We start from the raw sequence: 57,671 nt of genomic DNA on the forward strand, positions 1-57,671 counted from the left end.
CATGGCCATTGCGCCATGGCCCTTTTTTATGTCTCACCCCTCCGCTCAGACCGTGGTGTAACCGCCATCGACCACCAGCTCGGCGCCATGCACGTAAGAAGATTCATCGCTGGCGAGGAACAGCACCGCCGCTGACACCTCCTGCGGCTCCGCCGGTCGACCCAGCAGAATGCCCTTGGAGATGTGGGCCGTCGCCTCGGGGTTGTCCAGTGCCGCCCTGGTCATGTTGGTGCGGATGACGCCGGGATGGACCGAGTTGACCCGGATGTTGAAGGGACGCAGATCGACCGCCGCCGCCTTGGTCATCAACCGCACCGCGCCCTTGCTGGCCTGATAGGCCGCTGAACCCGCTGCACCGATCAGGCCATAGATCGAGGAGATGTTGACGATCGAACCACCTCCAGCGAGCTGCATCCCCGGCAATACGCTCTTGCAGCCGAGAAAGACCCCGCGCACGTTGACCGAAAACAGCCGGTCCCACTCTTCGACCGTGGTCTCCTGCAGGCTCTTCGACAGCAGCACGCCAGCGTTGTTGACCAGGATGTCGATCTTGCCGAAGCGGTCGATGCCACTCTGCACCACCTGCGTCCACTGCGACTCCTGCGCCACATCGTGCTGCAGCGCCAGCGCCTCGCCGCCACGGCCGACGATGGCGGCGCAGGTCGCCTCGACCGCCGCCTGATCGATGTCGGTGGCGATGATTCGGGCCCCTTCACTGGCCATCAGCTCGGCATGGGCGCGCCCCATGCCGGCGCCGGCCCCGGTGATCAGGGCCACTTTCGTGCTCAATCGTCCCATTTTCAGGCTCCTTTCGTGTTGTGGTTTTTTCCGTCGATTCGATCAGGAGGTGGAGGCTTCGATCTCGCCACCAGCCTGGTCGCTCTGCCGTGAAAGTCGCGGCGGTCGCACTGCCAGGATCAAGCCGATCCCCAGCAGATTGATCGCGGCATAGCTCCAGAAGGCCAGCGCATAGTTGTGATGCAGGTCAAACGACCAGGCAGCCAGCAGCGGCACCGAGGCGGAGAGCAGGGTCGAGAAGACACCGCGGGTGGCGGCCAGCGAGGCATAACCCCGACTGCCGAACAGGTTGGCTAGAATCGCCGGCGTGGTCACCAGCGCCAGACCGTTGCCCAGGCCAAAGCAGCAGCCGAACAGGTAGGCGCCCCAGATGCTGCTGTTGAGGTTGAGGATGACGATGCCAAGACCGATCAGCCCCAGACCGACACCGAGCAGGCGGCGTGGATCGATGTAGTCACCCAGCAAGCCGGAGATCAGTCGGCCGCTGGTACTGAGAATGCCCACCAGACCGATCACCGAGGCGGCGGTGATGCGGTCGATGCCGACATCCTGAAGGTGAAACAGCCCCTGACTGTTCACCAGGGAGTTACCGGCCGCCGAGATCGCCGAACAGAAGATCACCATCCACAGCGCCGTGGTCAGCAGCGCCGGGCGCAGCGTCCACTCCTCTTCAGTGCGATAGACCCGTCCCGCGGCCGGCGTCGGCAGCAGCCGCCTCCTGCCAGTCGATGGCTGCTCGGCCGAAACACCGCCATCGACCTGCTGCCCCAGATCCTCGGGCCGCTCCCGCACCAACCAGCCACTGACCACGGCGCAGAGCAGACTCGACAGTGCCATCAGCAGCCAGATCAGCCGCCAGTTGCCGGTGGTCTCGATCACGAAAGCGAAGCAGGGCACCACCACTGCCCGGGCGATGCCACCCGAGGCCATGAAGATGCCGATTGCCAGCGAGCGGCGCTGTTTGAACCAGACCGACACCAGGTAGTTGCCAGGAATGATCGACTGCAACGCGATGCCGAGCCCGAGCAGCGGCGCAACCACCAGGTAGTACTGCCAGCGCGAATCGGTGAAGTACATGTTGAGCGCGCCGACCGCCGCCACCAGCCCGCCGACGCACATCGCCCGGCGCACGCCGAAGCGGTTCATCGCATAGGCCACCAGCGGACCTGCCAACCCCATCGACAGGGTGGTGATGGAGAAACCGGTGCTGGCCTCGGCCCGGCTCCAGCCGAAGGTGGTGATGAACTCCGGCAGAGTGATCGACAGCCCGTAGTAGAGGGTGCCGATCGACAGAAAGTAGATGACGCTGAGCGCGGCGAGCAGTCTCCATCCATAGAAGGGTTCAGGCTTCATTCGACAGCTTCCTGATTATTGTTTTTTTCGATCTTAACAAAATTGACCCGCGGCGACAGAGCTGCCCTCCCCACGGCTGGATTTGACCGGACAAAGTCGCTAGCCTAGCCGGCTTTGAATTTTACCCCCACAGGACGACACCGGCGCCATGCTGACGCTTCATCCCGATGCCCCCGACTGGTTCCGCCGCGTGCTGGCAATCACACCACAGAGCCGCTTCGTCGAAGTCGAGGGTTGTCCGATTCACTACCTGCTGTGGGGCGATGAGGGCGACAAGCCCGGTCTGCTGTTCGTGCATGGCAATGGCGCGCACGCCCACTGGTGGGATTTCATTGCCCCTTTCTTCATCGACCAGTTCCGGGTCGCGGCGATGGATCTGAGCGGCATGGGCGACAGCGGCCACCGGGCGGCCTACGACGGCGACTGCTACGCCAGCGAGCTGATGAGCGTGATCGACGATGCCGGCTTCGGCGATGGTGCCATCATCGTCGGCCACAGCATGGGCGGCTTCATCACACTGCGTACCGGCGCGCTCCATGGCGACCGGCTCACCGGCATCGTGCTGGCCGATGCACCGATTCGCCCGCCCGACTACGAGTGGCACAGCAGCGCGCCGATCCGGCGCCGCAAGCTCTATCCGGACTTCGAGAGCGCAGTGGCGCGCTTCCGGCTGCTGCCACCCCAACCCTGCGCCAATGATTACATTCTCGACTACATCGCCCGCCATTCGCTGGTGGCGGTGGAGGGGGGCTGGATGTGGAAGTTCGACGAGCACTTCCGTTCGCCTTTCCTGTACGAAAAGCGGCGCGATGACTTCAAGAATCTGCGCTGCCGCTGCGGCGTCATCAATGCCGATCAGAGCAGCGTGGTGACCCCCGAGGTGGGCTCCTACATGTTCCGGATGCTCGACGAGAGCGTGCCCTTCGTCACCGTTCCCGAGACCCATCACCACCTGTTTCTGGATCAGCCGCTCGCCTTCGTCGCCGCGCTGCGCACGATGCTGGCCGAGTGGCGCCACTCCAACCCGCACCGCGGACGGTAGTGGGGTAACCTGTCGCGAAGCGGGTCTGAGTCAGGGGTCGAGGCTGCCGAAACCCTTGCCGGCACTGGCCAGCTCACGCAGCAGTTCAGCCGGCTGCCAGAATTCGCCCAGCGTCGCCTCGAACTGGCAGATCTGCCGGTAGACGCGGTCGAGCCCCAACTGGTCGGCATGGTGCATCGGCCCGCCCCGGTAGGCCGGAAAGCCATAACCGTTGACATAGACCACGTCGATGTCGCCGGGCCGCAGCGCCATCCCCTCCTGCAGAATCTTCGCTCCTTCGTTGATCAGCGGGAAGATGCAGCGATCGAGCACCTCTTCATCGCTGAACTCGCGTCGCGCGATGCCGCACTCGCGGGCGGCATCGGCCAGCAGTTGATCGACCAGCGGATCGTAGGTCGGCACCCGGCCGCCGGGCTGGTAGAGATAGAAGCCCGCACTGCGCTTCTGACCGAAACGCTCCAGTTCGCAAAGCCGGTCATGCACCCGCTCGGTCGGCTTGGTCGGCCGGCCACTCGCCTTGCGGGCACGCCAGCCGACATCGAGGCCGGTCAGGTCCATCATCGTGAACGGCCCCATCGGCAGGCCGAACTCGCGAATCACCCGGTCGACCTGCGCGTAGCTGGCCCCTTCGAGCGCCACCTGGTTGGCCTGAAAGATGTAGCCATGAATCATGCGGTTGCCGATGAAGCCGGGGCAATTGCCGGCCAATACCCCCACCTTGCGCATCCGCTGCGCCAGTGCCATCGAACTGGCGATGGCACTGGCCGAGGTGGCGGCACCGCGCACGATCTCCAGCAGCCGCATCACGTTGGCCGGGCTGAAAAAGTGCAGTCCGATCACATTCGCCGGCCGTCGGGTGGCGCTGGCGATCTGGTCGATGTCGAGCCCGGATGTGTTGGTGGCCAGCAGCGCGCCCGGCTTGACTGCCTGATCGAGCTGAGCGAAGACCTGCTGCTTGAGTGCCATGTCCTCAAAGACCGCCTCGATGACGATGTCGACCTCGGCAATCGCACCATAGTCGGTGGTGCCGCCGATCAGCCCCATGCGCCGCTCCAGTTCACCCTGCGTCAGGCTGCCGCGCTGCACGGCAATCTCGTAGTTGCGGCGGATCACGCCCAGACCACGGTCGAGCATCTCCTGGTTGACGTCGAGCAGCGTCACCGGAATGTCGGCATTGGCGAAGTTCATCGCGATGCCGCCGCCCATGGTGCCGGAGCCGATCACCGCTGCCCTGTGCATCGGCATCAGGCTGGTGTCGGCCGGCACATCGGGCACATGGGTGACGAAGCGCTCGGCACGCGACAGGTGCGCCAGTGCCGCGCGCTGTGGATGGTCGCGGCATTGCAGATAGAGCGCCCGCTCACGCGCAAATCCCTGCGCCGAATCCTCGACCGCTGCCCTGACCGCCTGGAGGATCGCCTGCGGGGCAAACTGGCCACGCCGCGAACGCGCCACCTGCGCGCTGGCCCGCTCGAAAATCGTGGCCAGCTCCTGTGGATTCGGCTGCGCGGCCGCCACGCTGCCCGACCCTGCCGCCAGCAGTTGCCGCACCAGCGCCACTGCGCTCGCCTCGCCCCCGGTCGCATCGATGGCATCGATGAGACCACACGCCTTGGCCCCCTCGGCATTGAGCGGCTTGCCGCCCAGCAGCAGATCGAGCGCCAGTTCGGCACCGATGCGCCGCGTCAGCCGCTGGCTGCCGCCATGGCCCGGCATCAACCCCTGTTGCAGTGCGCCCATGCCGATGCGGGCGGCCGGGGTGACGATCCGATGGCGACAGGCCAGCGCCAGCTCCAGCCCGACATCGAGCAGATGGCGCTGCGGCAGTGCGATGACCGGCATCGCCGCCTGATCCAGGGCCGCCAGCAGTGCATCCAGCGCCTCGAGCCATTGCGGCTGGCAGGCCAGCTCCGGGCTGAGGGTGAAGAGGAGGTTCTGGTCGAACAGCAGCAGCGCCTCGGGAGGGCTGGCTGCTGCCTGCACAATCAACTCGGTCAACTGATGCAGCAGCGCCGGCTCCGGAACAGTGGCTGGAATCTGGCAGCAGAGCAGACCGTCGAGGGTCCGGGTGGTGAGCGATGACATGGAGGAGTCCTTATTTTGTAATTGGCGTGACAACCGCAGCGATGATACCCGGCCTTGCCGGGGGGTCCAGCACGAAATCGGACATCCGCCTGCCGCGCTTCGCTATAATGGGCCACCCGAAAGATGCTGTGCGAATCCAGTCGAATTCGTCAACGACACTTGGGCGTTCTTGTGACAGAGCCTTTAACGATAAAACCAGCAGGAGTCAGACCATGGGTGTTCTCAGTGGAAAAGTGGCGGTCGTAACCGGCGCCGGCAACGGCATTGGCAAATCGATGGCGAAATATTTCGCCAAAGAGGGGGCCAAGGTGGTGGTCAACGATCTGGGCGGCAGCCGTGACGGCACCGGCACCAGCCGGGTGGCCGACCAGGTGGTCGACGAGATCAAGGCCGAAGGCGGCATTGCCGTCGCCAACTACGATTCGGTGGCCACCATGCAGGGCGGCCTCAACATCTTCCAGACCGCCATCGACAACTTCGGCCAGATGGACATTCTGGTCAACAACGCCGGCATTCTGCGCGACAAGACCATCTTCAAGATGACCGAAGAGGAGTGGGATCTGGTGATCGCCGTGCATCTGAAAGGCACCTTCACCACCTCGCAGCCGTTTGCCCGCTACATTCGCGAAACCAACCGCGAAAACTGCCGCATCGTCAACTTCAGCTCGATTTCCGGGCTGATGGGCAACTTCGGCCAGTGCAACTACTCGGCCGCCAAGGCCGGCATCGCCGGCTTCACCCGCACGCTGGCGCAGGAGCTGGCCAAATACAAGTGCACCGTCAACGCCTTCTCGCCGGTGGCCACCACCCGCATGACCGCTGACCTGGTCGCCGCGCGCGAGGGCAAGAAAGAAGATGAGATCGCCCTCGACGATCCACTGAGCAGCGGCGACGCCATTGCGCCGATCGTCTGCTGGCTGGTCTCCGACAAGGGGGCCGGCATCACCTCCCAGGTGATCCATGGTGGACGCGGCGCTGCGGGCGTGATCACCCAGAATGCGATGTTCCGCCTCTACGAGACCGACCACGTCTGGACGCAGCCGGAGCTCGATCGCATCTTCCCGGCGATCTTCGAGGAGAAGCGGGCACACGACGCCGCACTGGCCGCCGCCGCCCAACCGAAGAAGGTGTAAGCGGATCGGACACCCATCGGGGGCGGCAACGCCCCCGATTCATTTGCAGCGCGGTTTGAACTGATCCGGTCCGAACGTGTAGCATCCCGGCAACACTCGCCCGGGATAGCCCCAGCATGAACTACTGCAGCCAGTGCGCCGCCCCGCTGACCAGGGTGATTCCCGACGGCGACGACCGCCTGCGCCATGTCTGCACCGCCTGCCGGCATGTGCACTACCAGAACCCCCGCGTCGTCACCGGCACCCTGCCGGTCCATGGCGAACGGGTGCTGCTGTGCAAGAGAGCCATCGCCCCCCGTCTGGGTTTCTGGACGCTGCCGGCCGGTTTTCTCGAGAACGGCGAGTCGACCGATGAGGGTGCCGTGCGCGAAACCTGGGAGGAGGCGCTGGCGCGGGTCGAGATCAATGGCCTCTACACGCTGTTCAACCTGCCGCAGATCGCCCAGGTGCACCTGTTCTTTCGCGCCCGCCTGCTCAACCTCGACTTTGCCGCCGGCGTCGAGAGCAGCGAGGTGCGGCTCTTCAGCGAGGCGGAGATTCCGTGGCAACAGCTTGCTTTTCCGGTGGTGAGCAGCACGCTGCGTCACTACTTCGCCGACCGCCTGCAGGGCAGCTATCCACTGCGCATCGAGGATCTGCGCTGGGAGCGCGACCCGACGCGCCAGCCGACCGCCGCGCATGAGGCCACCGCCCAGAGTCCGAAAGCCCGTTCAGAATAACAACCCCCAAGGAGACGACGCCCATGGCCAATCAGGAAATCGAAACCATCAAGACGATGATGTTTTCAGGACGCGACCCCAACGCACCCACCCCCAGTGTGGCAGAGATGCGCCAGCGCTACGAAGGGCTCGGCGGCGCCTTTCCGGTCGGCGCCGATGTCACCATCCGCACCACTGCGCTGAATGGCGTGCCCGCCGAGGAGATCACCGCCGAGGGCGCCGACACCCGTCAGGCACTGCTCTACTTCCACGGTGGCGGCTACGCGCTGGGCGGCTTCGTCACCCACCGCACGCTGGTCTCCGATCTGTCACGGGCGAGCCGGCGCCGCGCCTATCTGATCGACTACCGGCTGGCACCAGAGAACAGCTTTCCGGCGCCGGTCGAGGATGCCGTGGCCGCCTACCGCGCCCTGCTCGACCTCGGCTACAGCAGCCAGCAGATCGTACTGGGCGGCGACTCGGCCGGTGGCGGCCTGACGCTGGCCACCATGCTGGCGCTCAAGCAGCAGGGACTGCCGCTGCCGGCCGGCGGACTCTGCATCTCGCCGTGGGCCGATCTGGAGATGACCGGCAGCAGCCACCAGAGCAAGGCTGATGAAGACCCGATGGTGCGCAAGCCCGACCTGCTGAACTGGACCCAGATCTACCTGAAGGGCGCCGATCCGAAGAACCCGCTGGCCTCGCCGATCCATGGCGACTTCAGTGGATTGCCACCGCTGCTGATCCAGGTCGGAACCGCCGAAACCCTGCTCGATGACGCGCGCATGGTGGCCGATCGCGCCAAAAAGGCCGGGGTCACCGTGCAGTTGCAGGAGTGGCAGGACATGATCCATGTCTGGCACCACTTTGCCGCGGTCGTCGGCGATGCCAGAAAGGCCATCGACGAGGCGGGACGGTTCTTCCAGAGCCTCACCGCCTGAATCGGGCACTGCACCCCTGCCCGCTCACCCGGCGGGCAGCGGGTCGCATGACCCAGGAACGGGAACAGAAATGACCGCCACGCCGATCCAGCTGATTGCCGCCGCGCTCTTTGCGGTGGCCATCCTCCACACCTTCTCGACCAAGCTCTTCGAACATCTGGCCCACACCCGCCCCGCCCATGCCGGCCTGTGGCACCTGCTGGGCGAGGTCGAGGTGGTCTTCGGCTTCTGGGCACTGATTCTGGCGGCGGTGCTGTTCATCGATGACGGCACGGCGGCCATCCATTACATCGATTCACGCAACTTCACCGAACCGATGTTCGTGTTCGCCATCATGGTGATCGCCGGCAGCCGACCGATCCTGCAGGGGGTCATGGGAGTCGTGCGCTGCCTCATCGGTCTGTTGCCGCTGCCGGGCAGCCTCGGCAGCTACATCGTCGTGGTCGGGCTGATTCCGCTGCTGGGCTCCTTCATCACCGAGCCGGCCGCCATGACACTGGCGGCACTGATTCTGGCCGATCAGCTCTTCAGTCGCGGCCTGTCGACACGGCTGAAATATGCAACGCTGGGGGTGCTGTTCGTCAACATCTCGATCGGCGGCACCCTCACGTCTTATGCCGCACCACCGGTGCTGATGGTGGCGGGCCACTGGGGCTGGGACAGCCGCTTCATGCTGGCGACCTTCGGCTGGAAGGCGGCGCTTGCCGTGGCCGTCAACACGCTGGGCAGCGCCCTGCTGTTCCGCCGGGAGCTGGCGAGAGTGCCGACAACCGAAAGCCGCCGGGGCACCGTGGCAGTGCCTTGGCCGCTGCTGCTGGCACACCTGGCCTTTCTCGCCGGTGTCGTGCTGTTCGCCCACCATCCGGCCATCTTCATGGGGCTGTTTCTGCTCTTTCTCGGCGTCGCCACCGCCTACCCGCAGCACCAGGATCGCCTGATCCTGCGCGAAGGGCTGCTGGTCGCCTTCTTTCTGGCAGGCTTGGTGGTGCTGGGTGGCCAGCAGCAGTGGTGGCTGCAACCGCTGCTGCTGGGGATGAGCAGCGACAGCGTCTTTGTCGGCGCCACGGCACTGACCGCCATCACCGACAATGCCGCCCTGACCTACCTCGGCTCACTGGTCGACGGGCTGTCGGAAGAGTTCAAATATGCACTGGTCGCCGGCGCCGTGACCGGTGGTGGTCTGACCGTCATCGCCAATGCGCCCAACCCGGCCGGCATGGCGATCCTGCGCGGCCATTTCGAGGATGGCGCGGTGCATCCGCTCGGACTGCTGCTGGCGGCACTGCTGCCGACGCTGGTCGCCGCAGCGGCCTTCAAGTTCCTGTAGACAAACATCGACAAAACCAGCGGAGGTTGCCATGACATCGCTCTTTGACCTGACCGGCAAGGTGGCACTGATCACCGGATCGAGCCGTGGCATCGGCAAGGCGATTGCCGTGGCGATGGCGGAGCAGGGCGCACGGGTGGTGATCTCCAGCCGCAAGGCCGAGGCCTGCCAGCAGGTGGCGCAGCAGATCAATCAGACCCATCAAGCCCCCGACCGGGCCATTGCCCTGCCCTGCAACATCGCCGACAAGCGGCAGTTGCAGCAGTTGGTCGATGAGACCCGACGGCAGTTAGGCCAGATCGACATCCTGGTCTGCAATGCTGCCGTCAACCCCTACTTCGGCCCCTCTGCCACCATCCCGGACGACGCCTTCGACAAGGTGCTGCACAGCAACGTCAAGTCGAACCACTGGCTGTGCCAGATGGTGGCGCCGGAAATGGTCGAACGGCGCGACGGGGTGATCATCGTCGTCTCGTCGGTGGGCGGACTGCATGGCTCGGCAGTGCTCGGCACCTATGCGCTCTCCAAGGCCGCCGACATGCAGCTGGTGCGCAACCTGGCGGTCGAATATGGCGCCCACAACCTGCGCGCCAACACCATCGCGCCCGGTCTGATTCGAACCGACTTCTCCCGCGCTCTGTGGGAGAACCCCGAGGTGCTGAAGCGATCGACCGAACAGACGCCGCTGCGGCGCATCGGTGAACCCGAAGAGATCGCCGGCGCCGCGGTCTTTCTCGCCTCGGCCGCCGGTCGCTTCATGACCGGTCAGACCCTCGTCATCGATGGCGGTGGCAGCATCGCCTGAACAGGCTATATTTTCACCATCCGCTCGGCGTGATATAACAACAATAAAAACAGGGATAAAGGAATGGTTCCTCCGGTGGACTCTTCGCCCAGCAGCGAACCGCTGAATCTGTTGCTGGTGGGCAGGGAGCTCGACGACCTGGCCCGCATCCGCGAGGTGCTGGCCGAGACCGGCATTGCCAGCCGGCTGGAGATCACCACCGACAGCCAGCGGGCACTGGAGTGGCTCTGCACCACCCGCCAAGGTGTCTGCCTGCTGAACAGCCGGCTGCAAGGGATGCGCGGCATCGACCTGCTGCAGGCCGCGCGCGAGGCCGGCTGCCACCTGCCGATCATCATGCTGACCTGCAGCAGCGATGTCGAAGATGAACAGGCCGCCCGCCAGGCGGGCGCCTTCGACTGCCTGAACAAGAACACACTGCTTCCCGCCCTGCTCGGTTGCAGCCTGCGTCATGCCGTCAATGAAGCCGATCGCATCCGCCAACTCAAACAACAACAGCAGACCGTGCGGCAGCTTTACCAGCAACTGGAGCTGGTCAGGGGCGTGCTGGACCAGCATGCCATCGTCAGCGAGGCCGACCGCGCCGGCAACATCATCGCGGTCAACGATCTGTTCTGCACCATCAGCGGCTACAGCCGCGAGGAGCTGCTGGGGCAGAACCACCGCCTGCTCAAGTCAGGGGGACATCCCGCTGAACTCTATCAGCAGCTCTGGTCGACGATCAGCCGCGGCCAGAGCTGGCATGGCGAGATCTGCAACCGGCGCAAGGATGGCGAACTCTACTGGGTGCAGGCCACCATCGTCCCCATTGCCGACGAGCATGGCCGGCCCCAGCGCTACATCTCGATTCGCACCGACATCACCGCACAGAAGCGTGACGAACTGGCACTGCGTCTGCTGGGCCATGCGGTGCGTGCCAGCGCCTCCGGCATCGCCATCATGGACGCCAGTCAGGCCAATCCGCGAATTCGCTACGTCAACCCGGCCCTGAATCGCATGACCGGTTACAGCCCCGATGAGCTGGTGGCCGGCGGCAGCGCCCTGCTGTTCGGGCCACAGACCGATCGGGAGAAGAGAGCCCAGGCGCTGCAGCAACTGCGCGCCGGCCAGTCAGTCCGGCAGTTGCTGCTTTGCCTCTACCGAAAGAACGGTACGCCCTTCTGGTGTGATTTCTCTGCTTCCTGGGCTCTCGATGAGCAGGGCGATAAAACGTCCCTTTACGTCGTCGTGCTCAACGATGTGACCGAGCAGAAGATGGCCGAGGATGCGCTGCGTGAAAGCGAAGAGCGGCTGCGCCGCAGCCAGAACTACGCCAACATCGGCACCTGGGACTTGAACATTCAAACCGGAGAACTGCTGTGGTCCGAACAGATCGCACCGATGTTCGGTTACCAGGGGGTGGTCGAGACCAGCTATGAGAACTTCATCAGTGCCGTCCATCCCGAGGATCGGCAAAGCGTCATCGATGCGATCAGCGGCTGCATCGAGCGGGGCGAGAAGTATCGGATCCAGCACCGTGTGCAGTGGCCCGATGGCACCCTTCGCTGGCTGCTGGAGCAGGGCGATGTCACCCGGCTGGCCGATGGCACACCGACCCACATGCTCGGCGTGGTGCAGGATGTCACGGTCCACAAGGAGGTCTCGGAGCAGTTGCGCATCAACCAGGCCCGCCTGACCAATGCCCAGCGCATCGCCCATCTCGGCAACTGGGATCTCGATCTGGCCAGCAACCGCCTGCACTGCTCCGAGCAGATCTATGCCATCCTTGACATTGATCCTGCCGTGCAGATCGATCTGGATCGCTTCTATGCCAGTGTGCACCCCGACGACCTCGCCCAGATCAAGACATTCAGAACCCAGGTGCTGCACGATGGCAAGACCGAACAGAGCTACCGCATCCTGCGCCCCGATGGCGAGGTTCGCCACCTGCGCGCGATCACCGAGGCCAGCTTCGCGGCCGATGGCCGGCCGCTGACACTGAGCGGCACGACGCAGGACATCACCGAACAGGTGCTGCGCGAGACGGCGCTGCGCCAGGCCAAGCAGGAGGCCGAGCAGGCCAACCAGGCCAAGTCGGAGTTTCTCTCCAGCATGAGCCATGAGCTGCGCACGCCGATGAACGCGATTCTGGGCTTTGCCCAGCTTTTGCAACTGCGGCGCGAACTGACCACTGAACAGCAGCAGGATGTCGCCGAAATCCTCAAGGCCGGCCGCCACCTGCTGGAGCTGATCAACGAGGTGCTCGACCTCTCCAGGATCGAGGCCGGAGCACTGTCGCTGTCGCTGGAGCCGGTGCTCTGCTGTGAGGCGATCGATGAGTCACTCGCACTGCTGCAGCCGATGGCCGAACACCATGGCATCCTGCTGCGCGAGGATCCGCGCAAGGTCTGTTTCGTCTGGTTCCAGGCCGACCGCACCCGCCTGAAGCAGGTGCTGGTCAACCTGATCTCCAATGCGATCAAGTACAACCGCCCGCATGGCAGCGTCACGCTGCGCATGGTCAGTGGCTCGCCCGGCTTTGCCCGCATCGAGGTGAGCGACACCGGCTACGGCATCGATGAGGCGCTTCTGCCACTGCTGTTCCAGCCGTTCCAGCGGCTCGATGCCGCCACCCGGGGCATCGAAGGCACTGGCATCGGCCTGGCGATCTGCAAGCGGCTGGTCGAATCGATGGGCGGCACACTCGGCGTGGAGAGCAGCCCCGACATCGGCAGCACCTTCTGGCTGGAGCTGCCACGGATCGAACCAGCAACGCCCGCGGCAGCGCATCTGACCGAAATGGCCTCCCCCGCACTGCCAGCCAGCATGGCCGCCGCCACGCTGCTCTATGTCGAAGACAACCCGGCCAACCTGCGGCTGGTCGAGCAGATCGTCGCCACCCGACCCCACTGGCGGCTGCTCAGCGCCAGCACCCCGGAGATCGGACTGGAATTAGTCGAAGTTCATGCCAATACTCTGGATGTGATTCTGCTCGACATCGACCTGCCCGGCATGAACGGTTACCAGATGCTGAAACGGCTCCAGGACGAACCCCGCACCGCAGCCATTCCGGTGCTGGCACTGAGCGCCAACGCGATGCCGAATGACATTCGCCGCGGCCTGACCGCCGGCTTTCTGGACTATCTGGTCAAACCGATCGAAGTGCCGGAGTTCCTGCGGATTCTCGATGGGTTGCTCGAGCAGCGCAAAACACAATCCAGGACGTGAATTCCGATGCCACCGTTGACCGATACCGAGATCAAGAACGCCGCCATCGCCATCGTCGATGACGAGCCGGCCAATGTGCTGCTGGTCGAAAGGACGCTCAGCGGTGCCGGCTACCGCACTCTGCACTCGACCACCGATTCACGGCAGGCGCTGGAGTTGATCAGACAGCACCACCCCGCGCTGCTGCTGCTCGACCTCAACATGCCCCATCTGAATGGGCTGCAACTGATGGCGCAGATGGCGGCAACCCTCTCCGACCCGCCGACCGTGGTGGTGCTGACGGCGCAGACCGCGCTGGAGCATCGGCTCAACGTGCTGCAACAGGGTGCCCGCGACTTCATTTCCAAGCCGTTCGAGATTCCTGAGCTGCTGGCACGGGTGCATAACTCGCTGGAGACCCATCTGCTGCAAGCGCGTCTGCGCAACGACAACATCCTGCTGGAGCAGCGGGTCGCCGAGCGCACCCAGGAGCTGCATGACAGCCGCCTGGAGATCATCCGCCGGCTGGGGCGCGCCGCCGAGTTCCGCGACAACGAGACCGGCCTGCACATCATCCGCATGAGCAAATACTCCGAACTGCTGGGGCGCTGTGCCGGCATGAGCGACGGCGAGGCCGAACTGCTGCTGCAGGCGAGCCCGATGCACGACATCGGCAAGATCGGCATTCCCGACCAGATTCTGCTCAAACCGGGCAAGCTGAACGCCGAGGAGTGGGAGACCATGAAACAGCACGCCCAGATCGGCGCCGACCTGCTCGATGGCAGCAGTGCGCCACTGCTGGTGGTGGCACGCGAGATTGCCCTGACCCACCATGAAAAGTGGGATGGCAGCGGCTACCCCCATGCGCTGCGCGGCGAGTCGATCCCGCTGGTGGGGCGCATCGTCGCGGTGGCCGATGTGTTCGACGCGCTGACCAGCGAGCGCCCCTACAAGGCGGCCTGGCCGATCCCCAAGGCGATCGAACTGCTGCAGGCCGAGCGCGACCGCCACTTCGATCGCCGGCTGGTCGATCTGTTCATTGCCAACCTCGATGCCGTGCTGGCGATCCGCGAACGCCACGCCGAACCGCACTCCGGCTCTGAAGCCACGCATTGAGCGCCAGTGCCGGAGCCCATCCCGGCGCCTTGCATCAGCCGGATTTGTGCAGGCTCAATCGCGCCGCAACGAGCCGACCGGCCACCTGATCGCGCGCAAACTGCTCGGCGGCACGGCCACTGCGATGACCCCGGCTGCGCGACCAGAGCAGTGCCGCCTGTTCGACCTCACCGTTCCACTGCAATGCCAGCCCATGCTCGGCCGCCAGCCGCTCGCACCAGTGGCGGGCACAGTCGAGATACTGCGTCTGATCGAAGGGGTAGAACGACAGCCAGAGCCCAAAGCGATCTGAAAGCGAGATCTTCTCTTCGCTGCTCTCGCTCTCGTGCAGCAGTTCACCAACCATGCGCGCCGCACGGTTGTCATCCATGTATTCAGGCAGCAGATGGCGCCGGTTGGAGGTGGCATAGATCAGCACCTGCTCGCTGGCACTGTCGAGCGAGCCATCCAGCACACTCTTCAGCACCTTGTAGGCCGGATCACCTTCGGCAAAGGAGAGGTCGTCGCAATAGATGATGAAGCGGTGCGTGCTGTCGCGCAGTTGCGCGATGATCAGCGGCAAATCGCACAGGTGGCTCCTCTCCACCTCGACCATGCGCAGGCCCTGCCCGGCGCAGTCGTGCAGCAGCGCCCGCACCAGCGAGGATTTGCCGGTGCCGCGCGACCCCCACAGCAGCGCATGGTTGGCTGGCAGACCGGCCAGAAAGTGGCGGGTGTTGGCCAGCAGCGTCGCCTTCTGCCGCTCCACCCCCAACAGGTCGTCGAGTCGCATCGTCCGTGTCTTGAGCGGGGCCAGCACACCACCGCCACTGCCAACCAGCCAGTGCGCGGCCAGGGTCTGGCTCCAGTCGATTGCGGCCGGCGGGCGCGGGGTCAGCCGCTCCAGCGCCTCGGCGATGCGGGTCAGCGTCGGCAGCAGCAGTGCGGCATCTCTTTCCATCAGCTTGGCGTCACCTTGAAGTGGTAGCGGGCCACCGCAATCGGCCGGTCGGCATCCTCCTGCCACGCCTTGACCGCGACATTGGCGATGCGTCGCCCCTGCTTGGTGACCTGGCACTGGGCGTAGGTTTCGAGCGCGCGCCCGGAGCGCAGGTAGTCGATGTTGCCATCGATCGGCTTGGGCATGGTGGTCGACTCCATCGCCCACAGCAGATGCAGGGTCGCGGCATTCTCCAGCAGGCCGGCGATGACCCCGCCATGGATCGCCGGCAGCTTGACGTTGCCGACGTTGTCCCACTGGTAAGGCAGCACGAAGCGCAGCGATGCCGCGTCGGGCTGCTCGATGCGAATGCCCAGCAGTTTGGCATAGGGGATCAGTTCATTGACCTCGCCATAGTCGCCAGTCCGGCGTGCCTCGGCAAAAATCTGCGGCAGATTCATCGGCTCGGCTCCATCGTCGAGTTGGCGATACTGCTGGATGAGCGCATGAAGGTGGAGACGCTGTGCGCGATCGGATCACCCGGCTGGTGGTAGACCTCGGCCCGCACGAAGGCCACGCTGCGGGTCAGCTTGTAGCACTCGGCACGGCAGAACAGATCCTGCTCCGGCTGTGGTGGCTTCAGGTAATCGATGCGCAGGTCGAGGGTGGCGATGGTCTCGGGCGCGGGCACCGCACAGAAGACCGCCTTGCCGCTGGCACTGTCGACCAGTGACAGCACCGCACCACCATGCACGGTGCGGCTCACCGGATTGCCGATCAACCGGTCGCTGTAGGGCAGCCGCAAAATCGCCACATCACGCTCGATCGAGACGATCTCCAGCCCCAATACCGCCGAATGGGGAATGCGAGTCAGCGAATCCTCCACCGTCGCCTTGTAGTAGCGCGGATCATCGATCAGATAACCCCTGCCCTGCCCGTCGCTCTGCGCACTGTCAGACATCCGCCCTTGACCTCTTTTGCTCGGTGAAGCGCCTGATCCAGAACTGCTGGCCGGCGCGTGACAAGCGCGCAATTCTAACCCGGATTGCCTAGGTGCTCCGCGTGAAAACAGCGCCTGCTCGATCGGTGAGCGGCTATTGGGGCGGCAACCCCTGAAAGCTTTGCAACGGCTCGCCCGCATCGTTCAGCAATTCGAAGCGGTGGGCGATGCGGTCGGCGGTGAAGGCGAGCGACAGCCGATGCAGCACCGACTCGGCCACCGGCCGCTCTGCCTCGATCTGACCCGAGAAGTGGTAATCAGGCCCGGGCTGTGCCGCCATGTCGATCTGTACTCCACGGATGCGCGACACCAGCACATGCGGCCCCTGCGGCGAGCGCAGAATGGCAATCGCCAGACCACTCATGTCGATCGGCGTCAGCAGATCCATCAACGGCCGGTGCAGGGTGAACTGACCGGTGAAACGATAGACCATCGGAACCCCCTCCATCACAGCACTCTGCTCTTGCGGTAGGCCAACTGGATGATGCGTGCATCATGGCTCGCCCGGTGGCGGTCGAGCCGCAGCTCGACCATCGCCTGCTGCTTCATGCCAGACCAGGCCGCCGCCTGGGCATCGCTCAGCAACGCACGAATCGACTCCAGCACAAAGCGCTGCTTCACCCCGGCACTGTCGAACAGCAGTGCCAGCCAGGCCATGTCCTGCCCCCAGGCATCGGTGTAGACCTTGCTGCCCTGCAAATGGTGGTTCAACGCATCGGCCACCTCGGGCAACGCCCGCCCGTGGCGCAGCAGCGTCGCGCGGTCGATGCGGTGAATCCGTTCGGCAGTGGCATCCCAGTGGCCCCAATCAGGCAGTGGCCGCAGCAGATAGCAGTGGGCCCGGCCTGTGGGCAGGACGAATCCAATTTCGATCGGATAGCTGCCGGCACCAAAACCGGACGCCTCGACATCGATGATGCAGGGCAGCGGTGCCATGTCCGGCGCCGCGACATCTCCGACCATCGGATGCACCGATCTCATCAGCAGCAGCCGCTCTTGCCGGCAACGCCATCATAGGCATCGAACCAGTGGTCGAGATCGAGCATCAGCTCGCGCTCGGCCGCCAGATGCAGCGCTTTGCGACTGTCGATCACCCAGGGGCCACTGCGCACCACCCGCAACCAGGCGCGCTGGCCCGGCGCCAGCTGCCGTTCGCGGTCACCGTCGAAAGCCAGCAGCGCCGGCCCGGTCACCTCGATCGGCTCGCCCAGCGGCACCGGGCGCGAATCGGCGACATGGACGGTGCGGATCAGTCCGGGCGAGAAGGGGGCACGCAGCAATCGCCCGCCCTGCGCATGGGTGCAGAAGTTGACCGTCACGCCGAACTCATCCTCCGCGCCACAGGGGTGCAGCAGCCCGCCGAGCGGCGAGATGCCCACCGAGGCCGGTTCGGCCCGCGCCAGCACGATGGTGCGCAGCTTGTCGCTGGCGAAGGGGGCGAGATTGCCGAGTGAGTCGTTCTGCAGCAGCACCGCGTCGATCAGCGCCAGATCGCCGGCCTCGCCCTCGATCTCGACCTCGACCACCTTGGCGCGCTCGGCACACTCCGCCAACGTGATGCCGCCCGAGGCGACCAGACCGGCGGCCATGCCGGCCAGGGTCGGCTCCTGCATGGTGGGAAAGACGTTGTTGGTGCCGGTCGAGACCGCCACCATCGGCGCTTCGCGCCACGCCTTGGTCACCACCCGGTGCGTGCCATCGCCACCCAGCACCAGCAGCGCCACCGCACCGCGCTCGCGCATCGCCTCGACGGCGCGCGTGGTGTCGATCGACTTGTGCAGGATCGGCGTCTCGATGCGCTCGAACTCCACGGCGAAATCGAGCTGCTCCACCGCACCGGTGGCCAGCCGCCGCGGCTCATAGGGCACCAGAATGCGGCGCGCACCGGCCGCGATCGCCCCCACCACCGCCCGGGCGATCTGGTTGCGCTTGGCCTCGTGGCTGACGGTGTCGGCCCGGGCGGCCAGCCGGCGGTAATCCCGCCCCGACATCGGATTGACGATGATGCCGACGGCGGGTGCGGCGGATGTTGAACTCATGCGGAGAATCCTGAACAGGGGTTGCGGGCGTTTCCCAGCCGAAGCTGGGCATGACGGCACCATGATAAAAGATTGATCGCGACACTCCACCCCGGGTGATGGCGACTGTTGACATGGATCATCCAGCAGAAGCGGGCTTTGCGGTAGGCTGCACGTTGTATTCACCGCCACGACCGGATACCCACGATGCACTCGCACGAACTGCTGTTCGACCCGGAACTGATCAACCGCTACGACCGGCCCGGACCGCGTTACACCTCCTACCCCACCGCGACCCAGTTCCACAGTGGTTTCACCGCGGCCGACCACAGCCGTCACGCACGCAACGCCGCGGCGCTGACCCCGGCGCTGTCGCTCTATGTCCACCTGCCCTACTGCAGCACCATCTGCTACTACTGCGCCTGCAACAAGATCGTCACCAAGGACCGCAGCCGCGCCCAACCCTACCTCGACCGGCTCCAGCGCGAATTGGCGATGCAGGCCGAACTGGTGGCCGGCACCCAGGTCGAGCAGCTCCATTGGGGCGGCGGCACACCCACCTTCATCACGCCGGCGCAGATCAGCGCGCTGATGCAGGCGATCGATCGCCACTTCACGCTGAGCCAGGCGGCGACCCGGGAGTTCTCGATCGAGATCGATCCGCGCGAGGCGCCGCCTGCCACCATTGATCTGCTGCGCCAGCTCGGCTTCAACCGCCTGAGCCTCGGCGTGCAGGATTTCGACCCGCGGGTGCAGCAGGCGGTCAACCGCATCCAGCCCGAGGCGATCACCCGTCGCGCCATCGACGCCGCCCGCACCGCCGGCTTCGACTCGCTCAGCATCGACCTGATCTACGGCCTGCCGCGCCAGAGCGTCGCCTCCTTCGCCACCACCCTCGACACCCTGATCGACATCGCGCCCGACCGGGTGTCGCTGTTCAACTACGCCCACATGCCGGAGCTGTTCAAGCAGCAGCGCGGCATCAACGCGCTGGAGCTGCCAGCGCCAGCCGAGAAGCTGGCCATCCTGCGACTCGCCATCGAGCGGCTGACCGATGCCGGCTATGTCTACATCGGCATGGACCACTTCGCCAAGGCCGACAACGCACTGACCCGGGCGCAGCAGCGCGGCGACCTCTACCGCAACTTTCAGGGCTACTCGACCCATGCCCACTGCAATCTGCTGGGCCTCGGCATCAGCGCGATCAGCATGCTCGGCAGCAGCTACAGCCAGAACTGCCGCAGCGAAGCCGAGTACTTTTCCGCGATCGATCAGGGCCGGTTGCCGCTCTTTCGCGGCGTCGAACTCGATGCGGACGACCTGCTGCGCCGCGCGGTCATCACCGCCCTGATCTGCCACTTCCAGCTCGACATCGCCACCGTCGAGCGCGACCACCGCATCGACTTCAGCAGCTATTTCAACAGCGAGATCAAGGCACTGAAGCCGATGATCGAGGATGAGCTGCTGGAGCTCGATGCGCGAAAAATCACCATCAAACCGCGCGGCAAGTTGCTGATTCGCAACATCTGCATGGTGTTCGACCGCTATCTGGCGCAGCAGAGCGTCGAGCAGCGCTTCTCCCGCACCATTTGAGGAGTGCGCTGCGACAGCGGCAAGGCTGCACCGTCTTCGCCCACGGCTGCTATCCTTTGCTGCATCCTGCCTCTCGATTCGGCTCGATGGGGCTTTTTGACGCAGCCGGCCAGCGGCCTGATCGACTGATGGCGATCGGCAGGAAGCGCCCTTGAACTTCGAACCCAAGCCCACCATGCTGAATGCAGCCTCCGTCCCGGAGCTCCACGGTTACCGCCTTGGCTACCGTGCCGACATCGAGGGGTTGCGCGCGGTCGCGGTGATGCTGGTGGTGGCCGCGCATGCCGGCCTGCCCTGGCTGCAGGGCGGCTTCATCGGCGTGGATGTCTTCTTCGTGCTCTCGGGTTACCTGATCACCGGTCTGCTGGTGCAGGAGATCGACCGCACTGGCCGAATCGCTCTGCTCGATTTCTATGCGCGGCGCCTGCGCCGCCTGCTGCCCGCACTGCTGCTCATGCTGTGCGGCAGCAGTCTGCTGGCCATCCTGCTGCTGGGCCCTTCCGAGCAGCCGGGACAGGCCAAGGCGGCAGTGGCCGCCTCGCTCTGGCTCAGCAACCTGCACTTCAACTCGGCCCAGCTCGACTATTTCGGCACCGGCGCCGAGAGCAGCCTCTTTCTGCACACCTGGTCATTGGGGGTCGAGGAGCAGTTCTATCTGGCATGGCCTCTGTGGGTGCTGTTTCTGCTCGGCAGCTGGTCATGGCAGGGCGGTCATCGCAACTGGCAGCGGCTGCGTGGCGGCATGTTGGCCACGATGCTGCTCTGCCTGGCGCTGTCGATCTTTCTGACCTATGTGCAGCCGACCAAGGGCTTTTATCTGATGCCCTCGCGGGCCTGGCAGTTCGCGCTGGGTGCAATCACCCTGCTCACCTTCTCCAGAACGGCAGGCTCAGCACAGAGCCTGACTGCACCTGGATCGGACTTTCTTGCGCGCAGGGTGGCCGGCTGGCTCGGTCTGCTGCTGGTGCTGGGCAGCGGACTGTTCCTCGACCGGCACCACGCCTACCCCGGCGGCTGGGCCCTGCTGCCATCGATCGGAACCGCACTGATACTGGCCGCCGACACCCAGACCACCGCGGCCCTCGGCGTGAGCAGACTGCTGTCGCTGCCGCCGCTGCAACGGTTTGGAGAGCTCTCCTACTCCTGGTATCTGTGGCATTGGCCGGCGCTGCTGCTCGGCGCCACCGTGGCCATCGCCGGGCGGCCAGCGCACCCCATGACCTGGGTGATACTCAGTCTCGCACTGGCCTACCTCAGCCATCGCTGGGTGGAATCCCCACTGCGGCACAGCAGGCTCATCGCCGCTCGACCGCTGACCACCGTGCTGGGCTCGGCCGTGCTGATGGGCGGCACGGTGCTGCTGGGAAACCTGTGGCAAAGCAAGGCGGTCGACTGGATGGGCGCACCGTCGCAGCAGCCCTACGTCGCCGTGCGTTCCAACCTGCCAGCGCTCTATGCAGTGCCCGACTGCGACGAGTGGTACCGCTCTGCCCAGGTGCGTGTCTGCGCATTCGGGAATGCGCAGGGCAAACAGACCGTGCTGCTGCTCGGCGACAGCGTGACGGTGCAGTGGTTCCCCGCCGTCATGCGCACCTATGCCGAGCAAGGCTGGCGCGTCCTGGTCCTCACCAAATCGGCCTGCCCGATGGTCGATGAAGGCTACTTCTATCCACGCATCGGCAGGCACTACATCGAGTGCGAACAGTGGCGCGCAGCCGCACTGGCAGCGGCGAACAGCCTGCGCCCCGAGGTAATCGTGACCGGATCGACCACGACCTACCCCTTCACCGAAGCCCAATGGAGAGAGGGCTCGCGACGCACGCTGGGCGCGCTGTCGGCCGCTGCCGAACAGGTGTTCGTTCTGCGCGCCACACCTGCCCTGCCATTTGACGGTCCAGACTGTCTGGCCCGCCATGCCTGGCGCAGTCCGCTGCTGCCTGCCCCGCCGGCGTGCAGTGCACCGGCCAGCAACAGCCACGACGACGCCATCTTCGCCTGGGTCAGCCAGGCCACAGGCGCCTACCCGAATGTACGGATGCTCGACCTCAATGCCCTGATCTGTCCAGCGCAACTGTGCGAGGCGGCACGGGAAGGACGGATCGTGTTTCGCGATACAAGGCACATCACCGCCAGTTACATCGACAGTGTCGGTGACGCCTTTGCACAGCGGATCAACGAAGCCGAATCCCACACTGCGGCGGCACATTGATCCGAACTGCCCGATCGCGGTCACCACGCGTCTGCCGGGTCACCCGCTGCCAACAGAGCGCTGCCGAATTTCTGCTGTCGCCCCTTCCACAACCACCCGGCTGCGCACTACACTGCGAGCGTCATCACGCCTACTTCACCGGGGGATCCCCATGGAACAGCGCCGATGTGAGCAGGAGAAGGTCCATTTCGACTCGATGGACCATCCGATGAGAACAGTGCAGGACATCGCCACCCGCCATCCACAGCTGAGCCTGATTGACGCCAAGCGTTACACGGCGCTGCTGTTTGGCTACCGCTCCTGGGGATCGCTGGCCGAAGAGACGCTGCGCCACGACGCCCCGCCTTCTCCCCTTGATCATGAGTTGCCGAAGGAGCGCCTGCGAACCCGCGTCTTCAACCGCATCCAGCGGCTGCGGCGCGAGACCGATCTGCGACCTCAGCCACTGTTGAGCATCGCGCTCAGCCTGCAGCCACGGGTGAAGATGGTGGTGAAGGACATGCAGAAGTCGCTCTGGCTGCGCGACTTCGATGAACTGATGGAGGCGTTTCGCGAAGTGTTCCCAATTCGCGACAATGCCTCGATCCAGGACATCTTTGCCGCCTTCGACCGCTATCAACTGCAACTCAGCGCCGGTCGTGTCGACACCAGTTTTGAACAGAGCGCTGTCCAGTCGTCGGCAAAATCTTCTGAAACCCAGCCATGAAGGCTGCGGAGTCAATGTTGCGCGGCAACAGCGCGGTCAGGGGCAGCTCAGTGCGGTGTCGTTCGGCCCGTGGACCCGGACGCGTCCACCACTGTTGTAGATCAGTCCGCGCGCCTGCAGGACATCGGCGCGGCGCGGGCAGACCGTGAAGGTGCCACCGATTCCGGCCATGGTGCCGCTGGCCTGATAGCTGAGGCGGTTGGAGGGATTGGCCGACAGCCGCACCGTCGCCTCCGGCATCGCTTCATGCTGACGAATCAGCTCTTCGCCGGCATCGAGCAGTTGATTCTCGTTCGGATCACTGAACAGTGTCCAGCCGCTCTCCCAGCCCACCACCGGCGGACCGGCACTGCAGTTGGCGCAACGCAGCGTCACCGAATTGCCGCGGCGCACCGCCTCGCTGCGGGCCAGCGCCAGGTCGCGCTGCAAATCCTGCTGAATCTTGCCCACCTCGCTGCGCTCGACGCTGCCCCGCCAGCTCGGCACGCCCATCACCAGCAGCGTCAGCAGCAGCCCCACCACCAGCAGCAGTTCGATCAGCGTGAAGCCGCCGGCAGTCGCGATACGCTGCCGGGGAGTCATGGCGGAGTCCCCTGCGCTTCCTGCCACTTCAGCTCGCGCGGCAGTGAAAAGACCACCTCCTCGCTGCGCCCGGCACGCTCTTCGACACTGTCGGCCCCCAGCGCCAGCAGCCGGTCGATCAGTTGTCGCACCAGCACGTCGGGCGCCGAGGCGCCGGCGGTGACCCCGACCTTGCGGCACCCCCGCAACCAGTCCGGTTGCAGCGCGCCGGCGTTCTCGATCAGGTAGGCGGCCACCCCCATGCGTTGCGCCAACTCCTGCAAACGGTTGGAGTTGGAGCTGTTGGGCGAACCGATCACCAGCAGCAGGTCGACCTCCTGCGCCAGTGCCCGCACCGCATCCTGCCGGTTCTGGGTGGCGTAGCAGATGTCCTCCTTGCGCGGTCCGCCAATCAGCGGATAACGCGCCCGCAGCGCAGCGACGATGCGGGCGGTGTCATCGAGCGACAGCGTGGTCTGGGTCGCATAGGCAAGCCGTGCCGGATCGCGCACCTGCAGCCGTTCGACATCCGCCAAAGATTCGACCAGATGAATGGCGCCGCCCAAGGTCAGATCATACTGCCCCATGGTGCCCTCCACCTCGGGGTGGCCGGCATGACCGATCAGCACACAGTCGATGCCGCGCTGGCTCAGACGGGCCACCTCCATGTGCACCTTGGTCACCAGTGGACAGGTGGCATCGAACAGCCGCAGCCGGCGCGCTTCGGCCGCCTGTCGCACCGCCCGCGACACGCCATGGGCGCTGAAGATGGCGGTGGCGCCTTCAGGAATCTCCTCGACCTCTTCGACGAAGATTGCCCCACGTTCGCGCAGAGTGTCGACGACATGACGGTTGTGCACCACCTCATGGCGAACATAGATCGGCGTGCCGAACAGATCGAGCGCCCGGTTGACGATCTCGATCGCCCGGTCGACACCGGCACAGAAGCCGCGCGGGTTGGCCAGCAGCACTTTCACTGCCGCCCCTCCTCTGCCTGACCATTGTCGACCGACAGGATCTCCACCTCGAACAGCAGTGTCATGCCGGCCAGCGGGTGGTTGAAATCGATGCAGACCCGATCGGCCTCGACCGCCAGCACCACTCCGGGCAGTTCACCGCCGCCAGGGTCGGCGAACGAGATCACCACGCCCTGTTCCAGCGTCAGATCGGCGCTGAAACGGTCACGGTTGAACCATTGCCGATTGGCTGGATTGACCACGCCAAAGCCCTGCTCGGGCGCCACCTGAAAGCTGCGCCGATCACCGGCCACCAGTCCCAGCAGACAGGTTTCGAAATAACCAGGGAGCGCGCCGTCTCCCTGCACCAGCTCGGCACCGGGACCACCAAAGTTGGAGTCGATCAGCTCGCCCTCTGCCGTCGCCAGCGAAAAGCAGAGCCTGACCCGGCTGCCGGCGCCGATGGCCTCACTGCCCATGGTTGGCCGCTCGCGACGAAGGGGTGGCGCAGAACAGAGTTTCAAGAATCAGCATGGTGGCCCCTGCGGTGATGGCACTGTCGGCCACATTGAACACCGGAAATGCGTGCGCTTCATAATGGAAAAGCAAAAAATCGATGACGTAGCCCAGCGTCAGCCGGTCCCACAGGTTCCCCAGCGCGCCGCCCAGAATCAGCAGCAGCGCGATGCGCTGCCAGTGGGCCGAACGTGGCAGACGCAGCAGCCAGAGCAGAATCGCGCCACTGATCACACCGCCCACGGCGATGAAGAACCCCTGCTGCCAGCCGCCGGCGTCATGCAGAAAGCTGAAGGCGGCCCCTTCATTGCGGGCATGTATCAGCGAGAAGAAAGACAGGATCGGCCGCGGTTGATAGAGCGCGAAATTGGCGACGATCCACGCTTTGCTCCACTGATCGATGGCAACGACCAGCAGCGCCAGCGGCAGCCAGCAGAGCATCCGCAGCAGGTAAGCCGGCTGGATGCGCGCCTCAGGCATGGTGCCGTGCCTCACCCGGACCCTCGACATTGTCGACGCAGCGGCCGCACAACTCGGGATGGGCCGCGATGGTTCCCACCTCGGGCCGATGGTGCCAGCAGCGCACGCACTTGGTGTGCGGCGAGCGCGCCACCTCGATCCAGAGTCCGGGCAGCTCGCTCTCGACCGCCGGCACCGGCGCGGCATCGCTCGACAGCGGCAGCAGTTCGACGGCCGAGGTGATCAGCACGAAACGCAGTTCGTCGCCCAGGCGGGCCAGATGCACGCGCAGCGGCTCGGCCAGATGCAGCCGCAGCTCGGCCTCCAGACTGCCGCCGATGCGACCCTCGCTGCGGGCACGCTCCAGTTCGCGGTTGACCGCCTCCTTGACCCGCATGATGCGCTGCCAGTCATCGAAGCTGAATGGATCCTGCAGCCGCTCCAGCTCCGGCAGCCGGTACCACTGCTCCAGAAACACCGAGGGTGACCGGCTGCCCGGCAGATGTTGCCAGATCTCCTCGGCGGTGAAGCTGAGGATCGGCGCCAGCCAGCGCACCATCGCTTCGATCACATGGTAGTGGGCGCTCTGGGTCGAGCGTTGCGGCAGCGAGTCGGCCGGCGTGGTGTATTTGCGGTCCTTGATGATGTCGAGGTAGAAGCCACCCAGGTCGGTGACGCAGAAGTTGTGCAATTTCTGGTAGATCAGATGGAACTGAAAGCTGTCGTAGGCAGCGATCAGCTCCTCCTGCAATGCCAGCGCGCGCCGCACCACCCAGCGGTCGATCGCCACCATCTCGGCCACCGGCACCCGATGCTGCGCCGGGTCGAAGCCATCGAGGTTGGCCAGCAGGTAGCGGGCGGTGTTGCGAATGCGGCGGTAGGAGTCGGCGGTGCGGTTGAGGATCTCATCCGAGACCGTCATCTCGCCCCGGTAGTCGGTGGCGGCGACCCACAGCCGCAGCACATCGGCACCCAGCGTCTGGATCACCTGCTGCGGCGCCACCACATTGCCCAGCGACTTGGACATCTTGCGGCCACTGGCATCGACGGTGAAGCCGTGGGTCAGCAGCCCGCGATAGGGCGGCGCGCCAGTCGCGGCCACTGCCGCCAGCAGCGAGGACTGGAACCAGCCACGGTGCTGGTCGGAGCCTTCGAGATAGAGGTCGGCCGGCAACCCCAGCTCGGCACGCCGCTCCAGCACCGCCGCCCAGGAGACCCCGGAATCGAACCAGACATCGAGGGTGTCGCTGATCTTGCCGTAGTCGTCGGCCTCGTCGCCCAACAGGGTGCGCGGTTCGAGCTCGAACCAGCCATCGATGCCTTCACGCTCGACGATCAGCGCCACCTGCTCGATCAGCTCGGCGGTGCGTGGATGGAGCTCACCGGTGGTGCGATGGATGAAGAGCGGAATCGGCACCCCCCAGGCGCGCTGGCGGGAGACACACCAGTCGGGCCGGCCGTTCAACATCGCGCTCATCCGCGCGCGGCCCCAGGCCGGTTCGAACAGCACCCCTTCGAGCGCAGCCTCGGCGGCATCGAGCAGCCCCTGCTGCTGCATGGCGATGAACCACTGCGGGGTGGCGCGAAAGATCACCGGCGTCTTGTGCCGCCAGCAGTGCGGATAGCTGTGGTTCAGCGGCCGGTTGGCCAGCAGCCGGCCGCGCTCGCTCAGCAGCGTGATCACCTGTTCGTTGGCGGCAAAGACATTGAGGCCGGCCAGAAACTCGGTGTCCGCCTTGAAACAACCGCGGTCATCGACCGGATTCAGCACTTCGAGCCCATACTTCAGGCCGACCTGATAATCCTCCAGACCGTGTCCCGGGGCGGTGTGCACCGCACCGGTCCCGGCTTCGGCCGTGACATGTTCACCCAGGATCACCGGCACCTGGCGCGCCAGGAACGGATGCAGCAGCCACTGCCCTTCGAGGTCGCTGCCCAGCGTGCGACCGATGATGCGGTAGTGCTCGATGCCGGCGCGGGCCATCACCGCGGCCACCAGCGGCTCGGCCAGCACCCAGCGCTCCGGACCCTGCGGCCCCGATGCAGTCACCAGCAGATAGTCGAGCCGTGGATTGAGTGCGACCGCCTGGTTGGCCGGCAGCGTCCAGGGTGTCGTGGTCCAGATCACCACCGAGACCGGGCCGCGCCCGGGCTCCTCGGTCAGTTCCCGGAACGCACCCAGAAAGCGCTCCTCTTCGGCCACGACGAAGCGGACATCGATCGCCGGCGAGCGCTGCTCCTGATACTCCACCTCGGCCTCGGCCAGCGCCGAACCGCAGTCGATGCACCAGTGCACCGGCTTGAAGCCGCGCAGCAGGTGGCCACGGTCGATGATGCGCCCCAGCGTGCGGATGATGTCAGCCTCGAACCGGGGTGCCATCGTCAGGTAGGGATCGTCCCAGTCACCCAGCACGCCGAGGCGGATGAAATCCTGTCGCTGCCGGTCGATCTGCTTGCTGGCATAGTCACGGCAGGCAGCCCGAAATGCCCGCGCCGACACCTTGTGTCCGGCCTTGCCGACCTTTTTTTCGACATTGAGCTCGATCGGCAGCCCGTGGCAGTCCCACCCCGGCACATAGGGCGCATCGAATCCGCTCAACCCCTTGGCCTTGACGATGATGTCCTTCAGCACCTTGTTGACCGCGTGACCAAGGTGAATCTCGCCATTGGCATAGGGCGGGCCATCGTGCAGCAGGTAGCGTGGACGGCCGGCGCTGGCCTGGCGGATCTGCCGATAGAGCTGCTGCGTCTGCCACTGCTTGAGCAGTTGCGGTTCACGCTGCGCCAGGTTCGCCTTCATCGGAAAGCTGGTCTTCGGCAGGTTGAGGGTCTCTTTGTAGCTACTCATGAACCGAATCGATACTCCTGAAACAACAGTGGACGGCCGTCTGCGATCTCATGGGCGCAGCATGGCGGTGTCGAAGTGGTGGCGGGCCGCGGCCACATCGGCGGCAATCGCCGCCGTCAGCGCGGCAAGGTCGGCAAACTTGCGCTCCGCCCGCAGATGCTTGCGAAAGGTCACCGTCAGTCTGCGGCCATAGAGCCGGCCGTCGTAATCGAGTAGATGGACCTCGAGCAGCGGTTGCAAACCACCCACCGTCGGCCGCATGCCGACGTTGGCGACCCCGGGATGCTGCACACCCTCCAACTCCACCTCGACGGCGAAGACGCCGTTGAGGGCGGGACGGCGCCCCCGCAAGGAGAGGTTGGCGGTGGGAAAACCGAGCTGTCGTGCCAGCTTCTGCCCTTCGATGACCCGACCACAGAACGCATAGGGTCGCCCCAGCAGGAGCTCGGCCTCATCCAGATCGGCCTCGCCCAGCCGTTCGCGGATGCGGCTGCTGCTGATGCGCTGCTGCAGCGCCACCACGGTGTCGGTGTTGGCAACGGTGAAACCAAAGCGTTCCCCCGCGACACAGAGTGCGTGGTAGTCGCCCTGGCGCTGATGGCCAAAGCGGAAATCATCGCCGACGATCAGATGGCGCACGCCAACGCCATCGACCAGCAGCCGGTCGATGAACTCATCCACCGCCATGCCGCTGAGGTGACGGTTGAAGCGCAGGCAGAGCACCCGATCGATCCCCTGCTGTCGCAGCAGTGCCATCTTGTGGGCAAAGGGGGTCAGTCGCGGCGGCGCCTGATTCCCGGCAAAGAACTCCTGTGGTTGCGGCTCAAAGGTGATCACCATCGACGGCAAGTCCAACTCGGCCGCGCGCAGTCGCAGAGCGTGCAGGATCTGCTGATGGCCGCAGTGCACACCATCGAAATTGCCGATGGTGGCCACGCAGCCGCGATGCCGTGGCCTCAGGTTGTGCATTCCGCGAATCAGCTCCATGACGCCTCTCGAACCCTGGCCGCTGGCCTGTCGTGATCGACCATCAAAAGTGGCCGATTATAGCGCAACATCACGGCCCGCCCCGTGCGGCCACCGCACGCCTCAGGAGTGCCGACAGTGTCGACCTGATCAGCGGTTCGCCCAGCAGCAGCAATGCCAGCAGATAGCCGGTGAATCCACCGATGCACAGCAGCGTCACCCGCTCGACCCGCTGCCAGACGCCCCAGGCGGCCCACACCGAAGCTTCGGGCGACAGCCACCACAGCAGCGCACCCATCAACAGATTGGCCAGCGCGATGCGCAACACGAAGGGCAGCCAGCCCGTCGCCAGCCGATAGATCCGTCCGGTCAGCAGGCCCCGCAGCAGCAGTCCGGCGTTGAGCCAGCCGCTCAGGGCGGTCGCGAGCGCGAGCCCGGCATGCTGCAACGGCCAGATCAGCAGCAGGTTGAGCAGCATGTTGGCCACCATCGCGATGATGCCGATGCGTACCGGTGTGCGGGTGTCCTGCCGGGCAAAGTAGCCGGTCGCCACCACCTTGATCGACATGAAGGCAATGAGACCCAACGCATAGAACTTCAGGCTGAACGCGCTCTTTTCGACATCGCGCAATCCCATTTCGCCATACTGGAAAAAGGTGAAGATCAGCGGCTCGGCCAGCAGCACCAGCGCCACGGTCGCCGGCAGACCGATCAAAAGTACGCCGCGCAATCCCCAGTCGAGCGTGGCGGAGAAGGCCTCGATCTCCTGCCGTGCCGCGCGGCGTGACAGCACCGGCAGGATCACGGTCGCGATGGCGATGCCGATCACCCCCAGCGGCAGCTCCACCAGGCGGTCGGAGTAGTAGAGCCAGGAGACGCTGCCCGTCTCCAGAAACGAGGCGAGGATGGTGTCGAGCAGCAGATTGATCTGACTCACCGAGACCCCGAAGATCGCAGGCGTCATCAACCGGCCGATCCGCCGCACCCCCGCATGGCGCCAGTCGAGCCGCGGCCGCGGCAGCAGCCCCAGCCGGAGCAGAAACGGAAACTGGAACAGCAGCTGCACCAAGCCAGCCGCCAGCACCCCCCAGGCCAATGCGTGGACCGGCACATCGAGCCGCGGCGCCAGCCAGAGTGCCGCCGCGATCATGGTCAGGTTCAGAAAGATCGGCGTGACCGCCGGCACGGCAAAACGGCCGAAACTGTTCAGCACACTGCCACAGAACGCCGTCAATGAAATGAAGAACAGATAGGGAAAGGTGATGCGCAGCATCTCGGTGGTGAGCGCCATCTTGGCGCCATCCTGCTGAAAACCCGGTGCAAAAAGCAGGGTCAGCAGCGGCGCACCCACCACCGCCAGCAGCGTCACCAGCATCAGCGCCAGCGTCAGCATGCCGGCGGTCTTGTCGATCAGTTCTCGCGTCTGCTCCAGCGAGCGCTGGGTGCGGTACTCGCTCAGAACCGGCACGAAGGCCTGGGCAAAGGCACCCTCGGCAAAGAGCCGACGCAGAAAATTGGGGATCTTGAAGGCCACGAAAAAGGCATCGGCCCCGGCGCTGGAGCCCACCATCCGCGCCACGACGATGTCGCGCACCATGCCCAGAATGCGCGACAGCAGGGTCATCAGCGCCACCACCGCGCTCGATTTCAGCAGGGCTGTGCTGCGCCGCTCGGCCTGATCCATCTTTGTTCCAATTGAGAAGCAAGTTGCCTAGAATGGTGCGCGACTTCGATCGTCCTCAAGCGCAGAGCACAACCGCCGTTGTCCGCCGTTCCTGCATGGAACGACACGCAATGCAACACTGGCCCACGACCACCACGCGCTGGAGCATGGTCCGGCCACTGCCGACTGCCAGCAGCGACCTCGCAACGAGGCGAAACAAGCCAATAAAAAGATTCAATCGTAACACAGGAGAGACTCGACCATGACTATCAGCTTTGAAGGCAAAGTCGCCATCGTCACCGGCGCCGGCAACGGCCTGGGCCGGCAACATGCACTGGAACTGGCGCGCCGTGGCGCCAAGGTGGTGGTAAACGATCTGGGCGGCGCCGTGGATGGCAGCGGTGGCTCCAGCAAGGCGGCCGAGGCGGTCGTTGCCGAGATCCGCGCCTTTGGCGGCACCGCCATCGCCAATGGCGGTTCGGTCTCCGACAAGGCCGGCGCCAAGAGCATGGTCGATGATGCCGTCAAACACTTCGGCACCGTGCACATCCTGATCAACAATGCCGGCATCCTGCGCGACAAAAGCTTCTCGAACATGACCTTCGACGATTTCGAGGCCGTCATCAACGTTCACCTGCTGGGTGCCGTCTATGTCACCAAGTACTGCTGGGAGATCATGAAGGAGCAGAAGTATGGCCGCATCCTGATGACCACCTCCGGCTCCGGACTGTTCGGCAACTTCGGCCAGACCAACTACAGCGCCGCCAAACTGGGCATGGTCGGCTTCATGAACACCCTGCGCCTCGAAGGAGCCAAGCACAACGTCTACACCAACTCGCTGGCACCGGCCGCACTCACCCGCATGACCGAAAACCTGCTGCCCGGCGAAGTGGCGCAAGGGCTGGCCCCCGAACTGGTCACCCCGGGCGCACTCTTCATGGTCTCTGACCAAGCCCCCAACGGCGTCATCATTCAGGCGCAGGGCGGCTCATTTGGCGTTGCGGCGATTCTGCAGAACGACAAGGTGAGCCTCGGCGACCATCCGACGGTCGAAGACGTGGCTGCCAACTGGGAGCGGATCAGCGATCTCTCCAAGGTCGGCACCCGCACCGAAAAACTGGTCAGCCAGCCACCGAAGAAGTGATCCGCCGCCGTCGGGCGCGTTTGCGCACCCCGATCCGGCAACCAGACGCAAAACCCGGCCCGCTTACGCGGCCGGGTTTTTTTCGTGCCTATCGACAAAGCCCCGCACCGCGCTTAGAGTCGATATCCCGTGCAGTCTGTTACGCATGGTGTCCTGACCACAACCCAGGAGGCACCGATATGGAGGTCATCCATCAAGCCGAACACGAACGCTTCGTCGTTCAGGTGGGCGAGTTCGAAGCCCTGCTCGAATACCATCTGCTGCCCCGACAGGGTGTGGTCAATTTCCACCACACCTTCGTGCCACCACAGATACGCGGTCGTGGCATTGCCGAAAAACTGGTGCGCACCGGCCTGGCCTGGGCGCGGACGCAGCAGCTCAAAATCGAGGCGAGCTGCTCCTATGTGCGGAAATTCCTGCGCTGACCGTGCTTGGCCTCAACCGCCGGTCCAATTGACAGCGCCAGGCTCGATCTGGATAATGCGCGCCTGTTTTACCTCAATGCTCAGAGGAGCCATTCGTGCCTAACATTGCTTCCGCCAAGAAACGTACCCGTCAAGCGGAAAAAAACCGTCAAAACAACGTCAGCCTTCGCTCAAAAGTCCGCACCTACATCAAGACAGCGGCAAACCAGATCGAAGCGGGTGATGTCGAGAAGGCACAACAGGCATTTCAGCGCGCTGTTCCGATCATCGACAGCATGGTCAACAAAGGCATCATCCACAAGAACAAGGCCGCACGCCATAAAAGCCGCCTGAGCGCCAAGATCAAGGCCCTCGCACTGGCCGCAAAGTGACGGCGTAAGCACCGCCGAGCCATGCAATAAAAAACCGGCCAAGGCCGGTTTTTTATTGCCCGCAGAAAACGCCTCTCTACAGCAACACCAGATTGTCCCGATGAATCAGTTCGGGCTCGCCCATGTAGCCGATGAGTTCAGCAATGCGTCCACTGGGCTGCCCGATCAGCTTGACCGCCTCTTCATGGCCATAGTTGACCAGACCGCGCGCGACTGACCTGCCGGCCTCATCACTGCAAACCACCATCTCGCCGCGAGAGAAAGTCCCGGAGATCGCCTTCACGCCGACCGGCAGCAGGCTCTTGCCGCACTCTCGCAGCATGCGCACTGCCCCGGCATCGATGGTGATGTCACCGCGGGTCTGCAAGTGGGCCGCAAGCCACTGCTTGCGCGCAGCCAGCGGATCCTGCTCCGGCAGCAACAGAGTGCCCAACGGCTCGCCCTCGTGAAGTCGTAGAATGACATGTGGCAGCCTCCCACCGGCGATCAGGGTCATGGCACCGGAACGGGCGGCCAGCCGCGCCGCCTGCACCTTGGTCACCATGCCACCTCGCCCCAGCGCCGTGCCGCTGCCGCCGGCAATCTCCAGCAGATGGGGGTCGGTCGCCAGCGCGCCATGAATCACCTCGGCATCGGGTTGGCGTCGGGGATCGGCCTGATAGAGCGCATCCTGATCGGTCAGGATCAGCAGCATCTCAGCACCGACCAGATTGGTCACCAGCGCACCGAGGGTGTCATTGTCGCCAAAGCGAATCTCATCGGTGACCACGGTGTCGTTCTCATTCACCACCGGAATGACGCCAAGGCGCAGCAGCTCTTTCAGGGTGGCCCGGGCATTGAGGTAGCGCTTGCGATCGGAGAGGTCATCGTGGGTGAGCAGAATCTGCGCCGTATGCAGCCCAAACCGGTGAAAGTAGGTCTCGTAGGCCTGAACCAGTCCCATCTGGCCCACCGCGGCAGCCGCCTGCAGCTCATGGATCAGTTGCGGGCGCTGCTTGAGACCCAGCCGCAACATCCCCTCGGCCACCGCGCCGGAAGAGACCAGCACCACTTCGACGCCTCGACGACGCAGTTCGACAACCTGCGCCACCCAGGCCGACATCGCTTCGGTGTCGAGCCCCCGGCCATTGGCCGTCAGCAGCGCGCTGCCAATCTTGATGACCCAGCGGCGCGTCGAACGCAGTGTCGCCCGCGCAGCAACAAATTCGCCGACAGACACCGCACCGCGCTTCGAGTCGCGACTATCTGACATAGAAAACCTCAGCCTCCTCGTCATCCTCATCTTCATCTTCATCTTCATCGTCAGGCAGCAACTGCTGGCTGGCTCGCCAGTCACGAACCCGCTTGCGTGCCTCCTCTTCCATGCGTCGGAGGGTTTCGAGTTCGCGTTGCCGGGCTTCGGAGTCTTCCGCCTCCTCCTGATTCACCTGATCAAGGTACTCCTGCAACTGCTGGCACAGCAATTCGGTGCCCTGGTGGGCCAGCGCGGAGATCAGATGGAGCGGCCCCTCCCATGGCAGCTCGGCGCGCATGCGCTGCACCAGTTGCTCAACCTCTTCGATCGGCAGCAGATCGATCTTGTTGAGCACCAGCCAGCGTGGCCGTGCCGCCAGGGTCGGACTGAATTGCTCCAGCTCATCGATGATCACCCGCGCGGCATCAACCGGGTCGGAGTGATCCAGTGGCGCCACATCGACCAGATGCAACAGCAGGCGGGTGCGGGTCAGGTGTCGCAGAAAGCGGAATCCCAGACCAGCGTCTTGCGAAGCCCCTTCGATCAAGCCAGGGACGTCAGCCACCACGAAACTGCGATGCGGCTCGATGCTGACCACCCCGAGGTTGGGAATCAGAGTGGTGAAGGGATAATCGGCCACCTTGGGACGCGCCGCCGAGACCGCGCGAATGAAGGTCGATTTTCCAGCATTGGGCAGGCCGAGCAGACCGACATCGGCCATCAGTTTCAGTTCGAGACGCAGCTGCCGTCGCTCACCGGCTCCGCCACTGGTGGTCTTGCGCGGTGCGCGGTTGACACTCGATTTGAAACGGGTGTTGCCAAGGCCACGGTGCCCACCCGCGGCCACCAGCAGCCGATCGCCAGCCTGCACCAGATCACCGATCGGCTGTTCGCTGTCGACATCGATCACGGTGGTTCCCACCGGTACCTTCAGAATCAGATCGGCACCATTGTGCCCGGTGCAGTTGGCGCCACGCCCATTCTCGCCATGCCCAGCCCGATAGCGCGGCTGATAGCGAAAATCGACCAGCGTATTGCAGTTGGCATCGGCCTCGAGATAGATGCTGCCACCCGCGCCGCCATCGCCACCGTCCGGCCCCCCACGCTCGATGTATTTCTCGCGGCGAAAACTGAGACAGCCATTGCCGCCGTTTCCCGCCTCGACCCAGATCGTGGCTTCATCGACGAATTTCACGGTGGCAACTCCTGCACAGGGATGCGATGGTCAGCATTACGGTATGCAAAGCCCGAACTATACCGCAAGCATGCGGTGAGCAAGCGTCCTGACGGAGGTGCAGAAAAAAATTCAGCGGCCCACGGATGGGTACACCAGATGGCCGACGACAGGGGGCGGGCATTTCATCCATCAACAAAAAGGCCCCGGATCACTGGGACCGGAGCCTTTTGACTGACAGGTGTCAGACTGGAACGATGTTGACGTAACGGCGCTGCTTGGGTCCTTTCACTTCAAACTGGACTCGACCCTCGGCCTTGGCGAACAAGGTGTGGTCGGTGCCACAGCCGACATTCGCGCCTGGGTGAAATGCCGTACCGCGCTGACGGACGATGATGCTGCCCGCCTTGGCCAGTTGCCCGCCATAGAGCTTGACGCCCAGGCGTTTGGATTCCGAATCGCGTCCATTGCGGGTACTGCCGCCCGCCTTCTTGTGTGCCATGACTCGCTACCTCTGAATGATGGGTTGTAACGGGTTCGATCAGGCCTTGACGACCGCACCGATCGCCATGATCTTGACCTCGGTGTACCACTGCCGATGTCCAGCCTGCTTCATGTGGTGCTTGCGGCGACGGAACTTGATGATCTTGATCTTTTTCAGCCGCCCATGGCCGATGACTTCGGCAGTGATGTTGCTGTCCGTCAGGTAAGGCGCGCCAACCTTGACATCACTGCCCTCACCCACCAGCAACACCCGATCGAATTCGACCGACTCACCGGGCGCCTGCTCGATCTTCTCGAGCCTGATCCGGTCTCCCAGCTTGGCCCGATGCTGCTTGCCGCCACTTTCGAATACCACGTACATGTTCTTCGCCACTCCCCGCTTATTCTTTCGACCACAACAGAGGACGAGCAGAAATTTGCCGAGCCTTGCTGTCAAGGGCAGCTATTTTACGCATAAAGGACCAACGACTCAACATGATCTCTTCAGATGAATGATGGCAAACATGGCTGAACTCGCCCGTTGCCGGCATCGAAGGCCTGAGTTGCGCACCTGAACGCTTGAGTCAAATTGCCCACAGAATCAGCAAGCACTTACGCAGCGCTGATTTGTGCATTGATCACATGCAGCTTTGCCACTGGATCGGCTGCCGCGGTCACCGATCTGCCCACCACCAGATAGTGACTGCCGGCGCGAATGGCTGTCGCAGGGTCGAGCACCCGTTTCTGGTCATGCTGCTCATCTCCCGGCAGTCTGATTCCTGGCGTCACCCGCAAAAACGCGGCATCAACTTCAGGTTCGAGCATGGCCAGATCCTGTGCCGAGCAGACCACGCCCTGCAGACCGGAATCCTCGGCCAGTTTGGCCAGCATCACTGCCCAGTCGGTCGGCGTGCGAGCCACACCAATCTCTTTCAGATCGTACTGATCCAGGCTGGTGAGCGCAGTGACGGCAATCAGCAGCGGCGCTTTGGGGTATCTGGCCAGGGCATTGGCCGCACTCTCCATCATGTGACGACCGCCACTGGCATGGACGTTGACCATCCAGACCCCCAATTCCGCCGCGGCTTGCACCGCCCGTGCGACGGTCTGCGGGATGTCATGGAATTTGAGATCGAGAAAGACCTCATAGCCCCGCTCAATCAGTTTGCCGACAAATTCAGGGCCACTGCGGGTAAACAGCTCTTTTCCCACCTTCAACCGGCAGAGCTGCGGATCGAGCATCTCGACCAGCCGCAGGGCGGCCTGCGGGTCATGGTAATCGAGGGCCAGAATGGTTCTCGGACCTGACGGTGAACTCATCGGTACTCCAGGTTACGACCAAAAATCGGTTTGATGCTGTTCCATTCCCGACAGCTTGGGCATTGCCAATGCACCTTTGTGCCTTTGAAACCGCAATGGCTGCACAGATATTTCGATTTTTCCTCCATGAACTGATCGGACAACTGCTTGAGACTCCTGAACAGCATGGCCAAATCCGTCACTTCCGGCTGAAAGTGGCGCTCCAGCAGGTCGAGCAGAGGCCTGAAACTTGGGAAACGGTGCAACTGCAGAAGCAGGAAATCATAGGTTCGACGTGGCCCATGCACCTGCAACTGAAACTCGGTCGTCACCATGATCATGGCCACCGAGGGGTATTCATCCAGCCAGTTCAGCATCCACTGCTCGACCATGGCGACCGGCGCCAATCTCTGGATGCGATCGAGGAACAGCACGACGGTATCAGCCAGCCACTCGGGCGCCTGCTGCCGCACCCGCCGCAGATGTCGCAATGCAGCCTCCTGGTTGCTCAATTCGAGTTCAAGTGCGGTCAGCAACCAGCTTGCACGCACCGACTTCCGATCGAGCTTGAGCGCCGCTGCCAGGGCTGTGCGAACAGCCGAATGGTCGGCGGTCGCCAAGCCCGCTTCGGCCAGCTCACAGTGATAATGGGCCAATGCGCAGTGCAGGGCGACAAGCCGCTGCTGATTTTTGGCATCAAGGAGCAGCGCGGGCGAACGCAGCAGAGTGCGCATCCGTGCACCGACCGCGATCGCCTCATGCCACTCACGGCTGCCTTGATGAAGCTCCAGCAGCGCCTCCATCGCGGCAATGCGCAGGACCGGATAGCGCTCAACCAGATCATTCAACAGCAACTCGGCCCGGTCATGAAGCCCGGCATGGATGTAATCTTTCGCCAACTCGAAAATCAGCTCGCCATGCAGAGGCGAATCGACCGCAAACCGGTTCAGCAGGGTCTGATGACACTCAATGGCATACTCGACCTCCCCACGCCGACGCAGCAGCGCCGCGATGACGAGGTAGAACTCCACACCGCTTTGGTCCTCGTCGAGAATCTTGGACAACGCGTTGACAAACGAACTCTTTTCGACAGTGATCAAACGGTCCAGATCGGACAGGTAGCGCGCCTGGCTCGCTGCTGGCTCGGTGCGCAAGCGCAATGTCATCGAACGGCGTCCAAACAGCCAGCCCAGCAGCACCGCTGTCAGCAGCAGGCAAAAGAGCAGGAGCGTATCACTCATCGATGCGATGGGCTCGCATCAACGGCCGGGGTTGCAGCACGCTCTTTTTCTCTGGCGTTCTGACGTTCGACAGACGACAGCCGCAACCGCCAGCGTGCCAGCGCAACCGAAGTGACCAGCGACGCAGCACAGGCTCCGGCAAAGAAGGCAAGCACCAACCAGGCGCCCAAAGAGAGTTGCGGAAGCTGCAGGCTCCAGAGCTGTGGCTGCACTGGCGCGCTGTTCTCGGTCATGAACCAAGCCGTCATCGACATCAGCAGCAGGACGGCGATCCATTGGATGGAGTGCTTCAATCGGCGCATGGTCCGCTTAAAAATATCTGGAGATACAATCTGCTGAATGCGTTTTCTCCACAAGCCACCCGATCAAAGAGCAGCGATCGATTCGCTTTGCGAATCAGCGCAGGGCAAACTTTTACTCTATCAGGTCATTGACCCGGTCCCGCAACTCCTTGCCTGGCTTGAAGTGTGGAACGTGCTTGCCCTGCAGCGGCACCGACTCACCCGTCTTGGGATTGCGCGCAACTCTCGGCTGTCGAAAGTGGAGGCAAAAACTGCCAAAGCCACGCACTTCGATCCGTTTACCGGTGGCCAGCACCTGCGACATCTGCTCAAGAATGCAGCGAACCGCCAACTCGACATCCTTGAGTGGAAGCTGCGGCTGCTTCGCAGCGATACGCTCGATAAGCTCGGATCGGGTCATAGGGATTCCGCTCTGGCATCGTTGGCTATTTTCATCTATTGATCAGCGACATGGACTTTACCATGAAGCCCATGTCGCGATCATGGCCATCCTTGGCCAACCTGCTCAGCCCTGGTTTTCCATCTGCGCCTTGATCAGATCACCGATGGTGGTCGGCGATACCGCTTCGGCCTCCTGCTTGCGCAGCTCTTTCAGTGCCTGTTTCTGATCCACGGCATCCTTGGCACGGATCGACAGCGCAATCGCCCGCGTCTTGCGGTCGAGGTTGACGATTTTGGCTTCGATCACATCACCCGGCTTCAGCAGTTGCCGCAGGTCGTCGATGCGATCGCTGCTGGCTTCGGAAGCCTTGAGCGTCGCCTCGACACCCTCGGCCAACTGAACCACCGCACCCTTGGCTTCCACCTCCTGAACGGTGCCGGTCACGACGCTGCCTTTGTCATGTGCATCGGCATAGTCGTTGAACGGGTCGCTCAGCAGCTGCTTGACGCCCAGTGAAATGCGCTCACGCTCGGGATCGATCGACAGAATGACGGTTTCGATGTCATCGCCCTTCTTGTAATGACGAACCGCCTCTTCACCTGCCTCATCCCAGGAGATGTCGGAGAGATGCACCAGACCATCGATGTTGCCTTCCAGGCCGATGAAGATGCCGAAGTCGGTGATCGACTTGATCTTGCCGGAGATGCGGTCACCACGGTTGTAGCTTTCGGAAAACTTCTCCCACGGATTCTGCTTGCACTGCTTGATGCCCAGCGAGATGCGGCGGCGCTCTTCATCGATATCGAGCACCTGAACCTCGACCTCATCGCCGATCTGAACCACTTTCGACGGATGGATGTTCTTGTTGGTCCAATCCATTTCGGAGATGTGAACCAGACCTTCGACTCCCTCTTCGATCTCGACAAAGCAGCCATAGTCGGCCAGGTTGGTGACCTTGCCCATCACGCGGCTTCCAACCGGATAGCGCTGGATGATCGAGAGCCACGGATCTTCACCCAGTTGCTTCAGACCGAGGGAGACGCGGTTGCGCTCGCGGTCGAACTTCAGAATCTTGACGGTGATCTCATCGCCCACGTTGACGATTTCACTCGGATGCTTGATCCGTTTCCAGGCCATGTCGGTGATGTGCAGCAGACCATCGACACCACCCAGATCGACGAAGGCGCCATAGTCGGTCAGATTCTTGACGATGCCCGGCACCTCCATGCCCTCTTGCAGCGACACCAGCAGCGCTTCACGCTCGGCACTGGTGGCCTGTTCGAGCACGGCACGGCGTGAAACCACGACGTTGTTGCGCTTCTGGTCCAGCTTGATGATCTTGAATTCGAGTGTCTTGCCTTCGAGATCGACCGCATCACGGACCGGACGAACATCGACCAGCGACCCCGGCAAAAAGGCACGAATCGTTTGAATGTCAACGGTGTAGCCGCCCTTGACCTTGCCGTTGATCAGACCCTTGACCAAGGTCTCATCGGTGAAGGCCTGCTCCAGATCCTGCCACACCTCCACGCGCTTGGCCTTTTCACGCGACAGGCGGGTTTCGCCATAGCCATCTTCAATGGCTTCAAGTGCAACCTTGACGGTATCGCCGATCTGAATGGTCAGCTCGCCGTTTTCGTTCAGAAACTGATTCTTGGGAATGACACCTTCGGACTTCAGGCCGGCGTGGACGGTGATCCAGTCGCTGTCGATGTCAACCACAGTGCCCGAGACGATGGAACCGGGTTGCATGTTGATCTCTTTCAAGCTCTGCTCGAAGAGTTCGGAAAAACTTTCTGCCATGGGTTTACCTGTTGATGAATTCGCCAATGCCACCTGCGGGTGGTCACCGGCACCGTTACCGTGCTCCAGCCAGCACGGTCTGTTGATCAAAGGGATCCTCTTCTCGCAGTGCGACTGGGGAGAGCGCAAGAAGAGCGATCGGTTTACAGCAGGCGGCGGTTTTTGGCCTCTTGCCAGACGCGCGCCACCACCTCATCGATACCGAGATCGGTCGTGTCGATGACCAATGCATCGTCTGCCGGTCGCAACGGCGCCACCGAACGGCTGGCATCGCGCTGATCACGGGCGTCGATCTCTTCAACGAGGCGCATCAGGCTAACATCCAGACCCTGCTCTTTCAACTGCGCCTGCCGTCGCCGCGCGCGCACCGCCGCGCTGGCGGTGAGGTAGATCTTCAGCGCCGCGGCGGGAAAGACCACCGTTCCCATGTCCCGGCCATCGGCGATCAGACCCGGCGCACGCTGGAAGCCATGCTGAAAATCGAGCAGTGCGGCACGCACCTGTGGATGCACCGCCACCTGCGAGGCGCGGTTGCCGCACTCCTCGCTGCGCAACGCCGCATCGACGACTTGGCCGTCAAGTCGGACCTGTGTGCACCCGCCCAGTGGATCGATGTCGAAGCGGACATCCATGGTCGCCGCTGCCTCAGCCAAGCGCGCCTCCGCCGACAGCGGAATCTCCTGGCGCTGGGCGATGAGCGCCACCAGCCGATAGAGGGCACCGCTGTCCAGCAGATGCCAGCCGCTCTGACGGGCCAGATGGAGCGCCACGGTGCCCTTGCCCACCCCGCTCGGGCCATCGAGGGTGATGACCGGTGGCGGCTCCGCTTCCACTCTACCCATCCGCGTTTTCGACCCTGATGCCGAGTCCCGCCTGCTGGGCCAATGCCGCGAAATTCGGGAATGAGGTGGCGACATTGGCGCAATCGGTGATCTGAAGTGGCGCGCTGGCACGCAGCGCTGCCATGGCAAAGGCCATGGCGATGCGGTGGTCGCCATGACTGTCGATGCGCCCGCCACCGAACGCGCCGCCGCGCAGCACGATGCCATCCGGCCGCACGACACTGTCGACGCCCAGCACCTTCAGACCATCGGCCATCGCCTGGATGCGGTCACTCTCCTTGACCCGCAGTTCGCTGGCGCCGCTCAGCACAGTCTCGCCAGTGGCCTGCGCCGCCGCGACCAGGATGGCCGGAAATTCGTCGATCGCCAGCGGCACCAGTGCTTCGGGAATTTCAATGCCACGCAGCGGTGCATGGCGGATGCGCAGATCGGCCACCGGCTCATCGCCGGCGCTGTACTGGCGCTCCAGGGAGATGTCGGCACCCATCTGCCGCAGGATGTCGATGACGCCGGTGCGGGTCGGATTGATGCCGACGTTGCGCAACAGCAGGTTCGAGCCGGGCGCAATGGTGGCGCCGACAATGAAAAAGGCCGCCGACGAGATGTCGCCCGGCACCTGGATGTCGATGGCGCGCAGCGTGCCACCACCTTGCAGCGAGATCCGCTGTCCAGCGGCAACTGGATGACTCTCGACCCGATAGCCCAGGCTGCGCAACATCCGCTCGGTGTGGTCACGGGTCGGTGCTGGTTCGATCACCGCCGTTTCGCCTTGGGCATAGAGCCCCGCCAGCAGCAGGGCCGATTTGACCTGGGCACTGGCCACCGGCATCGCATATTCGATGCCATGCAGCCGTTGGGTGCTTGCGATGGTGACCGGTGGATGGCCTTCGGCGCTGGTGCCGATTTGCGCTCCCATCTGCCGCAGCGGGATGGCCACCCGGTTCATCGGTCGTCTCGACAGCGAACTGTCACCGGTCAACACCGTGGCAAAGGGTTGCGCGGCGAGCAGACCACACAGCAACCGCATCGAGGTGCCGGAGTTGCCCAGATAGAGTGGCGCGTCGACTGCCTTGAGCCCATGCAGGCCGACACCATGGATCACCACCCGCCCATCGATCGGCCCTTCGATGGTGACACCCAACTGCCGAAAGGCGGCCAGCGTCGCTAGGGTGTCTTCGCCGGGCAAAAAACCCTCGACGGTGGTCGTGCCTTCAGCCAGCGCACCCAGCATGATCGAACGGTGCGAAATCGACTTGTCGCCGGCCACCGCGAGGGTCCCGGTCAAGGCACCACCCGGGGTCAGATGAAAACTCTGCTGCGATTCACCCATGGATTTCGACTCTCGATTCAAATCAATTGCTGTTGGATAGTTTGTTGCGCATCGTCCTGGAGTGCAGCAGCATTTTTGATATCTGCGCACTGTCATCCTCGACGATCGCCTGCCGGAACACCTCCAGCTCCTGCTGAAACTGCTCCAGCGATTGCAGCAGCGCATCCTTGTTGGTCAAGAAGATGTCGTGCCACAGGGTCGGATCGCTCGCCGCAATTCGGGTCATGTCACGAAAACCACCCGCGGCATAGTGGATGATGCCCGCCTCGCCACCCTGCCGCGCCACCGCATTGACCAGCGTGAAGGCCAGCAGATGCGGCAGATGGCTGGTGGCGGCAAAGATCTGGTCATGGCGCTGCACCGACATCTCCTCGACCAGCGCACCAGTCAGTCGCCACAGCGCCCGCACCTGCTCCAGTGCGTCGGCGGCCGTCTGCGCCAGCGGCGTGAGAATGACCCGGTGATCGACGAACAGGTCGGCACGGGAGGCTGCGGCACCACTGGTCTCGGCACCGGCAATCGGATGTGCGGGCACGAAGCGGGCCAGTTTCTCTCCCAACTGCTGCCGTGCCGCTTCGACCACCACCCCCTTGACGCTGGCGACATCGGTCACCACCGCCTGTTCGGCCAGATGGGGTGCAATCTCTGCCAGCAGCGCAGCGGTGGCCAGCACCGGCGCACCGAGCAGTACCAGATCGGCCTCCCGCACCGCCTGCACCGGATCGAGCACGAACTGGTCGATGATGCCCAGTTGCCGGGCCGTTTCGAGGTTCTGCTGCTGCCGGCCGCAACCGACGATCTCATCGGCCGCGCCCTGCGCCTTCAACACCCGGGCGAGCGAACCGCCGATCAGGCCGACGCCGAGAATGGCAACGCGACGCCAATGGGGTTGCGCGGCTCCAGCGTCCATTCAACCGGCTTCCAGCACTTCTTGCAGCGCCTTGATGAAGCGGCTGTTTTCTGCTTCGGTCGATGCCGTGACCCGCAGGTGGTTCGGCATGCCATACCCGGCCAGCGGACGGACGATCAGCCCCTTGCGCAACAGTGCTTCATAGATCGGCAGCGCCACCCGCCCCATGTCGATGGCGATGAAGTTGCCAACCGAGGGGATGGCTCGAAGTCCGAGCCGTTCGGCCGCTTCGCGCAACTGCACCAATCCCTGCTGGTTCACCGCTTTGCTGCGTTGCAGGTGGGCTTCATCGGCCAGCGCGGCCTCGGCGGCCGCCAGTGCGATGCTGTTGACGTTGAAGGGTTCGCGGATGCGGTTCATCAGATCGGCCGTCGCCGGGTCGGCAATCGCATAGCCGACCCGCAATGCCGCCAGACCATAGGCCTTGGAGAAGGTGCGCATGACGATCAGGTTGGGAAACTCCAGCCCCAGCGCCATGCCATTGGGATAGTCGGGCTGGTCGATGTATTCGGCATAGGCCTCGTCCAGCACGACCAGCACCTGCTGCGGCAGCCGCTTCAACAGCCGCAGCAGATCGGCCTGCCCGACCCAGGTACCGGTCGGGTTGTTGGGGTTGGCGATGAACAGCATCCGCGTGCGGTCGGTCACCGCAGCCGCCATGGCATCGAGATCGTGCCCCCAGTCACGGGCCGGCACCACGATGCGCTCCGCCTGTGCCGCCTGGGCATAGATGGCATACATGGCGAAGGCGTATTGCGATATCACCACCTGATCACCGGCGCAGACGAAGGCTTCGATCGCCAGCCGCAACAGGTCACTGGAGCCGGCGCCAAGCACCAACCGCCGCTGATCGAGCGCGAACTTGCGCGCCAATGCCGCCTTGAGCCGAAAACCGGCGCCATCGGGATAGCGGCTCAGCTCACTCAGCGCCGCCCGGGCCGCTTCGCTGGCCTGCGGGCTGGCGCCCAGCGGATTTTCGTTGCTGGCCAGTTTGATGCTGCCGGTGATGCCAAGCTCGCGCTCCAGTTCATCGATCGGCTTGCCCGGTTCATACGGGGTGAGGTCACGCACGCCGGGATTGGCCAACTGGTAAAAATCACAGCTCATGGTCGAGGTTCCGGATCGCGGTTACAGGTCGCTGCCGTTGCTGGCACGTGGATAGGAGCCCAGCCACTTCACCTCGGCGCTGTGCTGCTCGATCTCTTCAAGCAGCGCGGCGATGTCGGGCTCCAGGCGGTGTCCTTCGAAATCGATGAAAAAGCGGTAGCGCCAGGGATGGCTCTTGGCCGGTCGGCTCTCCAGCCGGGTCAGACTGATGCCCCGATGCTCGAAGGGTGCCAGCAGTCGATACAGCGCTCCGGGGCGGTTCGGCACCGAGACCAGCAGACTGGTCTTGTCATGGCCGCTGATGCCGGGAGGTTGCTGGCCGAGCACCAGAAAACGGGTGGTGTTGCTGGAAAAATCCTCGATCCGCTCGGCCAGCACCTGCAATCCATAGTGCTCCGCAGCCATCTTGCCGGCGATGGCCACCACCTGCGGATCTTCGCTGGCCAGCCGGGCCGCTTCGCTGTTGCTGCTGACGGCCTGCTGTTCGACACCCGGCAGATGGGCGTTGAGCCAGTTGCGGCACTGTCCAAGCGACTGCTGGTGCGAGAGCACCCGCCGGGGGGTGCCGTGCGCCTGGCGACCCAGCAGACAGTGCTGCACCGCCAGCTCCACCTCGCCACAGAGCGTCAACGCGGTGTCGACGAAGAGATCGAGTGTCTGACCGACCATGCCTTCGGTCGAGTTCTCGACCGGCACCAGGCCATAATCGGCCAGGCCACGCGCGACCTGAGCGAAAATGTCGGCGATGGTCGGCTGCGCCATGCCTTCGATCGCCTGACCGAAATGTTTGACGGCCGCCGCCTCGCTGAAGGTGCCAGCGGGACCCAGGTAGGCCACCCGCAGTGGTTTCTCCAGCGCCAGACAGGCCGACATCAGCTCACGAAACAGCAGGGCCACCGCCGCATTGGGCAGTGGACCAGGGTTGTTCTGTTGCACCTGCGCCAGAATCTGCGCCTCGCGCTCGGGTCGATGGAAGTGGCTTGGCACACCCTCGGCGTGGGCGATCTTGATCGCCGCCACCTGCTGGGCGCACTGCGCCCGTGCATTGATCAGCCGCAACAGTTCGCTGTCGATCGCATCGATCTGCTGGCGAACCGCCGCCAGTTGTCGTGCCTCTTCATCCTGACGCTGGCTCATGGTGCATCACCCGTTACGCCGGGCAAAATCGCTCATGTAGTCGATCAGCGCATCCACGGCGGCCTCGGGCACGGCATTGTAGAGACTCGCCCGCATGCCACCGACCGAGCGGTGTCCCTTCAGGTTCAGCAGCCCGGCGGCATCCGCCCCTTTCAGGAAGGCGCCATCCAGTTTTGCGTCGGCCAGAATCATCGGCACATTCATCCAGGAACGGCAGGCGGGATCGATCGGATTGCGATAGAAACCGCTGCCATCGAGGTAGCGATAGAGTTTTTCGGCCTTGCGCCGGTTGACCTCGCCGATGGCGGTCAGGCCACCCTGTTCGAGCAGCCACTCGAACACCAGTCCGGCCAGATACCAGGCATAGGTGGGCGGCGTGTTGTACATCGACTCATTCTTGGCGGTCAGCCGATAGTCGAGCACCATCGGAATGGTGGCGGTGGCCCGCTCCAGCAGATCTTCACGGATGATCACCAGGGTCAGACCGGCCGGACCGATGTTCTTCTGCGCACCGGCGTAGATCACCCCGAAGCGGCTGACATCGAGTGGTCGCGAGAGAATCGTCGATGACATGTCGGCCACCAGCGGCACCGCACCGGTATCGGGAATGAAGGAAAACTCGACCCCGCCGATGGTCTCGTTGGGGGTGTAGTGGCAGTAGGCCGCCGTGGCATCGAGCCGCCACTCCGCCAGCGGCGGGATGGTGGTGAACTTTTCGGCCTCGCTGCTGGCCGCCACATTGACCCTGCCGAAGCGGCGCCCCTCTTCGATCGCCTTCTGCGACCAGCTGCCGGTGTTGATGTAGTCGGCATGGCCGGTGGCGCCGAGCAGGTTGAGCGGCACGGCGGAAAACTGGGCGGTGGCGCCGCCATGCATGAACAGCACCCGGTAGTGGACGGGAATGTCGAGCAACCGGCGCAGGTTGGCCTCGGCCTGTGCCGCGATGGCGATGAACTCATCGCTGCGATGGCTCATCTCCATGACCGACAGGCCACGCCCCTGGTAGTCGAGCATCTCCGCCTGCGCCTTGCGCAGAACCGGTTCGGGGAGCGCAGCGGGACCCGCGCAGAAGTTGTAGACTCTTGCCATCTTCACCACATCGTTCAGGTTGGGACCGGCAGAGGCCGGTCGGTTGAAAAGGTCGCTACTGGAGCGTCTCGCCGTCATCGGACTCTTCGTCACCCTCGTCTTCGGCAATGCGCTCGACCCCCACCAGATGCTCACCCTCGGCCAGCTTGATCAGTCGCACTCCCTGGGTGTTTCGGCCCAGCAGCGGCGTTTCGTCACAGCGGGTGCGCACCAGCGTGCCTTGGTCCGAGATCAGCATGATGTGGTCCTTGTCGCAGACCTGGATCACGCTGACCAGTGCACCATTGCGCTCGCTCAGCTGCATCGAGATGACCCCTTGGCCACCACGGCCATGGAGCGGGAATTCGGCAATCGCGCTGCGCTTGCCATAACCGTTTAGACTCGCCATCAACAGTTCGCCATCGGCCGCCGGCACGATCAGCGCGATGACCCGCTGCGCATCGCTCAGCCGGATGCCACGCACGCCACGTGCCGTGCGCCCCATCGGCCGCACCTGCGCCTCCTGAAAACGGATCGCCTTGCCATCGCTGCTGAACAGCATCACTTCGCCATTGCCATCGGTCAAGGCCGCACCCACCAGCGTGTCGCTCTCGTCGAGATCGATGGCGCGAATGCCGAGCGAGCGCGGACGGGAGAACTCCACCAGCGGGGTCTTCTTGACGGTGCCATCGGCCGTCGCCATGAAGACATAGCGATCTTCTGGATATTCACGAATCGGCAGCACCGCAGTGATGCGTTCATGCTCGCTCAATGGCAGCAGGTTGACGATCGGCCGGCCACGCGAGGCCCGGCTGGCCACCGGAATCTGATAGACCTTGATCCAGTAGATTTTGCCCAGCGTGCTGAAGCAGAGCAGGGTGTCGTGGCTGCTGGCAACCAGCAGGGTTTCGATGAAGTCATCCTCCTTCACCCCGGTGGCACTCTTGCCGCGGCCACCGCGCTTCTGCGCCTGATAGGCATCCAGCGGCTGGCTCTTGGCATAGCCGCCATGCGAGAAGATCACCACCCGCTCCTCTTCGCTGATCAGATCCTCGGTGGTCAGGTCGAGCTGGTCGAGCAGAATCTCGGTGCGGCGGGCATCGCCATACTGGTTGCGGATCTCGGTCAGCTCCTGGCGGATCACCTCGATCAACCGCGCCGTGCTGCCGAGAATCTCCTCGTAGTTGGCGATGTTGCCAAGCGTCTCCTGATATTCACTGCGCAGCTTGTCATGCTCGAGACCGGTCAGACGGTGCAGCCGCAGATCGAGAATCGCCTGCGCCTGCTCCGGCGAGAGCCGGTAGCTTTCGCCATCGAGGCCATACTCCGCTGGCAGACCATCGGGACGACAGGCGCTGGCGCCGGCCTGCTCCAGCAGTGCCACCACCTCACTGGCCTGCCAGGGCTGGGCGACCAGCGCCTCTCTGGCCAGCGCCGGCGTGGCGGAGTTGCGGATCAGCTCGATCACCGCATCGATGTTGGCCAGCGCCACCGACAGCCCTTCGAGGATGTGGCCACGCTCACGCGCCTTGCGCAGCAGAAAGAGGGTGCGCCGGGTCACCACCTGACGACGATGGCGCACGAAGGCTTCGAGCATCTCCTTGAGGTTGAGCACGCCGGGACGGCCATCGACCAGGGCGACACAGTTGATGCCGAAGACCGTCTCCATCTGCGTCTGGGCATAGAGGTTGTTGAGCACCACCTCGCCCACCTCGCCGCGCCGCAGCTCGATGACGATGCGCATGCCATCCTTGTCGGACTCATCGCGCAGCTCGCTGATGCCTTCGAGCTTTTTCTCCCGCACCAGCTCGGCGATCTTCTCGATCAGCCGCGCCTTGTTCACCTGGTAGGGGATCTCCTCGACGATGATGACCTCGCGGCCATTCTTGCTGTCGTTCTCGATGCGGGCACGGGCACGGATGCGGACACGGCCGCGCCCGGTGCGGTAAGCCTCGATGATGCCGGCACGGCCATTGATCACGCCGGCGGTCGGAAAGTCCGGCCCGGGAATCGACTCCATCAGCGCATCGATGGTGATGTCGGGATCATCGATCAGCGCCAGACAGCCGTTGATCACCTCGGTGAGGTTGTGCGGCGGAATGTTGGTGGCCATACCGACCGCGATGCCGGATGAGCCGTTGATCAACAGGTTGGGCACCTTGGTCGGCAGCACCTCGGGAATCTGCTCGGTGCCATCGTAGTTGGGGACGAAGTCGACCGTCTCCTTGTCGATGTCGGCGAGCAGCTCATGGGCCAGCCGGCTCATGCGGATCTCGGTGTAACGCATGGCCGCTGGCGAGTCGCCGTCGATCGAACCGAAGTTGCCCTGGCCATCAACCAGTGGATAGCGCAGCGAGAAGGTCTGCGCCATCCGCACGATGGTGTCGTAGACCGCCGAATCACCGTGCGGGTGATATTTGCCGATGACGTCACCGACCACCCGGGCCGACTTCTTGTAGGCCTTGTTCCAGTCGTTGCCGAGCTCGTTCATCGCGTGCAGCACGCGCCGGTGAACCGGCTTCAGGCCATCGCGCACATCGGGCAGTGCCCGGCCGACGATCACGCTCATCGCATAGTCGAGGTAGGACTGCTTGAGCTCATCCTCGATGCTGACCGGCACTATCTCTTTGGCTGACTCACCCATGGTTTCTGCTTGTTTTCAACTGTGTATTGACCCGCAACGGCACGCGCCCGATTCAAAATGACCCGCCGCCATCAAAGCCCGGCATCATACCACAGCGGCCGGCACTGCCGCCCGCGGCCGACTCGATTTCCCCCCGACAAATCAATATCCTCAACACACCTGTTTCCCTGCCGGAGTGACCCCGATGTCTGCCCTGCCCGCCGATGCGCCCCACCTTCAGCAGATCGACCTGCTGATCGAGGCGCGCTGGATCATCCCGATCATCCCCGCGGGAGAGGTGTTGGAGCATCAGGCGATCGCCATCGATCAGGGAGCGATTCGCGATCTGCTTCCCAGCACCGAGGCACGGCAGAAATACCGCCCCCGCCAGCATCTGACACTGCATGAGCATGTCCTGCTGCCGGGCCTGGTCAATGCCCATGGCCATGCCGCCATGTCGCTGTTTCGCGGTCTGGCCGACGACCTGCCGATGATGGAGTGGCTGACCGACCACATCTGGCCCGCCGAGCAGCACTGGGTCAGCGAAACCTTCGTCGAGGATGGCACCGAGCTGGCCATCGCCGAGATGCTCCGTTCCGGCACCAGCTGCTTCGCCGACATGTATTTCTTCCCCGACCGGGTGGCCCGGGTCGCCAGCCGCAGCGGCATCCGGGCCCAGGTCTGCTTTCCGGTGCTCGACTTCCCGACCCTCTGGGCGCAGCAGGCCGACGACTACCTGCACAAGGGGCTGATGCTGCACGATGACTACCGCGACCATCCACGGGTGCGGATCGCCTTCGGACCCCATGCCCCCTACTCGGTCAGCGACGCCCCGCTCTGCCGCATCGCCACCCTGGCCGAGGAGCTCGACCTGTCGATCCAGATCCACCTGCACGAAACCGCGCAGGAGGTCGAGGAGGCCATGGCCCGCAGCGGCCGTCGACCGCTGATGCGCCTGGGCGAGCTGGGACTGCTCTCCCCGCGCCTGCAGGCGGTGCACATGACCCAGCTGCTCGACAGCGAGATCGAGCTGCTGGCCCGCCATGGCATCCATGTCATCCACTGTCCCCGCTCCAACCTCAAGCTGGCCAGCGGCATGGCGCCGGTGGCCCGGCTGCTCGATGCCGGCGTCAATGTCGCGCTGGGCACCGACAGCGCCGCCAGCAACAACTCGCTCAACCTGTTCGACGAACTGGCGATGGCGGCCCTGCTCGGCAAGGGGGTCAGTGGCGACGCCCGCGCCATCGATGCCCACCGGGCACTCGAACTGGCCACGCTGGGCGGCGCCCGCGCACTCGGCCTCGGTGAGCAGATCGGTTCGCTCGAAGCGGGCAAGCTGGCGGATCTGATCGCGGTCAGGCTCGACGACATCAACCAGCAGCCGCTCTACCACCCCGCCTCGCAACTGGTCTACAGCGCCAGCGGCAACCGGGTCAGCCACCTGTGGGTGGCCGGACGCCCGTTGTTGAGTGATGGCCAGTTGCAGAGCATCGACCTTGCATCACTGCGCGAACGGGTGAATGGCTGGGCCGCCCGGATCGGCACCGACGGCATCAAGGGTCGTCCGTGAAGCGCCAACAGCCCTGCCGCTCTGCTGCTACAATGCGCGTCCCGCTCGATCCGACTCCGCAGGTACACCATGCACCCCAAGGCGCCCTTCTCTACCCATGGCCTCAGTTACCGCGACGCCGGTGTCGACATCGACAGCGGCAACGCGCTGGTCGAGCGCATTCGACCGCTGGCGCGCAGCACGGCCCGGCCGGAGTTGCTGGGCGGCATCGGTGGTTTCGGGGCGCTCTGCCGGCTGCCGACCGGCTACCGCGAACCGGTACTGGTGACCGGCACTGACGGCGTCGGCACCAAGCTCAAGCTGGCGCAGCAGGCCGATCGGCTCGAAGGACTCGGCATCGATCTGGTGGCAATGTGCGTCAACGACCTGATCGTCTGTGGCGCCGAACCGCTGCTGTTTCTCGACTATTACGCCACCGGCAAGCTCGATCTGGAGAGTGCGACCCGCATCATCAGCGGCATCGCCGATGGCTGCCGGCAGGCGGGATGCGCGCTGGCCGGCGGCGAGACCGCCGAGATGCCGGGACTCTACGCCAAGGGCGACTTTGACCTGGCCGGCTTCTGTGTCGGCGTGGTCGAGGCGCAGCAGATCATCGACGGCAGCCGGGTCACGCCGGGCGATGCCGTGATCGCCCTGCCCTCATCGGGCGCCCACTCCAACGGCTATTCGCTGATCCGCAAGATCATCGAACACAGCGCAGCCGACTTGCAGCAACCGCTCGACGGCCAGCCACTGATCGACCGACTGCTCGCCCCGACCCGCATCTATGTGCGGCCGATTCTGGCGCTGATCCGCACGCTGGAGGTGAAGGCCATCGCCCACATCACCGGCGGCGGTCTGATCGAGAACATCCCCCGGGTATTGCCGCAGGACACACAGGCGGTGATCGAACGTGCAAGCTGGCAGCGCCCGACGCTGTTCGACTGGCTGCAGCAGCAGGGAGCCGTCGAGGAGAGCGAGATGCTCCGCACCTTCAACTGCGGTGTCGGGCTGGTGCTGGTGGTGGCGGCGGAAAACGCCGAGGCGGCCATGAACCAGTTGCGGCAGAGTGGCGAGGCACCTTGGCAGATTGGCCGAATCGCCGCCTGCGCCCCGCAGCAACCCGCCGTTCAGCTCGTTTGACCAGCCACGACAGGCCACTGCCACGGCTGGTGCTGCTGCTCTCAGGCGCCGGCAGCAACCTGCAGGCGATCATCGATGCGATCGAGGCCGGCCAACTGCCGGCCAGAGTGGTGGCGGTGATCAGCAACCGCGCCGATGCAGCCGGATTGCAGCGGGCGGCGCGACATGGCATCTCCAGCCAGGTGATCAGCCACCGTGACCACCCCGACCGCGCCAGCTTCGATGCCGCCCTGGCGAGCGCCATCGACCACTATCAACCCGACTGGGTGCTGCTGGCCGGCTTCATGCGCATTCTCACACCACAGTTCGTGGACCATTTCCGCGACCGGCTGCTCAACATCCATCCTTCGCTGCTGCCCGCCTATCCCGGCCTCGACACCCACCGACGGGTGCTGGCTGCCGGCGAGCGCGAGCATGGCGCCACCCTGCATCTGGTGACCGAAGCACTGGACGCCGGACCCACCGTGCTGCAAGGGCGTTTTGCCGTCGAGGCGGACGATGATGCCGCCACGCTGGCGCAGAAGGTGCACCGGCTGGAACATCGGATCTATCCGGCCGCGCTGGCGCTGCTGGTCAGCGGTCAGTTGCGCATCGACCAGGGCCGGCTCTTCTACCTGGATCAGCCGGTACCGGCCGAGGGATTGCAGTGGGATCAGGTCTTGGGCAGCGTGACGCCGCGCTGCCCCTGATACTTGCCGCCCCGGTCGCGGTAGCTCACCTCACAGACTTCATCCGATTCGAAGAAGAGCATCTGCGCCACGCCCTCGTTGGCGTAGATCTTGGCCGGCAGGTTGGTGGTGTTGGAGAACTCCAGGGTCACATGCCCCTCCCACTCCGGTTCGAGCGGGGTCACGTTGACGATGATGCCGCAGCGGGCATAGGTCGACTTGCCCAGACAGACGGTGAGCACGTTGCGCGGGATGCGGAAATACTCCACCGTGCGCGCCAGCGCGAAGGAGTTGGGTGGAATCACGCAGACCTCGCCGCTGAAGTCGACAAAACTGCGCTCATCGAAATTCTTCGGATCGACCGTCACCGAGAAGAGGTTGGTGAAGATCTTGAACTCATCGGCACAGCGCACATCGTAGCCATAGCTCGAGGTGCCGTAGGAGATGATCCGTCGCCCCTGCTGCTCGCGCACCTGTCCCGGCTCGAATGGCGAGATCATCCCCTCGTCCTGCGCCATGCGGCGAATCCAGCGGTCCGATTTGATGCTCATGAAAACTCAATCACCCTGAACTGAGATGGTGGGGAAACGCTGGGCCGCTGCACGCGGCAGCCGCGCCACCTGGGCTGCCACGGCGCGGGCGATGTGGCGATAGGTCGCCGCCAGTTCGCCGTCGGGCTCGGCGACCACGGTCGGCCGACCGCCATCGGTCTGCTCGCGAATGCGCAGATCGAGCGGCAGCGAGCCAAGCAGATGAGCACGGTATTCACGCGCCACCCGTTCGCCGCCCCCTTCGCCAAACAGATGCTCATGATGGCCGCAGTGGCTACAGATGTGCACCGCCATGTTTTCGACGATGCCGAGCACCGGGATGTTCACCTTGCGGAACATCTCGATGCCGCGCCGGGCGTCGAGGGTGGCCACCTCCTGCGGCGTCGTCACGATCACCGCGCCGGTCACTGCCGCCTGCTGCGCCAGCGTCAACTGAATGTCACCGGTACCGGGCGGCATGTCCACCAGCAGATAGTCGAGATCGCGCCAGAGGGTCTGCTTCAACAGCTGTTGCAGGGCACCGCTGGCCATCGGTCCACGCCAGACCATCGGTGTCTTGTCATTGGCCAGAAAGGCCATCGACATCGTTTGCAGACCATGGGCCATCACCGGCAGAAAATATTTCTGCTCCACCACCTCGGGGCGGGTTCCATCCGCGATGCCCAGCATCACTGCCTGACTGGGGCCATAGATGTCGGCGTCGAGCAAGCCGACCGTGGCGCCCTCGGCCTGCAACGCCAGCGCCAGGTTGACCGCGGTGGTCGACTTGCCGACCCCGCCCTTGCCGGAGGCAACGGCGATGAGGTTGCTGACCGAAGGCAGCTCATTGCCCTTGCTGCTGCTCTGGTGCGCATGGATGCGCCAGCCGATCTCCACCTCGGCGGCGGTGATGCCCGCCACGCCAAGCAGGCGATCGCGCAGTTCGGCGATCATTGCCTGTCGCAGCCCGGCCGCCGGATAGCCAAGCTCCACCTTGAGCCGGGCCACTGTGGCCACGATCTCCAACTGCGTGATCGCCTTCAGCGCTTCCAGGCCCGCGTCGAGATAGGGATCACGATAACTCGCCAGCGCCTGCAATGCCGCAGCCTGCAACTCCGCCATCACCTTCTCCACCGCCGATTGAAGCCAAAAAGGGAGCCAATCTTAATGAAAAGCCGTCAAGGCGCATAGCGCCGCCCTTTGGCAGCAGATCATGTCGATGCCGCCGGCACAAAATCGAGCGCCACCGAGTTGATGCAGTAGCGGTCGCCAGTGGGCGGTGGGCCGTCATCGAAACGGTGCCCCAGGTGGGCCGCGCAGCGCAGGCAGCGCACCTCGATGCGGTAGCGGCCATGACTGAAATCGGGCAACTCTTCGATGCGGGCGCGGTCAATGGCTTCGTAGAAGCTGGGCCAGCCGCAGCCGGAGTCATACTTGTGTTCGGACGAGAACAGCGCCATCCCGCAGCAGATGCAGTGGTAATGGCCCGCCTCATGGTGGTTCCAGAAACGACCGGAAAAGGGGTGCTCGGTGGCACTGCGCCGGCAGACGGCGAAGGCATCGGCATCGAGCTGCTGCTGCCACTGGGCATCGCTGCGGCTTCGCCAATCCTGCTGCTGTTCATCGCTCATGCGGGACTCCTTGGGTTTTGCCAAAAAGCATATCCGGCACGGTCCAAAAACCGCTAGAATGCTTTTTGATTATTTAAAAAATCGCTGACAACATCATGATTGACATTAAAAAATCGAGAAAACTCGCCAACGTCTGCTACGACATTCGTGGTCCGGTACAGCGCCAGGCGCTGCGCCTTGAAGAAGAGGGTCACCGCATCCTCAAGCTGAACATCGGCAATCCGGCGGCATTCGGCTTCGAAGCGCCCGAAGAGATCGTGCGCGATGTCATCCACAACCTGCCCGAGGCGCAAGGCTACAGCGACTCAAAGGGCATCTTCGCCGCCCGCAAGGCGGTGATGCAAGAGAGCCAGCGGCTCGGCATCAATGATGTCACCATCGACAGCATCATTCTCGGCAATGGCGTCAGCGAGCTGATCGTGATGGCCATGCAGGCGCTGCTCAACAATGGCGACGAGATGCTTCTGCCGGCACCCGACTACCCGCTGTGGACCGCCGCCGTCACCCTCTCCGGCGGCACGCCGGTGCACTACCTGTGCGACGAGCAGTCCGACTGGTATCCCGACCTGGAGGACATGGAGCGCAAGATCACCAGCCGTACCCGCGGCATCGTGGTGATCAACCCCAACAACCCCACCGGGGCGGTCTATCCGCGCGAGATTCTCGAAGGCATCGTCGAACTGGCGCGCCGCCATCAACTGATCATCTTCGCCGACGAGATCTACGACAAGATTCTCTATGACGGCGCGGTGCACCATCCACTCGCCAGCTTGGCCGACGACCTGCTGTTCATCACCTTCAACGGCCTCTCCAAATCCTACCGGGCGGCCGGATTCCGCTCCGGCTGGATGATCATCAGTGGCGCCAAGCACCGCGCCGTAGATTTTCTCGAAGGCCTGGAGATTCTGGCCTCGATGCGGCTGTGCGCCAATGTGCCGTCACAGTTCGCGATCCAGACCGCGCTGGGTGGTTATCAGAGCATCAATGATCTGATCCTGCCCGGGGGCCGGCTGCGCGCCCAGCGTGACTGCGCCTGGGAGCTGTTCAACTCGATCCCGGGCATCTCCTGTGTCAAGCCGAAGGGGGCGCTCTACCTGTTTCCCCGCATCGATCCGGCGCGCCACAAGATTCTCAATGACGAGAAGATGGTGCTCGATCTGCTGCTGCAGGAGAAGATCCTGCTGGTGCAGGGCACCGCCTTCAACTGGCCCGACACCCAGCATTTTCGCGTCGTCTTTCTCCCCAGGGAGGATGTGCTGGAGCAGGCGGCCGGCAAGGTGGCCAAGTTTCTCGGCCACTATTCCCAATGAGACTGTCATGTAACCGTCATGCGTCAGCCATTGAATGGCCGCCGCCCAATCCAGCGCGATCCGTTTGATCCGACCCGCACATGCAACCACAGATTTCCACCCGTCCTGATCTGGTCGCGAAGGAGCTCAGCTGGCTCAGCTTCAACGAACGGGTGTTGCAGGAGGCAAAGGACCGCACCGTGCCGCTGATCGAGCGCATCCGCTTTCTCGGCATCTTCTCCAGCAACCTCGATGAATTTTTCCGCGTACGTGTCGCGGAGCTGAAACGGCTGATCCTGATCGAGAACGAAGGCGAGACCCACGACGCCGGCGAGCGGCTGCTCAAGGAGATTCAGCTCAAGCTGCATGGCCTGCAGGAGCAGTTCGATGAGGTGTACCGGCAGATTCTGCTCGAACTGGCGCGCCGCAACATCTTTCTGGTCAATGAGCAGCAGCTCAGCGCCAGACAGGGCGAGTGGGTCCGGCAGTTCTTTCAGGAACGGATCGCGCTGGTGCTGTCGCCGATCCTGCTCGACGAAGAGGACGAACTGCCATCGCTGCAGGATGACCTGATCTACCTGGCCATCGATCTGCGGCTCGTCGACGGCCGTCAGCGCTACGGTCTGCTGGAGGTGCCGACCCGACAGTTCGGTCGCTTCATTCCGATACCGGTCGACCGGGCGCCACGCAAGAAGAGCTACATCATCCTCGACAACATCATCCGCTACTGCCTGCGCGAAATTTACCAGAAGGTCTTCGATGTCGAATCGGTCGCCGCCTACACCGTCAAGGTGACGCGTGACGCCGAACTCGAACTGAGCGAGGGCATCTCGCAGAGCCTGCTCGACAAGCTGTCGAGCAGCCTCAAGCGGCGACTGAGCGCCGAACCGGTCCGACTGGTCTACGACCGCGAGATGCCGGCACGGATGACCAACTTCTTCATCCGCAAGCTGAAGCTCAGCTCCTACGACAGCATGATTCCCGGTGGGCGCTACCACAACTTCAAGGATTTCATCGACTTTCCGGATGTCGGCCGGCGCGGCATGCTCAATCCGCCCCTGCCTGAACTGCGCTCCGCTGCCTTCGAC

The 57,671-nt window shown here is 63.9% G+C and carries 52 protein-coding genes and 1 pseudogene (1 of these 53 cut by a window edge); 19 read left to right on the forward strand and 34 right to left on the reverse strand.

All coding sequences use genetic code 11. The annotated features are described in order from the left end of the window. Positions 1–45: 45 nt before the first annotated feature. Both H7A13_11215 and H7A13_11220 read right to left on the reverse strand, forming a co-directional pair. On the reverse strand, positions 46–798 hold the full coding sequence (locus H7A13_11215; GenBank protein MCP5333905.1) for a glucose 1-dehydrogenase: 753 nt from the start codon (positions 796–798) through the stop codon (positions 46–48). Between the two features lie 42 nt (positions 799–840). Beyond that, positions 841–2,151: an MFS transporter gene (locus H7A13_11220; GenBank protein MCP5333906.1), complete on the reverse strand. Its 1,311-nt coding sequence runs from the start codon at positions 2,149–2,151 to the stop codon at positions 841–843. A gap of 148 nt (positions 2,152–2,299) precedes the next feature. Here H7A13_11220 and H7A13_11225 point away from each other — a divergent pair, with 148 nt between their 5' ends. Further along, positions 2,300–3,193 (forward strand): alpha/beta hydrolase, encoded by an 894-nt coding sequence (locus H7A13_11225; GenBank protein MCP5333907.1) that lies wholly within the window; start codon positions 2,300–2,302, stop codon positions 3,191–3,193. A gap of 30 nt (positions 3,194–3,223) precedes the next feature. Here the strand turns inward: H7A13_11225 and H7A13_11230 are convergent, their stop codons facing one another. Beyond that, entirely contained in the window at positions 3,224–5,278 is a 2,055-nt protein-coding gene (locus tag H7A13_11230) for an enoyl-CoA hydratase/isomerase family protein (GenBank protein ID MCP5333908.1), read from the reverse strand. Between the two features lie 212 nt (positions 5,279–5,490). On the opposite strand from H7A13_11230, the gene H7A13_11235 reads away from it, so the two are divergent. The 7 genes from H7A13_11235 to H7A13_11265 all read left to right on the forward strand — a co-directional run bounded on the left by H7A13_11235 (position 5,491) and on the right by H7A13_11265 (position 14,484). Then, complete coding sequence (locus H7A13_11235) at positions 5,491–6,411, forward strand: SDR family NAD(P)-dependent oxidoreductase (protein MCP5333909.1); 921 nt, start codon at positions 5,491–5,493, stop codon at positions 6,409–6,411. A gap of 116 nt (positions 6,412–6,527) precedes the next feature. Then, positions 6,528–7,130 (forward strand): NUDIX hydrolase, encoded by a 603-nt coding sequence (locus H7A13_11240; protein ID MCP5333910.1) that lies wholly within the window; start codon positions 6,528–6,530, stop codon positions 7,128–7,130. Positions 7,131–7,153: 23 nt separating this feature from the next. After that, positions 7,154–8,050, forward strand: coding sequence for an alpha/beta hydrolase (locus H7A13_11245; GenBank protein ID MCP5333911.1), 897 nt, complete (start codon positions 7,154–7,156; stop codon positions 8,048–8,050). Positions 8,051–8,120: 70 nt separating this feature from the next. Beyond that, positions 8,121–9,377 carry a putative Na+/H+ antiporter gene (locus tag H7A13_11250; protein ID MCP5333912.1) on the forward strand — a complete coding sequence of 419 codons (1,257 nt, stop codon included), beginning with the start codon at positions 8,121–8,123 and terminating at the stop codon, positions 9,375–9,377. Positions 9,378–9,408: 31 nt separating this feature from the next. Further along, on the forward strand, positions 9,409–10,182 hold the full coding sequence (locus tag H7A13_11255; protein ID MCP5333913.1) for a glucose 1-dehydrogenase: 774 nt from the start codon (positions 9,409–9,411) through the stop codon (positions 10,180–10,182). A 75-nt stretch (positions 10,183–10,257) separates the two neighbouring features. Further along, positions 10,258–13,389: a PAS domain-containing protein gene (locus tag H7A13_11260; protein MCP5333914.1), complete on the forward strand. Its 3,132-nt coding sequence runs from the start codon at positions 10,258–10,260 to the stop codon at positions 13,387–13,389. Between the two features lie 6 nt (positions 13,390–13,395). Next, a complete protein-coding gene (locus tag H7A13_11265; protein ID MCP5333915.1) occupies positions 13,396–14,484 on the forward strand; it encodes a response regulator in 1,089 nt (362 codons plus the stop codon). A gap of 34 nt (positions 14,485–14,518) precedes the next feature. On the opposite strand, the gene H7A13_11270 is transcribed toward H7A13_11265, so the two are convergent. The 6 genes from H7A13_11270 to H7A13_11295 all read right to left on the reverse strand — a co-directional run bounded on the left by H7A13_11270 (position 14,519) and on the right by H7A13_11295 (position 18,442). Then, positions 14,519–15,424: an ATP-binding protein gene (locus H7A13_11270; protein MCP5333916.1), complete on the reverse strand. Its 906-nt coding sequence runs from the start codon at positions 15,422–15,424 to the stop codon at positions 14,519–14,521. Beyond that, positions 15,424–15,864 (reverse strand): PaaI family thioesterase, encoded by a 441-nt coding sequence (locus H7A13_11275; protein ID MCP5333917.1) that lies wholly within the window; start codon positions 15,862–15,864, stop codon positions 15,424–15,426. Before H7A13_11275 ends, H7A13_11270 begins: the two co-directional genes overlap by 1 nt. Next, complete coding sequence (locus H7A13_11280) at positions 15,861–16,364, reverse strand: PaaI family thioesterase (GenBank protein ID MCP5333918.1); 504 nt, start codon at positions 16,362–16,364, stop codon at positions 15,861–15,863. Before H7A13_11280 ends, H7A13_11275 begins: the two co-directional genes overlap by 4 nt. A gap of 133 nt (positions 16,365–16,497) precedes the next feature. Next, positions 16,498–16,836, reverse strand: a complete 339-nt coding sequence (locus tag H7A13_11285; protein MCP5333919.1) for a hypothetical protein — start codon at positions 16,834–16,836, stop codon at positions 16,498–16,500. Between the two features lie 14 nt (positions 16,837–16,850). Beyond that, complete coding sequence (locus tag H7A13_11290; GenBank protein MCP5333920.1) at positions 16,851–17,339, reverse strand: hypothetical protein; 489 nt, start codon at positions 17,337–17,339, stop codon at positions 16,851–16,853. A 44-nt stretch (positions 17,340–17,383) separates the two neighbouring features. Then, entirely contained in the window at positions 17,384–18,442 is a 1,059-nt protein-coding gene (locus tag H7A13_11295; protein ID MCP5333921.1) for an NAD(+)/NADH kinase, read from the reverse strand. Positions 18,443–18,628: 186 nt separating this feature from the next. On the opposite strand from H7A13_11295, the gene hemN reads away from it, so the two are divergent. The 3 genes from hemN (at position 18,629) to H7A13_11310 (ending at position 22,929) form a co-directional block, all read left to right on the forward strand. Then, positions 18,629–20,014 carry an oxygen-independent coproporphyrinogen III oxidase gene (gene hemN, locus H7A13_11300; GenBank protein ID MCP5333922.1) on the forward strand — a complete coding sequence of 462 codons (1,386 nt, stop codon included), beginning with the start codon at positions 18,629–18,631 and terminating at the stop codon, positions 20,012–20,014. Between the two features lie 175 nt (positions 20,015–20,189). After that, entirely contained in the window at positions 20,190–22,223 is a 2,034-nt protein-coding gene (locus H7A13_11305) for an acyltransferase (GenBank protein ID MCP5333923.1), read from the forward strand. Between the two features lie 208 nt (positions 22,224–22,431). After that, a complete protein-coding gene (locus H7A13_11310; GenBank protein ID MCP5333924.1) occupies positions 22,432–22,929 on the forward strand; it encodes a hypothetical protein in 498 nt (165 codons plus the stop codon). 36 nt (positions 22,930–22,965) lie between these two features. On the opposite strand, the gene H7A13_11315 is transcribed toward H7A13_11310, so the two are convergent. The 7 genes from H7A13_11315 to murJ form a co-directional block, all read right to left on the reverse strand. Next, complete coding sequence (locus tag H7A13_11315) at positions 22,966–23,511, reverse strand: GspH/FimT family protein (protein MCP5333925.1); 546 nt, start codon at positions 23,509–23,511, stop codon at positions 22,966–22,968. Next, on the reverse strand, positions 23,508–24,467 hold the full coding sequence (ispH, locus tag H7A13_11320) for a 4-hydroxy-3-methylbut-2-enyl diphosphate reductase (GenBank protein MCP5333926.1): 960 nt from the start codon (positions 24,465–24,467) through the stop codon (positions 23,508–23,510). Before ispH ends, H7A13_11315 begins: the two co-directional genes overlap by 4 nt. Next, positions 24,464–24,925 carry a peptidylprolyl isomerase gene (locus H7A13_11325; protein ID MCP5333927.1) on the reverse strand — a complete coding sequence of 154 codons (462 nt, stop codon included), beginning with the start codon at positions 24,923–24,925 and terminating at the stop codon, positions 24,464–24,466. Before H7A13_11325 ends, ispH begins: the two co-directional genes overlap by 4 nt. Then, on the reverse strand, positions 24,915–25,442 hold the full coding sequence (gene lspA, locus H7A13_11330; GenBank protein MCP5333928.1) for a signal peptidase II: 528 nt from the start codon (positions 25,440–25,442) through the stop codon (positions 24,915–24,917). Before lspA ends, H7A13_11325 begins: the two co-directional genes overlap by 11 nt. Further along, positions 25,435–28,269 (reverse strand): isoleucine--tRNA ligase, encoded by a 2,835-nt coding sequence (gene ileS, locus H7A13_11335; GenBank protein ID MCP5333929.1) that lies wholly within the window; start codon positions 28,267–28,269, stop codon positions 25,435–25,437. Before ileS ends, lspA begins: the two co-directional genes overlap by 8 nt. 48 nt (positions 28,270–28,317) lie before the next feature. Further along, positions 28,318–29,256: a bifunctional riboflavin kinase/FAD synthetase gene (ribF, locus tag H7A13_11340; GenBank protein MCP5333930.1), complete on the reverse strand. Its 939-nt coding sequence runs from the start codon at positions 29,254–29,256 to the stop codon at positions 28,318–28,320. A gap of 70 nt (positions 29,257–29,326) precedes the next feature. Then, complete coding sequence (gene murJ, locus H7A13_11345; GenBank protein MCP5333931.1) at positions 29,327–30,919, reverse strand: murein biosynthesis integral membrane protein MurJ; 1,593 nt, start codon at positions 30,917–30,919, stop codon at positions 29,327–29,329. A gap of 241 nt (positions 30,920–31,160) precedes the next feature. On the opposite strand from murJ, the gene H7A13_11350 reads away from it, so the two are divergent. The 3 genes from H7A13_11350 to rpsT all read left to right on the forward strand — a co-directional run bounded on the left by H7A13_11350 (position 31,161) and on the right by rpsT (position 32,838). Beyond that, entirely contained in the window at positions 31,161–32,042 is an 882-nt protein-coding gene (locus tag H7A13_11350) for an SDR family NAD(P)-dependent oxidoreductase (GenBank protein MCP5333932.1), read from the forward strand. Positions 32,043–32,221: 179 nt separating this feature from the next. After that, complete coding sequence (locus tag H7A13_11355) at positions 32,222–32,467, forward strand: N-acetyltransferase (GenBank protein ID MCP5333933.1); 246 nt, start codon at positions 32,222–32,224, stop codon at positions 32,465–32,467. 95 nt (positions 32,468–32,562) lie between these two features. Then, positions 32,563–32,838 carry a 30S ribosomal protein S20 gene (gene rpsT / locus H7A13_11360; protein ID MCP5333934.1) on the forward strand — a complete coding sequence of 92 codons (276 nt, stop codon included), beginning with the start codon at positions 32,563–32,565 and terminating at the stop codon, positions 32,836–32,838. Positions 32,839–32,914: 76 nt separating this feature from the next. Here rpsT and H7A13_11365 read toward each other — a convergent pair whose 3' ends face one another. The 15 genes and pseudogenes from H7A13_11365 to gyrA all read right to left on the reverse strand — a co-directional run bounded on the left by H7A13_11365 (position 32,915) and on the right by gyrA (position 49,794). Continuing rightward, positions 32,915–34,090: a glutamate 5-kinase gene (locus H7A13_11365; GenBank protein MCP5333935.1), complete on the reverse strand. Its 1,176-nt coding sequence runs from the start codon at positions 34,088–34,090 to the stop codon at positions 32,915–32,917. Continuing rightward, on the reverse strand, positions 34,080–35,267 hold the full coding sequence (gene obgE / locus H7A13_11370; protein ID MCP5333936.1) for a GTPase ObgE: 1,188 nt from the start codon (positions 35,265–35,267) through the stop codon (positions 34,080–34,082). Before obgE ends, H7A13_11365 begins: the two co-directional genes overlap by 11 nt. A gap of 223 nt (positions 35,268–35,490) precedes the next feature. Continuing rightward, a complete protein-coding gene (rpmA, locus tag H7A13_11375; GenBank protein MCP5333937.1) occupies positions 35,491–35,748 on the reverse strand; it encodes a 50S ribosomal protein L27 in 258 nt (85 codons plus the stop codon). 39 nt (positions 35,749–35,787) lie between these two features. After that, a complete protein-coding gene (rplU, locus tag H7A13_11380) occupies positions 35,788–36,111 on the reverse strand; it encodes a 50S ribosomal protein L21 (GenBank protein ID MCP5333938.1) in 324 nt (107 codons plus the stop codon). Positions 36,112–36,341: 230 nt separating this feature from the next. After that, positions 36,342–37,049 (reverse strand): orotidine-5'-phosphate decarboxylase, encoded by a 708-nt coding sequence (pyrF, locus tag H7A13_11385; GenBank protein ID MCP5333939.1) that lies wholly within the window; start codon positions 37,047–37,049, stop codon positions 36,342–36,344. Beyond that, complete coding sequence (locus H7A13_11390) at positions 37,046–38,227, reverse strand: hypothetical protein (GenBank protein MCP5333940.1); 1,182 nt, start codon at positions 38,225–38,227, stop codon at positions 37,046–37,048. Before H7A13_11390 ends, pyrF begins: the two co-directional genes overlap by 4 nt. Before the next feature lie 38 nt (positions 38,228–38,265). After that, positions 38,266–38,625: a LapA family protein gene (locus tag H7A13_11395; protein ID MCP5333941.1), complete on the reverse strand. Its 360-nt coding sequence runs from the start codon at positions 38,623–38,625 to the stop codon at positions 38,266–38,268. 58 nt (positions 38,626–38,683) lie between these two features. Next, complete coding sequence (ihfB, locus tag H7A13_11400; GenBank protein ID MCP5333942.1) at positions 38,684–38,971, reverse strand: integration host factor subunit beta; 288 nt, start codon at positions 38,969–38,971, stop codon at positions 38,684–38,686. 105 nt (positions 38,972–39,076) lie between these two features. After that, entirely contained in the window at positions 39,077–40,756 is a 1,680-nt protein-coding gene (gene rpsA / locus H7A13_11405) for a 30S ribosomal protein S1 (protein MCP5333943.1), read from the reverse strand. Positions 40,757–40,899: 143 nt separating this feature from the next. Further along, complete coding sequence (locus tag H7A13_11410; GenBank protein ID MCP5333944.1) at positions 40,900–41,598, reverse strand: (d)CMP kinase; 699 nt, start codon at positions 41,596–41,598, stop codon at positions 40,900–40,902. Continuing rightward, a pseudogene (locus H7A13_11415) lies at positions 41,591–43,838 on the reverse strand (bifunctional prephenate dehydrogenase/3-phosphoshikimate 1-carboxyvinyltransferase). The gene H7A13_11410 and the pseudogene H7A13_11415 overlap by 8 nt, the downstream one beginning before the upstream one ends. Continuing rightward, positions 43,839–44,945 carry a histidinol-phosphate transaminase gene (locus H7A13_11420; GenBank protein MCP5333945.1) on the reverse strand — a complete coding sequence of 369 codons (1,107 nt, stop codon included), beginning with the start codon at positions 44,943–44,945 and terminating at the stop codon, positions 43,839–43,841. Between the two features lie 21 nt (positions 44,946–44,966). Beyond that, positions 44,967–46,082, reverse strand: coding sequence for a prephenate dehydratase (gene pheA / locus H7A13_11425; protein MCP5333946.1), 1,116 nt, complete (start codon positions 46,080–46,082; stop codon positions 44,967–44,969). A 6-nt stretch (positions 46,083–46,088) separates the two neighbouring features. Further along, a complete protein-coding gene (gene serC, locus H7A13_11430; GenBank protein ID MCP5333947.1) occupies positions 46,089–47,171 on the reverse strand; it encodes a 3-phosphoserine/phosphohydroxythreonine transaminase in 1,083 nt (360 codons plus the stop codon). A gap of 55 nt (positions 47,172–47,226) precedes the next feature. Then, positions 47,227–49,794, reverse strand: coding sequence for a DNA gyrase subunit A (gene gyrA / locus H7A13_11435; protein ID MCP5333948.1), 2,568 nt, complete (start codon positions 49,792–49,794; stop codon positions 47,227–47,229). 184 nt (positions 49,795–49,978) lie between these two features. On the opposite strand from gyrA, the gene H7A13_11440 reads away from it, so the two are divergent. The 3 genes from H7A13_11440 (at position 49,979) to H7A13_11450 (ending at position 53,154) form a co-directional block, all read left to right on the forward strand. Continuing rightward, on the forward strand, positions 49,979–51,343 hold the full coding sequence (locus H7A13_11440) for a TRZ/ATZ family hydrolase (GenBank protein MCP5333949.1): 1,365 nt from the start codon (positions 49,979–49,981) through the stop codon (positions 51,341–51,343). 69 nt (positions 51,344–51,412) lie between these two features. Continuing rightward, positions 51,413–52,465 (forward strand): phosphoribosylformylglycinamidine cyclo-ligase, encoded by a 1,053-nt coding sequence (gene purM / locus H7A13_11445; protein ID MCP5333950.1) that lies wholly within the window; start codon positions 51,413–51,415, stop codon positions 52,463–52,465. Next, the gene (locus H7A13_11450; protein ID MCP5333951.1) at positions 52,462–53,154 is read left to right on the forward strand and encodes a phosphoribosylglycinamide formyltransferase; all 693 of its coding nucleotides are present in this window, start codon (positions 52,462–52,464) and stop codon (positions 53,152–53,154) included. Before purM ends, H7A13_11450 begins: the two co-directional genes overlap by 4 nt. Here the strand turns inward: H7A13_11450 and H7A13_11455 are convergent. The 3 genes from H7A13_11455 to msrB form a co-directional block, all read right to left on the reverse strand. Then, complete coding sequence (locus tag H7A13_11455; protein ID MCP5333952.1) at positions 53,118–53,684, reverse strand: dCTP deaminase; 567 nt, start codon at positions 53,682–53,684, stop codon at positions 53,118–53,120. The two genes, H7A13_11450 and H7A13_11455, sit on opposite strands and share 37 nt — an antisense overlap. A 6-nt stretch (positions 53,685–53,690) precedes the next feature. Further along, positions 53,691–54,785 (reverse strand): iron-sulfur cluster carrier protein ApbC, encoded by a 1,095-nt coding sequence (gene apbC, locus H7A13_11460; GenBank protein MCP5333953.1) that lies wholly within the window; start codon positions 54,783–54,785, stop codon positions 53,691–53,693. 89 nt (positions 54,786–54,874) lie between these two features. Further along, positions 54,875–55,294, reverse strand: a complete 420-nt coding sequence (gene msrB / locus H7A13_11465) for a peptide-methionine (R)-S-oxide reductase MsrB (GenBank protein ID MCP5333954.1) — start codon at positions 55,292–55,294, stop codon at positions 54,875–54,877. A 95-nt stretch (positions 55,295–55,389) separates the two neighbouring features. Between msrB and H7A13_11470 the strand changes: the two genes are divergently transcribed. Together H7A13_11470 and ppk1 are read left to right on the forward strand one after the other, a co-directional pair. Then, complete coding sequence (locus tag H7A13_11470; GenBank protein MCP5333955.1) at positions 55,390–56,604, forward strand: pyridoxal phosphate-dependent aminotransferase; 1,215 nt, start codon at positions 55,390–55,392, stop codon at positions 56,602–56,604. Positions 56,605–56,684: 80 nt separating this feature from the next. Next, a protein-coding gene (gene ppk1, locus H7A13_11475) for a polyphosphate kinase 1 (protein MCP5333956.1) crosses the window boundary here: on the forward strand, positions 56,685–57,671 show its beginning. Its footprint extends 1,077 nt past the window's final position; 987 of the gene's 2,064 nt are visible here — the first part of the coding sequence; it begins with the start codon at positions 56,685–56,687; its stop codon lies off the right edge, out of view.

Source organism: Pseudomonadales bacterium (genome assembly GCA_024234215.1).
Lineage (GTDB): Bacteria > Pseudomonadota > Gammaproteobacteria > Pseudomonadales > UBA5862 > JACKOQ01.

Coding starts and splice junctions, on each gene's coding strand:
- H7A13_11215 (MCP5333905.1), bottom strand. CDS start 798: ATGGGACGATTGAGCACGAAAGTGGCCCTGATCACCGGGGCCGGCGCC.
- H7A13_11220 (MCP5333906.1), bottom strand. CDS start 2,151: ATGAAGCCTGAACCCTTCTATGGATGGAGACTGCTCGCCGCGCTCAGC.
- H7A13_11225 (MCP5333907.1), top strand. CDS start 2,300: ATGCTGACGCTTCATCCCGATGCCCCCGACTGGTTCCGCCGCGTGCTG.
- H7A13_11230 (MCP5333908.1), bottom strand. CDS start 5,278: ATGTCATCGCTCACCACCCGGACCCTCGACGGTCTGCTCTGCTGCCAG.
- H7A13_11235 (MCP5333909.1), top strand. CDS start 5,491: ATGGGTGTTCTCAGTGGAAAAGTGGCGGTCGTAACCGGCGCCGGCAAC.
- H7A13_11240 (MCP5333910.1), top strand. CDS start 6,528: ATGAACTACTGCAGCCAGTGCGCCGCCCCGCTGACCAGGGTGATTCCC.
- H7A13_11245 (MCP5333911.1), top strand. CDS start 7,154: ATGGCCAATCAGGAAATCGAAACCATCAAGACGATGATGTTTTCAGGA.
- H7A13_11250 (MCP5333912.1), top strand. CDS start 8,121: ATGACCGCCACGCCGATCCAGCTGATTGCCGCCGCGCTCTTTGCGGTG.
- H7A13_11255 (MCP5333913.1), top strand. CDS start 9,409: ATGACATCGCTCTTTGACCTGACCGGCAAGGTGGCACTGATCACCGGA.
- H7A13_11265 (MCP5333915.1), top strand. CDS start 13,396: ATGCCACCGTTGACCGATACCGAGATCAAGAACGCCGCCATCGCCATC.
- H7A13_11270 (MCP5333916.1), bottom strand. CDS start 15,424: ATGGAAAGAGATGCCGCACTGCTGCTGCCGACGCTGACCCGCATCGCC.
- H7A13_11275 (MCP5333917.1), bottom strand. CDS start 15,864: ATGAATCTGCCGCAGATTTTTGCCGAGGCACGCCGGACTGGCGACTAT.
- H7A13_11280 (MCP5333918.1), bottom strand. CDS start 16,364: ATGTCTGACAGTGCGCAGAGCGACGGGCAGGGCAGGGGTTATCTGATC.
- H7A13_11285 (MCP5333919.1), bottom strand. CDS start 16,836: ATGGTCTATCGTTTCACCGGTCAGTTCACCCTGCACCGGCCGTTGATG.
- H7A13_11290 (MCP5333920.1), bottom strand. CDS start 17,339: ATGGCACCGCTGCCCTGCATCATCGATGTCGAGGCGTCCGGTTTTGGT.
- H7A13_11295 (MCP5333921.1), bottom strand. CDS start 18,442: ATGAGTTCAACATCCGCCGCACCCGCCGTCGGCATCATCGTCAATCCG.
- hemN (MCP5333922.1), top strand. CDS start 18,629: ATGCACTCGCACGAACTGCTGTTCGACCCGGAACTGATCAACCGCTAC.
- H7A13_11305 (MCP5333923.1), top strand. CDS start 20,190: ATGCTGAATGCAGCCTCCGTCCCGGAGCTCCACGGTTACCGCCTTGGC.
- H7A13_11310 (MCP5333924.1), top strand. CDS start 22,432: ATGAGAACAGTGCAGGACATCGCCACCCGCCATCCACAGCTGAGCCTG.
- H7A13_11315 (MCP5333925.1), bottom strand. CDS start 23,511: ATGACTCCCCGGCAGCGTATCGCGACTGCCGGCGGCTTCACGCTGATC.
- H7A13_11325 (MCP5333927.1), bottom strand. CDS start 24,925: ATGGGCAGTGAGGCCATCGGCGCCGGCAGCCGGGTCAGGCTCTGCTTT.
- lspA (MCP5333928.1), bottom strand. CDS start 25,442: ATGCCTGAGGCGCGCATCCAGCCGGCTTACCTGCTGCGGATGCTCTGC.
- ileS (MCP5333929.1), bottom strand. CDS start 28,269: ATGAGTAGCTACAAAGAGACCCTCAACCTGCCGAAGACCAGCTTTCCG.
- ribF (MCP5333930.1), bottom strand. CDS start 29,256: ATGGAGCTGATTCGCGGAATGCACAACCTGAGGCCACGGCATCGCGGC.
- murJ (MCP5333931.1), bottom strand. CDS start 30,919: ATGGATCAGGCCGAGCGGCGCAGCACAGCCCTGCTGAAATCGAGCGCG.
- H7A13_11350 (MCP5333932.1), top strand. CDS start 31,161: ATGACTATCAGCTTTGAAGGCAAAGTCGCCATCGTCACCGGCGCCGGC.
- H7A13_11355 (MCP5333933.1), top strand. CDS start 32,222: ATGGAGGTCATCCATCAAGCCGAACACGAACGCTTCGTCGTTCAGGTG.
- H7A13_11365 (MCP5333935.1), bottom strand. CDS start 34,090: ATGTCAGATAGTCGCGACTCGAAGCGCGGTGCGGTGTCTGTCGGCGAA.
- rpmA (MCP5333937.1), bottom strand. CDS start 35,748: ATGGCACACAAGAAGGCGGGCGGCAGTACCCGCAATGGACGCGATTCG.
- rplU (MCP5333938.1), bottom strand. CDS start 36,111: ATGTACGTGGTATTCGAAAGTGGCGGCAAGCAGCATCGGGCCAAGCTG.
- pyrF (MCP5333939.1), bottom strand. CDS start 37,049: ATGAGTTCACCGTCAGGTCCGAGAACCATTCTGGCCCTCGATTACCAT.
- ihfB (MCP5333942.1), bottom strand. CDS start 38,971: ATGACCCGATCCGAGCTTATCGAGCGTATCGCTGCGAAGCAGCCGCAG.
- rpsA (MCP5333943.1), bottom strand. CDS start 40,756: ATGGCAGAAAGTTTTTCCGAACTCTTCGAGCAGAGCTTGAAAGAGATC.
- H7A13_11410 (MCP5333944.1), bottom strand. CDS start 41,598: ATGGGTAGAGTGGAAGCGGAGCCGCCACCGGTCATCACCCTCGATGGC.
- H7A13_11420 (MCP5333945.1), bottom strand. CDS start 44,945: ATGAGCTGTGATTTTTACCAGTTGGCCAATCCCGGCGTGCGTGACCTC.
- pheA (MCP5333946.1), bottom strand. CDS start 46,082: ATGAGCCAGCGTCAGGATGAAGAGGCACGACAACTGGCGGCGGTTCGC.
- serC (MCP5333947.1), bottom strand. CDS start 47,171: ATGGCAAGAGTCTACAACTTCTGCGCGGGTCCCGCTGCGCTCCCCGAA.
- gyrA (MCP5333948.1), bottom strand. CDS start 49,794: ATGGGTGAGTCAGCCAAAGAGATAGTGCCGGTCAGCATCGAGGATGAG.
- H7A13_11440 (MCP5333949.1), top strand. CDS start 49,979: ATGTCTGCCCTGCCCGCCGATGCGCCCCACCTTCAGCAGATCGACCTG.
- purM (MCP5333950.1), top strand. CDS start 51,413: ATGCACCCCAAGGCGCCCTTCTCTACCCATGGCCTCAGTTACCGCGAC.
- H7A13_11455 (MCP5333952.1), bottom strand. CDS start 53,684: ATGAGCATCAAATCGGACCGCTGGATTCGCCGCATGGCGCAGGACGAG.
- apbC (MCP5333953.1), bottom strand. CDS start 54,785: ATGGCGGAGTTGCAGGCTGCGGCATTGCAGGCGCTGGCGAGTTATCGT.
- msrB (MCP5333954.1), bottom strand. CDS start 55,294: ATGAGCGATGAACAGCAGCAGGATTGGCGAAGCCGCAGCGATGCCCAG.
- H7A13_11470 (MCP5333955.1), top strand. CDS start 55,390: ATGATTGACATTAAAAAATCGAGAAAACTCGCCAACGTCTGCTACGAC.